Genomic DNA, 56,387 nt, shown 5'->3' with positions numbered 1-56,387 from the left:
TCAAAGCCTGGTCCGGCGACCAGCCGGGGCTGAACCTGGTGATCTTCCGCCAGCCCGGGGCCAACATCGTCGATACCGTAGACCGGGTGCTGGCCGCCCTGCCCCGGTTGCAAGAGATGCTGCCAGCCTCGGTCGAAGTGTCGGTGCTGCAAGACCGCACCCAGACCATCCGCGCCTCGCTGCATGAAGTGGAACTGACGCTGATGATCGCCGTGGCCCTGGTGATCGGGGTGATGGCGCTGTTCCTGCGCCAGTGGTCGGCGACCATGGTGGTGTCCAGCGTGCTGGGCGTGTCGCTGATCGCCAGCTGCGCGTTGATGTACATCCTCGGTTTCAGCCTGAACAACCTCACCCTGGTGGCCATCGTCATCTCGGTGGGCTTCGTGGTCGACGATGCCATCGTGGTGGTGGAGAACATCCACCGCCACCTGGAGGCCGGCGACGACAGCCGCACGGCGGCGCTCAAGGGTGCCGGGGAAATCGGCTTTACCGTGGTGTCGATCAGTTTCTCGCTGATTGCCGCATTCATCCCGCTGCTGTTCATGGGCGGTGTGGTCGGGCGGCTGTTCAAAGAGTTTGCCCTGACCGCCACGGCCACCATCCTGATTTCGGTGGTGGTTTCGCTGACCCTGGCGCCAACCCTGTGCGCGCTGTTCATGCGCAGCCCACCCGGTGAACACAAGGGCGGCTTTGGCGAACGCCTGGTCGGGTGGTACGAAAAGGGCCTGAACCGCGCCCTCGCCCACCAGCGCCTGACCCTGGGTGTGTTTGGCGTGACCCTGGCGTTGGCGGTGGCCGGCTACGTGGCCATCCCCAAGGGCTTCTTCCCGTTGCAGGACACCGGTTTCATTCTGGGCACCAGCGAAGCAGCGGCGGATGTCTCGTACCCGTCGATGATCGAGAAGCACCAGGCGCTGGCCAAGATCATCGGGGCAGACCCGGCCGTGCGCGCGTTCTCCCATTCGGTGGGCGTTACCGGCAGCAACCAGACCATCGCCAACGGCCGTTTCTGGATCGCCCTCAAGCCACGTGGCGAGCGCGATGTGTCGGCCAGCGAACTAATCGACCGGCTGCGGCCCAAGCTGGCCCAGGTACCGGGCATTGTCCTGTACATGCGCGCCGGCCAGGACATCAACCTCAGCTCCGGCCCGTCCCGCACCCAGTATCAGTACGTGCTCAAGAGCAACGACGGCGAGGCCCTGAACCTGTGGACGCAGCGCCTGACCGACCGGCTGCGGGAAAACCCGGCGTTCCGCGACCTGTCCAACGACCTGCAACTGGGCGCCAGCGTCACCCGCATCGACATCGACCGCCAGGCCGCCGCGCGCTTCGGCCTGACCACCACCGATGTCGACCAGGCCCTGTACGATGCCTTCGGCCAGCGGCAGATCAGCGAATTCCAGACCGACACCAACCAATACAAGGTGATCCTGGAACTGGATGCGCAACAGCGTGGCAAGGCCGAGAGCCTCAACTACTTCTACCTGCGCTCGCCGCTGAGCAACGAAATGGTGCCGCTGTCGGCCGTCGCCCACGTGGCGCCGCCCAGCACCGGGCCGCTCTCGATCAGCCACGACGGCCTGTTCCCGGCGGCCAACCTGTCGTTCAACCTGGCCCCCGGCGTGGCACTGGGTGATGCGGTGAGCATCCTCGACCGCACCCAGCGCGAGCTGGGCATGCCCGACTCCATCAGCGGCAACTTCCAGGGCGCGGCCCAGGCGTTCCAGAGTTCGCTGTCGAGCCAACCGTGGTTGATCCTGGCCGCGCTGGTGGCGGTGTACATCATCCTCGGCGTGCTGTACGAAAGCTTCGTCCACCCGCTGACCATCATTTCCACCCTGCCCTCGGCCGGCCTGGGTGCGCTGATATTGCTATGGGCCATGGGCCAGGACTTCAGCATCATGGGGCTGATCGGCGTGGTGCTGCTGATCGGCATCGTCAAGAAAAACGGCATCCTGCTGATCGACTTTGCCCTGGAAGCCCAGCGTCATCAGGGCCTGACGCCGGAGCAGGCGATTCATCAAGCGTGCCTGACGCGCTTCCGTCCGATCATCATGACCACCCTGGCCGCCTTGCTCGGCGCGGTGCCGCTGATGTTCGGCTTCGGCACCGGCGCCGAGTTGCGTCAGCCACTGGGCATTGCAGTGGTCGGCGGCCTGCTGGTGAGCCAGGCCCTGACGCTGTTCACCACCCCGGTCATATACTTGGCCCTGGAGCGCCTGTTCCACCGCCGCCAGGCTGCCCGTGCGGCAGCGCCAAGTGCCAGCTAGGACAAGACCATGCGTGTGCTGATCATCGAAGACGAAGAAAAAACCGCCGACTACCTGCATCGTGGCCTGAGCGAACAGGGCTTTACCGTGGACCTGGCGCGGGACGGCATCGACGGCCTGCACCTGGCCCTGGAGGGCGATTACGCGGTGATCGTGCTGGATGTGATGCTGCCCGGCCTGGACGGCTATGGCGTGCTGCGCGCCTTGCGCGCGCGCAAGCAGACGCCGGTGATCATGCTGACCGCCCGCGAACGGGTCGAAGACCGCATCCACGGCCTGCGTGAGGGTGCCGACGACTATCTGGGCAAGCCGTTCTCGTTTCTTGAACTGGTCGCCCGTCTTCAGGCCCTTACCCGCCGTAGCAGCAGCCACGAACCGCTCCAGGTGCAGGTGGCAGACCTGTGGATCGACCTGATGGCGCGCAAGGCCACCCGCGCCGGCCAGCGCCTGGACCTGACTGCCAAGGAGTTCTCGCTGCTGAGCGTTCTGGCCCGGCGGCAGGGTGAAATCCTGTCGAAGACGGCGATTGCCGAGCTGGTCTGGGACATCAACTTCGACAGCGATGCCAACGTTGTGGAAGTGGCAATCAAGCGCCTGCGCGCCAAGCTGGACGGGCCTTTCGACAACAAGCTGCTGCACACCATCCGAGGCATGGGCTATGTCCTGGAAAACCGTGCGGGGTAATTCCATCGCCCTGCGCCTGTCGGCGCTGTTCATCCTGGTAGCACTGGGCGTGTTCGTGTTGATCGGCTCGGCACTTTACCGCCAGGTCGACCACAGCCTTGACTTGCTGCCGCAAGCTGAACTGGACGCACGCTTCAGCGTGCTCGAATCCACCCTCAACCGCTTCGGTACGCCAGACCACTGGGCCAAGATCAACAACAAGCTCAACCTGCTGAGCGAAGAAGACAAACGCATCCGCTTCTGGGTGGTCAGCAGCAACCCGGCCTACGAGTACGGCCACCCCAGCGAGCTGGTACGGGCCTTCGCCGAAGGCCCGCAGGGTATGCGCGACCTGCGCCTGCCCGACCGCCCCTACCCTTACAAGGTGCTGGTCAGCGAACTGCCAGCACTGGGCGAGCGGCCACCGCTACGCTTTCTGATCGGCATCGACACCGAAACCTTCTGGCAGGCGCAGCACAGCCTGCTGGTGGCGATTGTCGGTTTGGCAGTGCTTGGCGTACTGCTGGCCTCAGTGCTGGGCTACTGGGTGGCGCGCATTGGCCTGCGCCCGTTGCTGGCGTTGTCCAACGAGGCCCAGGCCCTGGCCCCGCCACGCCTGGACGGGCGCTTGAAGACCCACGCGCTGGCCCCGGAACTGGCGCAGTTTGCCGGCGCCTTCAACGCTGCGCTCGACCGTGTCAGCCAGGCCTACTCGCGGCTGGAAGCCTTCAACGCTGACGTTGCCCATGAACTGCGCTCACCGCTCACCAACCTGATCGGCCAGACCCAGGTCGCACTCACCCGAGGCCGCAGCGCCGAGCATTATTTCGAAGTGCTGCAATCCAACCTGGAAGAGCTGGAACGCCTGCGCAGCATCATCAACGACATGCTGTTTCTGGCCAGTGCCGACCAGGGCAGCAAGGCCACTGCCCTGACCCAGGCCTCGCTGGCAGAGGAAGTGGCGACCACGCTCGACTACCTGGACTACATCCTCGAAGACGCGCAGGTCAGCGTGAACGTAAGCGGCGATGCCCACGCCCCCATCGAAAAAGCCCAACTGCGCCGGGCGTTGATCAACCTGCTGAACAACGCCGTGCAACATACGGCGCCACACCAGGTGATCCAGGTGCAGATCGATGCCGGGCCGGAGCAGGTCAGCATCGCCGTGAGCAACCCGGGGCCGGCGATTGACGACGAGCACCTGCCGTTGCTGTTCGAGCGCTTCTACCGGGTGGATGCGGCGCGCAGCAACAGTGGCGGGGGTAACCATGGGTTGGGGTTGGCCATCGTTAAGGCGATTGCGCTGATGCATGGGGGGGAGGTGTTCGTGCGCAGTGGGGCCGGGGCCAATACCTTCGGTATCAAGCTGCCAACCCATGGCTGACAAGCGTCACGGTCCCTGTGGGAGCGGCCTTGTGTCGCGAAAGGGTCGCGAAGCGGCCCCAAGTTCTGTGCCATAGCATCAATTGCCGGGGCTGCTCTGCAGCCCTTTCGCGACACAAGGCCGCTCCCACAGAGAACCGCTAAAGCGCTCTAGATTGCGGGTTTGCGCCGAAAGTACTATTGCTTTCTCAGGGATCGTTACCTTTTGCGCAACAGTGCTTATCGCACTCAGGTCTGTTTCCAGTGCACTGAAAGGACTAACTTTACCCCCGTCCTCATTAGCACTTGCACCGCAAGAAGGTAGTTTCAAATGTCCAACAGTATGGGTATTGCCAGCGTCTTCGTCCTGTCTTCCCTGTTGTTGTCGCCCCTGGCCATGGCCGAAGAATCCAGCGCTTTCGTCACCCGTAATGCAGCGCTCGCCGCCGTCCACCAAGAGGCCCGCGACGCTGTAGCCGCAAATAAGGCTGACGCCGCCAAAGACGCAAAACAGACCGCTTCCAAAGCTGCTGTCGATGCCAATGCCGACAGCTGATAAAGCACTGTCGCTGCTCCCGATTTCCCTTGGCTACGCCATGGGCACCACCGGTGCCGATATGTTAGCCTTTTAAAGCCGCTGCCGATCAGCGGCTTTTTTTATGTGCTTTAACGCTCAGCCCGGCTGTAACGTCTACTTATAAGAAAGACGCACATTCAAAAATAAAAACTGCCCCACCGTCACACCAAAGGAGCTAGTACCGGTGCCTTCCGCGTTTCGTTTTACCCCGCTGTTCATTGCGTTGACTGCAACGATCCCTTTCGCCGCCCAGGCAGATGAAGACAAGGCTGATGGCTTCATCGAAGGGTCGTCCTTCAACCTGCATTTCCGTAATGCCTACTTCAACCGCGACAACCACAACGCCGGCGTGCGCGACACCCGCGAGTGGGGCCAGGGCGCGGTTGCGCGCTTCGAGTCCGGTTACACCCCGGGTGTGGTCGGCTTTGGCCTGGACGCCCATGCCATGCTGGGCCTCAAGCTCGACGGCGGTGGCGGCCATGCCGGCACCAGCATCCTGCCCGAGCACATCAAGGACGACGGCGAGCTGGGCGCTGCCCCGCACTCGTTCTCCACGGCTGGCGCTGCAGTCAAGCTGAAGGCATTCGACACCGAGCTGAAAGCCGGTGACCTGTTCCTCACCAACCCGGTGATCGCTGGCGGCGAAACCCGCATGCTGCCGCAGACCTTCCGTGGCGTGAGCCTGACCAACACCAGCATCGACGGCCTGCTGCTCGAAGGCGGCCAGGTGAGCTTCACCCACCCGTACAACCAGAGCGGCCACCGCCGTATCGACACCTACTACGGCTCGCTGAACGAACACGACAAGAGCAAGCACCTGAACTGGGCCGGCGCGTCGTGGAGCGGTACCGAGAACATCACCGCCAACCTGTACGCCGCCGAACTGAAGGACATCTGGAACCAGTACTACGCTGACTTCGACTACACCTACGTGGTCAACGACCTGGTCAGCCTGAACCCAGGCGTGCACTTCTACCACACCCAGGACACCGGCCAGGCCCTGCTGGGCAAGATCGACAACAACACCTACAGCGTGCACTTCACCGTCAACGCCGGGTTCCACAGCGTCACCGCCGCCTACCAGCGGGTCAACGGCAACACGCCGTTCGACTACATCAACCTGGGCGACAGCGTGTACCTGGACAACTCGCGCATGTACTCGGACTTCAACGCGCCGAACGAGCGTTCGTGGAAGCTGCAGTACGACTATGACTTCGCCGGCGTCGGCGTGCCTGGCCTGACCACCTCGCTGTCGTACTCGCGCGGTGAAGCCGACCTGACCAAGGCGGTGCAGGACACCACGCACTACGACTACTACCGTGAAGATGGCAAGAACGCCATGCACTGGGAACGCGACCTGGACGTGAAGTACGTGTTCCAGGAAGGTGACCTGAAAGACCTGTCGGTGCTGGTGCGCTATGCCACCCACCGTGGTAGCCAGGGTTATGCGTCGATCGACAGCAACAGTGACAACGATGAAGTGCGGGTGATCGTGGATTATCCGCTGAACGTGTTCTGATCCAAGACCGTATGCGAGGGCTTTGCCCTCGTTTCGCCGGCAAGCCAGCTCCCACAGGTACTGCAGCAGCCTCAAAGGTTGCACTGTACCTGTGGGAGCTGGCTTGCCGGCGATGGGCTGCGCAGCAGCCCTACGCGTGATTCCGTCGGACAAATCTTGTCCGACAATCCGCGCTTCCCTAGAATGTCGCCGCCGCGAATGGCCCTGCCCACGCAGTAGCGAGCATGCCCACCCGATTACCGCGTTTCGCATTCCTCAGGTCGCACCCCGAGCTGACCCTCAATCTGGGCAGCTGCCTTGCCGTGCTCGCCATCGTCGCCATCGTCAGCTACCTGCTGGCGCGGGAACGCGATAGCGTCGAGCTGTCGGCCATTCGCTCGTCCAACAACATCGTTCAGTTGATCGAAAGCGACATCCTGCGCAACGCCGAACTCTACGATCAGTCCCTGCAGGGCCTGATCTGGGCTGTCGGACGCAAGGAACTGCCGGAAATCCCCGGCCCGCTACGCCAGCGCCTGCTATTCAATGAAGCCTTCGTCGACCGCAAACGCGGTGATGTGCTGTGGCTGGACAAACAAGGCAACGTAGTGGGCGACTCCACCAGCAGCGTGCCGCGCAAGGCCAACTTCGGCGATACCGGGGTGTTCAAGGCGCATCAGAACAACGCCAACCTCGGTTTGCTGGTGGGCCCGCCGTTCAAGGCCAAACTGGGCGACCTGGACTGGTGTATCAGTTTCAGCCGGCGTATCTCTGGCCCCAATGGCGAATTCGCCGGGCTGGCGGCAGGGGCACTGCGCCTGTCGTACTTCAGCGAACTGTTCCAGCGCCTGGACATCGGCGACGACAGCAGCATCAACCTGTTCAATACCGACGGGCAGTTGCTCGCCCGCCAGCCCTCGCGCACGCAAGACCCACTGATCGGCACCAACTATGCCGAGCGGCCCAACTTCAAGCGTATTCTCAGCGAACAGAGTGGCAACTTCACCGCACGCTCCGGGAGCGACGGCAGCTCACGCATCTACACCTTTGCCCGTGTCGCGCAGTTGCCGCTGATCGTACTGGTGGTTCACTCGGCAGACGAGGTGTTCCAGTCGTGGCGACGTACCGCGATTCTGGTCAGCGTCGCTACCGGCGTGCTCTGCGTGGGCATTCTCTGGCTGACCCTGCTGCTGGGCCGCGAACTGCGCCGCCGTCAGGAAGCCGAGCAAGGCCTGGCAACCCTGGCTGCCACCGACAGCCTGACGGGCCTGGCCAACCGTCGCCGCCTGGACCAGGTGCTGCGCCAGGAATGGGCTCGCGCGCAACGCAACCGCAAGCCGCTGGCCGTGCTGATGGTGGATGTGGACCATTTCAAGGCATTCAACCAGCGCCATGGCCATGCCGGTGGCGACCATGCCCTGCGTGAAGTGGCCAAAGCCATCGAAGCGTGCATCCGCCGCCCGGCCGACCTGGCTGCGCGTTATGGTGGGGAGGAGTTTCAGGTGGTGCTGCCGGAAACCGACCTGGCCGGCGCCCGGTTACTGGCGGAACGCATACGCGCCAGCGTCGAGGCGCTAGCGCCGTTTGCCGATGATGCCCACGCGGTGACGGTGAGCATCGGTATCGGCCTGTCCGGCACCCAGCACGACCTGGCCAGGGTACTGGGCGCTGCGGACGAAGCGCTCTACCGGGCCAAGGCCATGGGCCGCAACCGGGTAGAGGGGCCTGAGGCTTAAGAACGGGCGCGGGCAGCGTTGCGCAGGGCCTTGACCTGGTCATGGTTGCGCTGCACGCCTTGCAACTGTTTTTCCACCAGGCTGTAAGTCATGTCGCTGGCGGTGCGGCCCAGTTTCACCAGCTTTTCGCGGGCTTCCTTGTAGGCTTTAAGCGCGTGGTCCTCGCCCCGCTCCACCTCGTTGAGCACCGCTTCTTCATCCTTGCCGGTGACCATCGACTTCAGGTTGACCCAGCCACGGTGCAGGTCGCCGCTGATGCTGGTGGAGGTTTCCGGGTCGCCGCCCAGGCGGCGCACTTCGCTTTGCAGCTCGCCTGCGGCATTGGCGCACTCGCCGGCACGCTGGACGAAAAACGCTTTCAACTCTGGGTTCTTCACATCATCGGCCGAGGTCTTGAAGCCTTTCTCGCCATCCTTGCTGTACTCGATCAGGTCGTTGAGCACATCGATCACGTCTTTGTTGGGGTTACTCATGGTACGAACTCCTTGGCAGGTGATAGTCATCTGTAAGGGAGCAGTGTTCGTGCCAAGCCTTAATCAAAAAATAAATCCATTATTTTCAATGACTTATGTAATTAAGGATGAAGACTGATGAGGGCGTTCTGCATGATTACCGCTTGGGCCCTCGTGCAGATTGCAGTATGGTCGGCGCTTTTCCACAGCCAGGTGCATCGAAGATGAAGCCGGAAACCCTCGAACTGCTGGTGACCCGGAGCATGCCGTTTGGCAAGTATCAGGGACGGATCATTGCCGACCTGCCGGGGGACTACCTGGCGTGGTTTGCGCGCAAGGGCTTTCCGGCGGGGGAGCTGGGTGGGCTGCTGGCGTTGATGCATGAGATCGACCACAACGGGTTGGGTGATCTGTTGGTGCCGTTGCGGCAGAAGCATCGGCGGTGACCTGTGCTGGCCCTATCGCCGGCAAGCCAGCTCCCACAGGATCGCGCTGGCCTCTGGAGCTGCGCTGTACCTGTGGGAGCTGGCTTGCCGGCGATAGGGCCAGTGGAGCCAACCCAGGTCTTTAGCCTTTTACAGGAGCCACCGCCAACTCCACCCGCTCGCTCTTCTTGATCACCGCATACACCACCGCCGTCACCAGGCTACCCGCCACAATCGCCAGCAGGTAAAGCAGTGCATGGTTGATCGCATTGGGAATCAGCAGCACGAACAAGCCGCCATGCGGCGCCATCAGCTTGCAGCCGAAGTACATCGACAGCGCCCCGGTCAATGCGCCACCCACGACACTGGCCGGGATCACCCGTAGCGGATCTTTGGCTGCGAACGGGATCGCCCCTTCGGAGATGAAGCACAGCCCCAGCGCCAACGCCGCCTTGCCTGCCTCGCGCTCGCTCTGGGCGAACTTGCGCCGGGCCAGGAAAGTGGCGATGCCAAGGCCTATCGGCGGCACCATGCCGGCGGCCATGGTCGCCGCCATCGGTGCGTAGCTCGACGACGCCAGCAACCCCACCGAGAAGGCATAGGCGGCCTTGTTGATCGGCCCGCCAAGGTCGACGCACATCATGCCTCCCAGCAACAGCCCCAACAGGATGGCATTGGTGGTGCCCATGCTGTCGAGGAAATGCGTAAGCCCTTCGAGCATGGCCGCCACCGGCTGGCCCACCACGTAGATCATCACCAGGCCGGTGAACAGGCTGGCCAGCAGCGGAATGATCAGGATCGGCTTCAGCGCTTCCAGGCTGGTGGGCAGGCGCGCCCAGCGGGCAATGGCCTTGGCGCTGTAACCGGCAAGAAAGCCCGCGACGATGCCACCGATGAAACCGGCCCCCAAGGTGCTGGCCAGCAGGCCACCGATCATGCCCGGCGCAAGCCCCGGGCGGTCGGCGATGGACCAGGCGATGTAGCCCGCCAACAGCGGTACCATCAGCTTGAACGCAGCCTCGCCACCGATCTGCATCAACGCCGCCGGCAAGGTGCCCGGTTCTTTATACGCCTCGATGCCGAACACGAACGACAGGGCAATCAGCAGCCCACCGGCCACCACCATGGGCAGCATGAACGACACCCCGGTCAGCAGGTGCTTGTACACTCCGGTCTTCTCGCCCTTTGCCGTACTGGCAGCGGCTACGGCATCGGCGCTGCTTTCCACTTTGGCTTCGGCCAGGGCCTTGTCCAGCGTGGCGCGGGCTTGCTTGAGGGCGATGCCAGTGCCACAACGGTAGATCCGTTTGCCGGCAAACCGCGCAGTGGGCACTTCGATGTCAGCGGCCAGCAGCACCACATCCGCCTCTGCGATGGCCTCGGCAGACAAGGGATTGCGCGCCCCGACCGAACCCTGGGTTTCGACCGTGAGTTGATAGCCCATCTGTTGTGCCGCTTGCTGCAAGGCTTCTGCGGCCATGAATGTGTGCGCGACGCCGGTCGGGCAAGCAGTGACCGCAACGATTCGCGTGACAGCGCTGCCAACGGCGACTGGGGCGTCTGATGCCGCCACCAACGGCTGGGCATTGGCGGCCGCCTCATCGAGGAAGCCTTCACGGTCGGCCAGCGCCTGGGAGGGTGTGCTCTGGTACACGCGCTTGCCGACAAAGCGGGCCAGGTCCACTGCGCCAGTGCTGACTACCAGCACCCAGTCGGCGTCGGCGATCTGCTGCGCACTCAGTTGCCGTTCCGGGTGCCCGGCGTCCTGCACTTCGACACTGGTACTCCAGCCACGCCGCTGGGCAGCGGCGGACAACAAGCGTGCGCTCAGCACACTCGACACCTGGCCGTTGGGGCAGGCGGTGACAATGGCAATGTTCATCGGCAACCCTCTTGTTGTTCTGTCAGTTGCACGGCCGCTTCCAGACGCGCCAGTTGCTCGCGGTCACGGATGCCGAAGCCAACCTGGGTGACGGCCTGGGCGGCAATCGCGGTGGCGCGGGCCAACGTCTGCGCAGGCAGCTCGCCCTGCAGCAGGCCATGGACCATGCCGGCTACCAGCGAATCCCCCGCCCCCACCGTGCTGGCGACCCGCACCTTGGGTGGGCAGGCGTGTACGGCCAGATCGCGGGCGAACCAGCTGACACCCTGCTCACCTGCAGACACCACCACATGTTCGACGCCGCTGGCCAGCAGGTGCTCGGCGGCTGCACGTTGCTGCGCCGGGTTATCCACAGCCAGGCCGAGTACATCGCCCAACTCTTCGGTATTGGGCTTGACCAGCCAAGGGGCGCTTTGCAGGCCCGCACGCAAGGCTTCGCCGCTGCTGTCCAGCGCGACCTTCAGGCCCGATGCCTTCAACTGGTCGAGTAACTGGCGGAACCACTCGGCACTGATGCCACGCGGCAGGCTTCCAGCCACCACCACCGCATCATGGCCTGGGGCGACCTGTTTCAGGCGGCGCAGCAACGCGCTACGCGCCGCCTCATCAACTTCCGGGCCCTGGCCGTTGATGTCGGTGACGCGGCCATCGGCCTCGACCAGCTTGATGTTGCTGCGGGTTTCGCCCGGCACGCGAACAAAGCAGTCGGCAAAACCGCGCCACTGGATCAGCGCTTCGAATGGCTGCAGGTTGTCCTGCCCGAGAAAGCCGCCGACGGTCACGCTGTGCCCCAGGTCGGCCAGTACCTGGGCAACGTTCAGCCCTTTACCCGCTGCGTGGCTCTGTTGCACCTGGCTGCGGTTGACTTGCCCCGGGCGCAGGATGTCCAGGCCGATGGTGATATCCAGCGCCGGGTTCAGGGTGAGGGTGAGGATCTTGGCCATTCAGAAACGCTCCACCAGCGCGCGAACCGCCGCAGCGCTGTCTTGTTGCAGGGCCTCGCGCGCCAGGGCGCGGGCCGTCTGGTGATCGGCCTGGCGAACCAGGGCCTTGACTTCGGCGATGCTGCGCGCAGATACGCTGAGCTCGTCAACGTCCAGCCCCAGCAGCACAGGCACCGCCTGCGGATCGGCCGCCAACTCGCCGCATACGCCTACCCACTTGCCATGGGCATGGGCGGCGCGCACGGTCATGTCGATCAGGCTGAGCACGGCCGGGTGCAGGCCATCGGCCTGGGCCGAAAGGCTTGGGTGGCCACGGTCGATGGCCAGGGTGTATTGGGTCAGGTCGTTGGTGCCGATGCTGAAGAAGTCCACTTCACGCGCCAGTTGCGGCGCCAGCAAGGCCGCCGAAGGCACTTCGACCATGATGCCCAGTTGCAAGTCGGCCACCGGGGTTTCTGCACGCAAGCGCTCGACCATGGCCCGCGCCTCGCGCCACTCGTGTACCTGGCCAACCATCGGGAACATGATACGCAGCGGGCGATTGTCGGCAGCCTGCAGCAAGGCACGCAGCTGGTCTTCCATGATGTGCGGGCGCTGCAGAGTCAAGCGCACGCCGCGCACGCCAAGGAAAGGGTTTTCTTCGGCGGCGATCGGCCAGTACGGCAGCGGCTTGTCGCCGCCGACATCGAGGGTGCGCACCACCAGCGGTCGCCCGTCCAGGCCATCGAGCACGCGGCGGTACTCGGCTTCCTGGGTCGCCACGTCCGGGGCCTGGGGGTGTGCCATGAAAATCAGTTCGGTGCGTAGCAGGCCGACGCCTTCGGCGCCCTGCTCCACCACCTTGGCGATGCCGTTGCTGTCCCCGATGTTGGCGAACACCTCGACAGCGTGGCCATCGCGGGTCACGGCGGGTTCGAGGCGATTGGCCCACGCGGCCTGCAGGCGTTGCTCGCGGGCATCACGCTCGGCCAGGGCGCGTTGCAATTCTTCTTCCGGCGGCGCCACGTTGACCACGCCGCGCTGGCCATCGAGCAACAGCGGCGTGCCGGACTCAAGCAGCAGGACCGCTGCCCCCGCACCCACCACTGCAGGAATGCCCAACGCACGGGCGACGATGGCACTGTGGGCAGTGGCGCCTCCTTGAGCGGTGACGATGCCGGCGACCCGGCTTGGGTCCAGCCGCGCCACATCGGACGGGCCGACTTCGGTCATCACCAGTACGTAAGGTTGTTCCGGCTCAACCTGGGCCTGCACACCGCACAATTGCGCCAGCACGCGGCGGCCGATGTCGCGCAGGTCGGCGGCGCGTTCGGCCAGCAAGGCATCGTGCAGCGCCTCTTGCTGACGGGCTGCGGCTTCGATTACCGCCATCCAGGCTGCCGCAGCACTTTCGCCTTGGGCAAGGCGCTGTTCGACATCGTCGGTCAGGGCCGGGTCGGCGAGCATTTCCTGGTGGGTGACGAAGATCTCGCCAATGGCTTTGTCGCTGCGCTTCACCAAAGCCTGCAGGTCGCTGTCCACCGCCGCTATGGCCTGACGCAGCTTTTGCCGCTCCAGAGCACTGGATTCGCCACGTAGCGGATAGTCGAACTCACGCTCGACACACACATGCGCCGGGCCGCTGGCAATGCCGGGGGCAGCGCCCACGCCCTGGATACGGCTTCCGGCCACGGGGGCTTGCAGCACGTCGGCCGCAACGCTGGCAATGGGTGCTTCACGTTGCGCCAGCGGCTCGACCTCTTCGCCCAGGCCCTGTTCGATGGCCGCCAGCAGCACCGGCAAGGCATCGGCGGCGATGCCCGGTTCGGCCACCAACTCCAGCGTCTGGCCACGGCGGGCGCCGAGGCTGAGCAGCTTGCTCAGGCTCTTCACCGACACCGCCGGCTGCGCACTGTCGACCACGCGAACGCGGATCTCGCCCTCGAAGCCTTTGGCCAGTTGCGCCAGCACCTTGGCCGGGCGCGCATGCAAGCCATGCGGGTTGGCCAGCACGATGCGCGCACTGGGCCAATCCGCTGGCGCCTCGCCCCCCAGCACTTCCAGTACCGCACGGCTGCTGGTGGCCTGGTAGAGCATTTGCCCACGCCCTTCGATCAGCACTTCGCACAGGCGCTCAAGCAAGGCCTGGTGGGCCGCGCCGAGGCTGGCCAGGCAGAACAGGCCGTTGAGCGGCTGGTCACGGTAACGCAGTGGCTGCTGCGGGGTGATGAAGGCCAGGCCGGGTTGGCGCACCTGACGCTCGCTGTGCAGCCACCACAGGCCCTCGCCCAATGGCAGCGGCTCGGCCTGTTGCAGCACGGCGGCAAAACCGCTGTTAACACAGTCGGCACGCTGCAGCAGGCGGGCACCGCGCCAGGCCAGTTCGTCGAAATCCTCAGCGGGAACGTTCAGGCCGACCAGCTGCGCATCCAGCGCCAGTTCCTGAGGCGCACCTTGCAGCAACTTGAGCAGCGCTTCGGCAGAGCTGGCCCGGCGTAGCGCTTCGGCCAGGTCGGTCTCACCCAGGGCACGGGTGAGCAGCTGCAGCAGGCGCAGGTGTTCATCGGAGCGTGCAGCAATGCCAATGGCCAGGTAGACCCTTTGCCCATCACCCCAGTCTACGCCTTCGGGAAACTGCAACAGGCGCACGCCCGTGGCATGCACCAGATCGCGGGTTTGTGGCGTGCCATGGGGGATGGCGATGCCCTGGCCAAGGAACGTTGAGCCTTGGGCCTCGCGGGCCTGCAGCCCTTGCAGGTAACCCTCGGCGACCAGGCCGTCAGCGACCAGCCGGTCCGCCAGCAGGCACAACGCCTCGGCCTTGTCGGCGGCCGTCTGGCCCATGGCTATCTGCTCCTTGGCGAGCTCGAGCATGACCTTCTCCTTTTGCAGTTCCCGGTCGGGTACTGGAGTATTGTTGTGAAATTCACATGAAGGGCCAGTTCAACAGCCTTGCACAGATGGCAGCCGAGGCAGAAAATTCGGCGGCTGAAACGTTTAATCTGACCAGACGGCCACGTTACTCGATAATCTGCCCGGTAAAAAGCCCCATCCTGTCGGACAATTGCGACAATGGTCGTCTGCGCGTGATGCCTGCGCTGGGTCAAAATGCCCGGTCCGGCCTTACAGCCAGCCCCGGAAATAACAAGGAAAATTCGGTGAAACTCAGCGATATCGCCCGCCTGGCCGGTGTGTCCGTGACCACAGCCAGCTATGTCATCAACGGCAAGGCTGAACAGCAGCGCATCAGCAACACCACCGTCGAGCGCGTGCGTGCAGTGGTCGAAGCCCATGGCTTTACCCCAAACCCGCAGGCCGCTGGCCTGCGCAGCCGGCACACCCGCACCCTGGGCTTCATTCTCCCGGATCTGGAGAACCCCAGCTACGCCCGCATTGCCAAGCAGCTGGAGCAAGGCGCCCGCGCCCGTGGCTACCAGTTGCTGATCGCCAGCAGCGATGACCAGCCCGACAGCGAGCGCCAGTTGCAGCAACTGTTCCGCGCCCGCCGCTGCGACGCGCTGTTCGTCGCCAGCTGCCTGCCGCCGGAAGATGACAGCTACCGCGATTTGCAGGACAAAGGCCTGCCGGTGATCGCCATCGACCGCCGCCTGGACCCTGCGCACTTCTGCTCGGTGATCAGCGACGATCGTGATGCCAGCCGCCAACTGGCCGCCAGCCTGCTTAGTGCCGCCCCGCGCAGCATTGCCCTGATCGGCGCCCGTCCTGAGCTGTCCGTCAGCCAGGCGCGTGCCGGCGGCTTCGACGAGGCGCTGCAAGGCTATGCCGGTGAAGTGCGCCGCTATCAGGGTGAAGCGTTCAGCCGCGAGTGCGGCCAGCGCCTGATGCAACAGCTGATCGACGACCTGGGCGGCCTGCCGGATGCCTTGGTGACCACCTCGTACGTACTGCTGCAAGGGGTGTTCGATACCCTGCAGGCGCGCCCTGCCGATTCGCGCCAGCTGCAGCTGGGCACCTTTGGCGACAACCAGTTGCTTGATTTCCTGCCGCTGCCGGTCAATGCCATGGCCCAGCAGCATGGCCTGATTGCCGCCACCGCGCTGGAGCTGGCGCTGGCCGCCATCGAGGAAAAGCGCTACGAGCCAGGTGTGCATGCCGTTGGTCGTACCTTCAAGCAGCGCATCACTGCAGCCTGACCATGCGCCTGATCGACACCCACACCCACCTGGACTTCCCCGACTTCGACGCCGACCGCCCGCGCCTGCTGGCCAATGCGGCGGCGCGTGGGGTGGAACGTATGGTGGTGCTGGGGGTGTACCAGGCGAATTTCCAGCGGGTGTGGGACCTGGCCTGCACCGATCAGCGCCTGTTCGCGGCACTCGGCCTGCACCCGGTCTACCTCGACCAGCACCGCCCGGAGCACCTCGTTCAGTTGCGCGAATGGCTGGAACGCCTGCACGGCGATACGCGGCTGTGCGCCGTGGGTGAATTTGGCCTGGACTACTACCTTGAAGACCTGGACAAAAACCGCCAGCAGGACCTGTTTGAAGCGCAACTGCAGATGGCCTGCGATTTCGAACTGCCTGCGCTGTTGCATGTACGCCGCAGCCATGCGCAGGTGATTGCCACGCTCAAGCGCTACAAACCGGTGCGGGCGGGGGTGATCCATGCGTTTGCCGGCAGCTACGAAGAGGCGCGCGAGTACATCAAGCTGGGCTTCAAGCTCGGGCTTGGCGGTGCCGCGACGTGGCCACAGGCACTGCGGCTACGCAAGACCCTGGCGCGGCTGCCGCTGGAGAGTGTGGTGCTGGAGACCGATGCGCCAGACATGGCGCCGGTGATGTACCCGGGGGTGAGGAACAGCCCGGAGCATTTGCCAGAGATTGCCGGGGCGCTGGCCGAGGTAATGGGGATTGATGTCGGGGAGCTGGCAGAAGCTAGCAGCCGCAATGCTTGTGAGTTGTTCGGCTGGTAGATGCTTTGTTGCCTGTCATGGCCTCTTCGCGGGCACGCCCGCTCCCACAGAGACCGCGGCAACCCTGAGTTCGGCGCCATACCTGTGGGAGCGGGCGTGCCCGCGAAGAGGCCAGCAAATTCAGTTCAGACCAGCACTGTCCACAGCGCAAACCCGGCATACCACAACACCGCACAACGCAGCAGCAGCTCCCACAGGCTGTCCAGCCGCCCCAGCCCACGCTGGCTGTCTTCATCGTCGGGAATGTCATCGGCAATGCGCCCGACACGGGCCACCAGGTGCGCCGCACTGATGTGCCAGTTGAGCACCTCGTGCAACATCACCCGGGTGACCGAGAGGAAGTTGCCCACCAGGGCAAAGCTCAACGCCAGTACCCGCACCGGCAGCCAGTCCATGATGTGCCGCAGCTGTTCGGCCCGCGCCTTCAGCGCAGGCTGCTTGCTGTGCTCGCCGCACAGCGCCAGCAGGCGATAAGCCAGCGCCGCCCCAGGCCCCAGCACGAAATACCAGAAGATCACCGCGAAAAAGCCCTGGTACACCTGCCACAGCAGGTTGCCCTGCACCCTTACCAGCAAGCTGTGCGGCTCGTCGGCGGCCAGCCCCAGGTCACGCTCTGCAACATGCAGCGCAGCCTGGTCATCACCGCGCCGCCAGGCATCGCGGAACGGCCCAAGCGAGGCCTTGGCATCACCACGGCCCAGGCTATAGACCAGCACCAGCAGGTGCACCGGCAAGGCCAACAACCCATATGCCACCGGCTCCAGTACATGCAGCAGCAACACCAGCAGCATTACCGGTGCCAGCACCAGAATGGCCAGCGTCCACCAAGGGTGTATCTTGCCGCTGCGCTCCAGACGCACCAGTTCGCCAAGGAAGAACCCGTCGCGCTGCACGCGGTGGCGCAGGGCCGAAAACTTCTCGACCCACAGCGCCAGCAACAACACCAGAAAACTCATGCCTTGTCCTCGTTGTGCAACAACGCTTCGCGGTAGCGCGGCCAATCGAAGGACGGGCCGGGGTCGGTCTTGCGTTGCGGGGCAATGTCGCTGTGGCCCTGAATGCGGCTCAGGTCGATGGCCGGCCAGGCGCTACGAATGTGCCGGGTAAGCTGTTCCAGCACGGCGTACTGGGCGTCGGTATAGGCCTGGTCGTCAGTGCCTTCCAGTTCGATACCGATGGAGAAATCGTTGCAGCCTTCACGCCCGTCGAAACGCGACACACCCGCGTGCCAAGCGCGATCGAGCAACGACACGAACTGGGTCACCGCCCCGTCACGCTCGACGAACAGGTGCGCTGACACGGTCAGGTGCTTGATGCTGTCGAAGTAAGGATGCTCATCGGGGTCCAGGCGATTCTGGAAAAACTGCTGCACCTTGCCGGTGCCGAAACAGGCTGGCGGCAGGCTGATGTTGTGAATCACCAGCAGGGAAATCGATTCGCCTTCAGGGCGGGCATTGAAGTTCGGCGAAGGGCAGTGGGTGATTCCGGTTCCGTGAAACCAGCCAGTGGCACGGTCCAATTGCATGGGGCAGATCCTGAAAACGCCGTGAACAGGTCAACAGTATGCCCTGCGCTCAACACCGTTTGCATGTGAATGATTGTAATGTTGCCGCCTACTGCACCCAAGGTTGCCGCAACCCATCGAGCACCGCCTCCAGCGCCCGCTCGAACAACAAACCGTCATCCAGCATCCGTACGTCCCCTCGGTGCAGTGCCTGGGCCAGGGCAGTGCTGTTCCACTCACGCACTTTCATGCCGGTACGGCTGGCGAATACCAGCCTGTCGTTACTGCCGACGTGCGCTACCAGTTTGCAACGCAGCGGTTCGCCGTCATCCATGACTTCAACCCAGCTGCCGATGCGCAAGCGCTGCACATGCTGCAGCGTTGCCGCCTGCCCATCGGCAAATTGCAGCGGTGCACAGGCCGGCTCTTCGGCCATCGCCAGCACGATGTCCTCGTCCACCAGCACTTCGGCAAAGGGCTTGTCATGGCCAGCCGGTAGCTCAGTGCCCGCACAGGCATGCAGGTGCAACTGCTCCAGTTGCAGGAAGAACTCTCGGGTTGCTGCCGAATCCAGCGCCACGCTGGCCAGGCCATCGCGCAGCGCCTTGAGCAGGCCCGGCACCTGCTGCAAAAGTGCTTGCGGCTCATGCCCCGGGGTGATGCTGGCCAGCAACGCATCCACGGTCTGCAGGGCATCGCGCCAGCCCTGGGAGGCTTCACCCTGCTTCAGCCAGGCCAACTGCAGTACCTGGCTCCAGGCTTGCACCAGCATCTGCACCACCACCAGGGGCAATACCCGACCGCGCAGGCGCTGGTTGAGTACCAACTGCACCTGGTGCCGCGCCTGCAAGGCACGGGCCCGCCCCTCTTCGGCGTCGCGGGTGCGCTGTTCAAGCAGCTCGTTGCGCCGCCGTTCCTCCTGGTTGGATGCAAGAAACTCATCGAGAAGATCGGCAAACAGGCCAGCATCTTCGGCAAAATCATTGAGCAGGCGCTGGACTGTGCTTTCTACCCGCAGGTGAAGGCTGTCACGCAGGCCTTCGCTGCCGCACTCCCAGCCAATGGCCGCACCCGCAATCTCGTTGATCAGCCGGCGCCCCGGGTGGCTGGCCCGGCTGAACAGCCCCTTGTCCAGCAATGCTACCTTGAGCAAGGGAATATGCAGGCGCACAAGCAGTGCGCGCAGGCTGGCGGGCAGGTTGTCATCACGCTGGATGAAGGCGAACACAAGGCCGACCAGGTTGATCACGTCCTCATCGTCCACGGCGATGCGCCGGCGCGTACCGCTGCGCACACTGACCCGCAACAGCAGTTGCTCAAGCTGCTGGCCGAGCTCGAAGTCATCTGCCTCGTGAGTTGCGGGTACATAGTGTTGCAAGTGCGACAGCAGACGAATCAGGTCGGCCGTGCTGATCGGCTGGGCAGCAGCCACCGCCTGCAATCGCGGTGCGAACTGCCCGCGCAGTGGGGCCAGCAAGGTTTGCAATGAGGCGAAATACGCTTGCCCTGCCGCATCTGCCCCAACGTCCTGGCCTTGGCTCAACGGCCCTCGTCGTGTGCGCAAGCGCCTGTCTTCGGCGCGCCGGCGCGGTGCCGGCTGCAACTCCGGCAGTACACCGGCTGCGGCCAACAGCTGGTTGGCGTCGGCATAGAGAATGTCGGCATCACGCAGCACATAGCGCTCGAACAGCTTGAGCAGCACCAGCTTGACCCGTAAACCAACCCCCAGGTTGCGCCCGGCGTCCAGGAAGTACCCGCACAAAGCGGCCGGGCCCAACGGGTTGTGCTGCTCATGCAGGGGGTGATCGAGCAGCGCCTGCAAGCGCAGGCCCAGTTGCTGCAGGCCAATACCATCGCGTGACAGCACCCGCGCAACCATGCCTTCCATTGCCGCAGCCCGTTCCCGTTGGGCCTTGGTCCGCAAACTGCCCGGTTCCGCCAGGTGCGCCAGCGGGTCGGGCTGGCCGATGCGTGCGTAAGTGTCATGGAAGGTATCAAGAAAGCCGCGTTCGATGCTTTTGCGCTTGAGCCTCAGATCACGCATGGCTTCGAAGTACAGATGCTGGTCATAACGGTCGAAGGCCTTGTCAGCCATTTCGAAGAGCGTGTCATCGGCGTTGTCGAACAAGTCCTGCAAGCCTTTGCGCAACTGCAAGGCGGCCTTGTCGCGGACCTGCAGCAGCAATACCGGAAGGCAAGGAAGAGGCGTACGCCCCCCTCGGTCGATGGCAGCCGCCAAGGGCACCACCTTGCCTTCTTTCTGCATCCTGGACTCCTTGCAGGGTGTCTTGCCCGACAGGGGCTGATGATCGTCAAAGCTATGACGCCAAATACTGGGCGCTATTATCGGTAAAAAATCGCATCGCTGCCAGCGCCGTTTCACCGACCGGTTAATGACCCGAATGGGCTCGAATTGCTCACAATGCCCGACCAACGGACATCGCCAAGGCGGCTGTACACACCGGCCCCCTGCCCTATAATCGCGGGCATCTAGCTAGTGGAGCCGAACATGCCGAACCTACGCCTCGCCGACCTGACCGCTGAAATCGAAGCCAACGTGCGCCGTGCACTGTTGGAAGACATCGGCAGTGGCGATATCACCGCGCAGCTGATCCCGGCCGAGCGCCTCGCCAAGGCGACCATCATCACCCGCGAAGACTGCGTGATCGCTGGTACCGCCTGGGTCGATGCCGTTTTTCGTCAGCTCGACCCACGCGTGGCGGTGCACTGGCAGGTGGCGGACGGTGAGCGGGCGACTGCCAACCAGCCGCTGTTCCACCTGGAAGGCCCGGCCCGTTCGCTGCTGAGCGGTGAGCGCAGCGCGCTGAACTTCCTGCAGATGCTGTCGGGGGTAGCCACCCGTGCGCGCTTCCTGGCCGACCTGGTGGAAGGCACCCAGGTGCGCCTGCTGGACACCCGCAAGACACTGCCGGGCCTGCGCCTGGCGCAGAAGTACGCAGTAACCTGCGGCGGCTGCGACAACCACCGCATCGGCCTGTACGACGCGTTCCTGATCAAGGAAAACCACATCGCTGCCAGCGGCGGCGTGGCCGAAGCCGTGTCCGCCGCACACCGTATTGCGCCAGGCAAGCCGGTTGAGATCGAAGTGGAAAGCCTGGATGAACTGCGCGAGGCGCTGGCCGCTGGCGCGGACATCATCATGCTTGATGAGCTGAACCTGGACGAAATGCGCGAAGCAGTGCGCATCAACGCGGGCAAGGCCAAGCTGGAGGCCAGCGGTGGGGTCAACGAAACGACCCTGCGTGTGATTGCCGAAACCGGCGTGGACTACATCTCGATTGGTGCCATGACCAAGGATGTGAAGGCGGTGGACCTGTCGATGCGGCTCAGCCTGTGAGCTGACCGCAGGCAACAAAAAACCGGCCATTGAGCCGGTTTTTTGTTGCCGTTGCTGAGGACCCTATCGCCGGCAAGCCAGCTCCCACAGGTACCGCGAAAGGCCTGAAGGCGGTGCAGTTCTTGTGGGAGCTGGCTTGCCGGCGATGGGCCGCAGAGCGGCCCCGGCGTCATTGGATCAGAACGAGGCGTTGGCCAGGCCGTCCAGGTAACGTTCTACGTCCAGAGCAGCCATGCAGCCGGCGCCGGCCGAGGTAATGGCCTGGCGGTAAACGTGGTCTGCCACGTCACCTGCAGCGAACACACCCTCAACGTTGGTGGCAGTAGCGTTGCCTTCACGGCCGCCGTTGACCACCAGGTAGCCGTCTTTCAGGGTCAGCTGGCCTTCGAACAGCGAGGTGTTCGGGGTGTGGCCAATGGCGATGAACACGCCGTCGACCTTGATTTCGTCGCTGCTGCCGTCGTTGTTCTTCAGGCGCGCACCGGTCACGCCCATGTTGTCACCCAGCACTTCGTCCAGGGTGGCGTTGAGTTTGAGCTCGATCTTGCCTTCGGCCACACGGGCGTTCAGCTTGTCGACCAGGATCTTCTCGGCGCGGAAGGTTTCGCGACGGTGTACCAGGGTCACCTTGCTGGCGATGTTGGCCAGGTACAGCGCCTCTTCCACGGCAGTGTTGCCACCGCCAACCACGGCGACCGGCTTGTTGCGGTAGAAGAAGCCGTCGCAGGTGGCGCAGGCCGAAACGCCCTTGCCCATGAAGGTTTCTTCCGACGGCAGGCCCAGGTAACGGGCGCTGGCACCGGTGGCGATGATCAGTGCGTCGCAGGTGTACTTGCCGCTGTCGCCCTGCAGGGTGAACGGCTTGTTGGCCAGGTCGACGGCATTGATGTGGTCGAAGACGATTTCGGTTTCAAAACGCTCGGCGTGCTCTTGCATGCGCTGCATCAGGGCCGGACCGGTCAGGCCGTGGGGGTCGCCCGGCCAGTTGTCGACTTCGGTGGTGGTGGTCAGCTGGCCACCGGCCTGCATGCCGGTGATCAGCAGCGGCTTGAGGTTGGCGCGGGCAGCATAGACTGCGGCGCTGTAACCGGCAGGGCCGGAACCGAGAATGATGACGCGCGAATGACGTACTTCAGACATGTCGAACTCCTGTCGAGCGGGCCGCACGGGCCGGCATCGGTGTACCGGCTGCGCCAGCTGGAAATTTAAAACGGACCCACGCAGCACTTGGGGAAGGCTACAACGCGCAGGCCCGAAAAGCGGAAAGTTGAGCGCACTGTAGCGAGGTCGCAAAGATTAAGGAAATATCCTTAGACAATCCACCTCATAGGCATCGTCTATGCTGCGATTTCATCGATAAACACGTCCCTGGCGCTTTTGTTACATCCCGTTTCCCGCCCGCAACCCGCCTTTCGTCGGCGCGGCAAACTCGGTAAGGTCAGCGCGTTTTCCTTCTCTGCGGAGTACCTCGATGCAAGCCCCTGTCCTCTCTGGCCCCCAATACCTGCGCGAAGGCCTGAAACTGGTGCTGAGCCCCAACCTGCGGTTGTTCGTGCTGCTGCCGTTGGCGGTCAACCTGCTGCTGTTCGGTGGCCTGATCTACTTCGCCGGCCACCAGTTCGGCCTGTGGCTGGACGCGCTCATGCCAACGCTTCCGGACTGGCTGAGCTTCCTCAGCTACATCCTCTGGCCGCTGTTCGTGGCCTTGCTGCTGCTGATGGTGTTCTTCACCTTCACCCTGGTGGCCAACATCATTGCCGCACCGTTCAACGGCTTTTTGGCGGAAAAGGTCGAGGTGGTGGTGCGCGGCCAGGATAACTTCCCGGCGTTCAGCTGGGGTGAGCTGGTGGCCATGGTGCCGCGCACTTTCAGCCGCGAAATGCGCAAGCTGGGCTACTTCCTGCCACGGGCTATTGGCCTGTTCATCCTGTCGTTCATCCCGGTGGTGAACGTGGTGGCCGCACCACTGTGGCTGATGTTCGGGGTATGGATGATGGCCATCCAGTACATCGACTACCCGGCGGACAACAACAAGATGAGCTGGCAGGACATGCTCGCCTGGCTGCGCAGCAAGCGCTGGCAGAGCCTGGGCTTTGGCGGGATTACCTACCTGGCGCTGATGATTCCGGGGGTGAACGTGCTGATGATGCCGGCGGCGGTGGCCGGGGCTACGTTGTTCTGGGTGCGGGAGCGCAAGTAATACCCAAGAGCCATGAACGGTTGCCATAACCTGCGCGGGCTCTGTGGGAGCGGGCGCGCCCGCGAACACGGGCGTAGCCCGTGCCATCCACCGCAGCGCCTGCTTCGCGGGCTTGCCCGCTCCCACAAAGAGCGATCGCAGTGCCGACGTTCATAGGAACGTCATCACTGCCCCAACCGGCTGGAAAACTGCCCCACCACATCCACCACACGCTTGGCCCCGTCCTGGATCTCGACAATCACGCTACCCGTCTCGTCAGCCAGTGCCAGCCCCTGCTCGGCCTGGCGCTTGCTGGTGTCGATGATCGCCACCGCCGCCTGCGCCAGTTGCTCGTTCTGCTTCACCACCCGGGCGATTTCCTCGGTGGCGGTGCTGGTACGCGAGGCCAGTTGACGCACTTCGTCGGCAACCACGGCAAAACCCCGCCCCTGTTCGCCGGCACGGGCCGCCTCGATAGCGGCATTGAGCGCCAGCAGGTTGGTCTGCCCGGCGATGTCGCTGATGGTCTTGATGATGGAACCGATTACCCGCGACTGGGTATCCAGCGCCTGAATGCCCTCGGCCGCCTCCTGCATCGAGGCTTCCAGGCCACGCATCACGCTGACGGTCTGGGTAACCACATCGGTGGCCTTCTGGGCGCTGACATCGGTACCCAGCGAGGTGTTGTAGGCAACATCTGCTGCCTCGGCCACCGCCTGTTCCTGGTTGACCTGGTCGGTAATCACAGTGGCGAACTTGACCACTTTGTACAGCACGTCATGGGCGTCGAAGATCGGGTTGTACGAGGCCTCCAGCCAGATCACCCGGCCGTGGGCGTCGATGCGCTTGAAGCGTTCGGCAACGTATTCACCACGGCGCAGCTTGTCCCAGAACGCCTGATAGCCGGCCGAGTTGGCCTCTTCGGGCTCGCAGAACATGCGGTGGTGCTTGCCGCGAATTTGCTCCAGGCGATAGCCGACGGTGGCCAGGAAACGGTCATTGGCAGTGAGGATGGTGCCGTCCAGGTCAAACTCGATAACGGCGGTCGAGCGCATCAACGCCTTGATCAGGCTTTCATGCTCGCGCGAAGTCTCGATGGTGCGGGTGAGGTCGCTGGAATGCAGGGTGAAGTACTTGATACGCCCTTCGCTGTTCTTGACCGGCTGCAGGATCGAGCGCAGCCAGGCTTCCTGGCCATTGCCGCGCAGCAAGCGGAAGGCACCGTTCAGGTGCTCGCCACGGGTGATCGCGCTTTTCATGCGTTGGTAGAAATCCAGCGACTTCACATGCGCGGGGACGATGTCCTCAATGTTGCGTCCAAGCAATTGTTCGGCACGGTAGAGCATCTCGCTCTCGAAGTTGCCGTTGACCATCTCGATCCGTCCCTGGGGGTCGAGTTGAAGTACCAGCATCTCGTTGTCGAGGCTACTCTTGACCTGTTCGATGGACATCAGGTCTTCGCGCAGCTGCCGGATTTCTTGCTTGAGCTTGTTGTTGAACATCATCGCTCTCCTGGAGCGCATCACGTAGTCGAATGCATCTGCATCGGCTGCCGCCTGCACCTTCTTGAGTGCCGCACCAGGAAATATTCAAAAAGGCGCAAGCGTCGGCGGTCGGGCGTCATCTGCATGTCACATGGCCGTCACATTGGCGCAATCCAGCAGGCGGAAACTTTTTGTCATGAATACACCCGCCCTACGCATTACCCTGGTCAGCGAAACCTTCCCACCCGAAATCAACGGCGTGGCCAATACCCTTGGCCGCCTCAGCGAAGGGCTGCGCCAACGCGGCCACGACGTCGAGGTGGTACGCCCACGTCAGGCCGGTGAAACACCGGTGCACAACGACCCAAACCTGATGTTGTGCCGTGGCTGGGCCCTGCCCGGCTACCCGGGCTTGCAGTGGGGCGAGGTGTCGATGCACAAGCTGATGCGCCGCTGGCGCCGGCAGCGCCCGGATGTGCTGTACATCGCCACCGAAGGGCCACTGGGGCTCAGCGCCCTGCGCGCAGCCCGGCGCCTGGGGCTGGCGGTGGTCAGTGGCTTTCACACCAACTTCCCGCAGTATTCCGGCCAATATGGCCTGGGCTTGCTGGCGCGCCTGCTCACCCACTACCTGCGCTGGTTCCATCGGCGTACAGCGATCACCCTGGTGCCCAGCCTCAGCCAGCGTCTGGAGCTTGAACGCCGTGGTTTCGAGCGCTTGGACCTGCTGGCCCGAGGTGTCGATGCCTGCCTGTTCAACCCGGCCCGACGCAGCCAGGCGTTGCGTGAAAGCTGGGGGCTAGGCCCGGACGATATCGCCGTGCTGCATGTCGGGCGGCTGGCGGTGGAAAAGAACCTCGGGCTACTGCGCCCGTGCCTTGAGGCATTGCAGAAGACTTATCCACAGAAACGCCTGCGCCTGATCCTGGTGGGGGACGGGCCACAGCGTTCAGCACTCCAACAGCAGGTGCCGGATGCGGTGTTCTGTGGCGCACAGAGAGGTGAGGTGCTGGCCGAGCACTATGCCAGCGGTGACCTGTTTCTGTTCCCGAGCCTGACCGAAACCTTTGGCAATGTAGTGCTCGAAGCCATGGCTTCGGGGTTGGCTGTGGTCGCTTACGACGAGGCCGCCGCAGCGCAGCATATTCGCCATGGTCACAGCGGCGCGCTGGCGATGCCGGGGGACCAGGCAGCGTTCATCGATGCGGCCTGCTGGTTGCTGGAAGAAGAGGAGACGTTGCGCCGGGTGCGGCTGAATGCGCGGCAGCATGCAAGCCGTCAGGGGTGGTCGGCGATTGTCGAGCAGTTTGAGGGGTATCTGCGTGCTGCCCGGAACCAAGCGGCTGCCACACCTGCTTCCAGGCTTGATGCTACGCGATCTGTGTAGGAGCGGCCTTGCGGCCCTTTCGCGACACAAGGCCGTTCCTACAGGGACCGCGCAAGGCTTTCAGACCAGTGCTTTTTCGATAGCCTGCACCACCGCCGGATCATCTGGCGCTGTACGCGGTGAAAAGCGCGCCAGCACCCGCCCATCCTTGCCCACCAGAAACTTCTCGAAATTCCAGGTGATGTCGCCCGGAAACTCGGCTCCTTCGCCCGCCAGCAGGCGGTACAGCGAATGGCGCTGCGGCCCGTTGACCTCCAGCTTGCCCCCCAGCGGGAAGCTCACGCCGTAGTTGAGGCTGCAAAATTCCTGAATTTCCTTTTCGCTGCCTGGCTCCTGCCCGGCAAACTGGTTGCACGGCAGGCCAAGCACGTTGAAGCCCTTGTCCTTGTAAACCTGGTAGAGGTTTTCCAGGGCCTTGTATTGCGGCGTGAGCCCACACTTGGACGCGACGTTGACCACCAGCACCACTTGGCCCTTGAACGGGGCCAGGGGCAGCTCCCCTCCGTTCAGCGCGTCCAGTTTCAGGTCGTGAAATGCACTCATGATGACATCCCCTCTCAGGTTCCCGGTTGCCGCGCAGGCAAATTCCGCCCACTAAAAAGGCGCTCGTCCAAACCGTCCACCTCCCGTAGGAAGGCAAATCGGCTTGCCCGAGCGCCTGGCGACTTTCTGAGCTTAGCGCAGAAAATCAGTGGTGATGGCCACCTTCACCGTGGATGTGACGGTGAGCGATTTCTTCGTCGCTGGCGTCACGCACGTTGACAACCTTGACCTGGAAGGTCAGGCGCTGGCCGGCCAGCGGGTGGTTGCCGTCAACGGTGACGTCGTCGCCGTCGATGTCGCGGATGGTGACGATCTGCATCTGGCCATCCGGCGCCGAAGCGTGGAACTGCATGCCCACTTCCAGCTCGTCGACGCCTTCGAACAGGCTGCGGTTCAGGGTGCTGACCAGTTCGGCCAGGTATTCGCCGTAGGCGTCTTCCGGCTCGATGGAAACGTTCAGTTCGTCACCGGCCTGCTTGCCTTCCAGGGCTTTTTCCAGGCCCGGGATGATGTTGCCGGCACCGTGCAGGTAAACCAGCGGCGCGCCACCGGCGGAGCTGTCGATGGTCTCCCCGGCGTCGTTGGTCAGGGTATAGTCGATGGAGACAGCCTTGTTGGCGGCGATCAGCATGGGGCAAGACCTTTTGCAAAAGAATGTAGAGCGCACAAGTGTAACGAAGCCATCGTCCGATTGCGAACGTGCCGCGGACGAGCAGCGGCCCATCAGTCGGATCACCGGCTTCCACCAGGACGAAGAAGGCCACTGGGTGGCAGAACTGTCCTGTGGCCATACCCAGCACCTGCGCCACCAGCCACCGTGGCAGGCACGCCCCTGGGTGCTCGACCCGGCCCAGCGCGCGCAGCACATCGGCCAGCCTTTCGCATGCGGCTGGTGCGCACAAGGGGCCGATAGCGCTACCCTTGGCCGTTAATTTCTTGCACCGCTTATTTCGAGAAGCACGCATGCAGACATTTTTCATTGCGCCGACCGACTTCGGTGTCGGCCTGACCTCCATCAGCCTGGGCCTGGTGCGCACCCTGGAGCGCGCGGGCCTGAAGGTCGGCTTCTTCAAGCCGATCGCCCAGCCCCACCCGGGTGATACCGGCCCCGAGCGCTCCACCGAACTGGTGGCCCGCACCCATGGCATCAAGCCCCCGGTGCCCCTGAGCCTGGCCCATGTCGAGCGCATGCTCGGCGATGGCCAGCTGGACGAGCTGCTCGAAGAAATCATCCGCCTCTACCAGCAAGCCTGCATCGGTAACGACGTGGTGGTGGTCGAGGGCATGGTGCCCACCCGCCACGCCAGCTATGCGGCGCGGGTCAACCTGCACCTGGCCAAGAGCCTGGATGCCGAGGTGATCCTGGTGTCGGCCCCGGAAAACGAAGTGCTCAGCGAACTGTCCGGCCGGGTCGAACTGCAGGCCCAGCTGTTCGGCGGCCCACGCGACCCGAAAGTGCTCGGTGTCATCCTCAACAAGGTGCGCACCGACGAAAGCATGGCCGACTTCGCCACCCGCCTGCGCGAACACTCGCCCCTGCTGCGCGGCAACGATTTCCGCCTGCTCGGCTGCATCCCCTACCAACCCGAATTGAACGCCCCGCGCACCCGCGACGTGGCCGAGCTGCTCGGTGCCCAGGTGCTCAATGCCGGCGACTACGAGCAGCGGCGCATGAGCAAGATCATTATTTGCGCGCGCACCGTGGCCAACACGGTGCCGCTGCTGACCTCGGGTACCCTGGTGGTCACCCCGGGCGATCGCGACGACATCATCCTTGCCGTCAGCCTGGCGGCGATCAATGGCGTACCACTGGCCGGGTTGCTGCTGACCAGTGACAGCAAGCCCGACGCGCGCATCCTCGGCCTGTGCCGCGGCGCGCTGCAGGCTGGGTTGCCGATCCTGTCAGTCAGCACCGGCTCGTACGACACCGCCAACCAGCTCAATTCGCTTAACCGCGAAATCCCTGTGGACGACCGCGAGCGCGCCGAGTTCATCACAGACTTCGTCGCCAGCCACCTCGACGCCGCCTGGCTGCACCAACGCTGCGGCACCCCGCGTGAAATGCGCCTGTCGCCAGCTGTGTTCCGCTACCAGTTGATCCAGCGGGCGCAGCAGGCCAACAAGCGAATTGTCCTGCCCGAAGGCGCCGAGCCGTTGCTGGTGCAGGCTGCGGCCATCTGCCAGGCCCGTGGCATTGCCCGCTGCGTGCTGCTGGCCAAGCCCGAGGATGTCGACGCCGTGGCACGCGCCCAAGGCATTACCCTGCCGCCTGGCCTGGAAATTCTCGATCCCGAGCTGATTCGCGGGCGCTATGTCGAGCCCATGGTAGAGCTGCGCAAGAGCAAGAACCTCAACGCGCCAATGGCCGAGCAGCAGCTGGAAGACCCGGTGGTGATCGGCACCATGATGCTGGCCCTGGACGAAGTGGACGGCCTGGTCTCGGGCCTGGTGCACTCCACCGCCAACACCATTCGCCCTGCCCTGCAACTGATCAAGACTGCGCCTGGCTCAAGCCTGGTGTCGTCGGTGTTCTTCATGCTGTTCCCGGAGCAGGTGCTGGTGTACGGCGACTGCGTGATGAACCCGCACCCGAGCGCTGCCGAGTTGGCAGAGATCGCCCGGCAGAGCGCCGAGTCGGCGCAGGCCTTCGGTATCGCACCACGGGTGGCGATGATCAGTTATTCCAGCGATTCAGCCAGCGATGAGGAAGTGGAGAAGGTGCGCGAGGCAACACGCCTGGCGCAAGGTGCAGCGCAGGCGTTGCTGATCGATGGGCCATTGCAGTACGACGCGGCGGCCAACCCGACGATTGCACGGGACCTGGCGCCGGGCAGCCCGGTGGCCGGGCGTGCCACGGTGTTCGTGTTCCCCGACCTTAACACCGGCAACACCACGCACAAGGCGGTGCAACGCAGTGCTGACGGGGTGAGCCTTGGGCCGATGCTGCAGGGGCTGCGCAAGCCGGTGAACGACCTGCCGCGTGGGGCTCAGGTTGACGATATCGTGCATACCATTGCCCTGACGGCGATTCAGGCCAGCGTGGTGCGCTAGAAGCAGGGGCTGCTTTGCAGCCCCGGCGATCAATCAGGGATACTGCTGAACCTGGCCTTGCTGCTGGTCATACTGCTGACCCGGAATCGGCTTCAGGTTCACTTCCACACGGCGGTTCTGCGCACGGCCATTGGCGTCGGCGTTGCTGGCGATCGGCTGGTCCGGGCCCATGCCACGTACCGAGATACGCGAGGCATCCACACCCTGCGAGGTCAGGTAGGTGCTGACCGCCTGCGCACGGCGCTGGGACAGGTCCATGTTGTGCTGGCGGCTGCCGGTGCTGTCGGTGAACCCGACCACTTCGATGGTGTTCTGGTTGAACTGCTTGAACGAACCGGCCAGGTTGTTCAGCGGCGAGTAGAAGCTAGGGGCGATGTTGGCCGAGTCGGTGGCGAAGGTGATGTTGCCCGGCATAATCAGCTTGATCTGGTCACCCTGACGTTGCACTTCCACGCCAGTGTTGGCCATTTGCGCACGCAGCTCTGCTTCCTGCTTGTCGGCGTAGTAGCCGTAACCGGCAGCGGCAGCGCCCACCGCAGCAGCGCCGATCAGCGCACCCTTGCCACGGTTGTTGTGGTCGATGGCGGCACCGGCGATGGCGCCGGCCAGCGCGCCCAGGCCGCCGTACTTGGCGGTCTTGCTCATCCCCGTGGAGCCCTGCGCCTGACCCTGGTTGTCATAAGGGTTCTGGCCGGCACAGCCGGTCATCAGGGCAGCGGCAGTTGCGACGATAATCAGACGACGCATGGTGAACATGGACAAGCTCCTACTGAAATTCATAAATGCGGCAGATCTCAAAGGGATCTATGCCAGCCTTGGATTGCATCGGCAACGAAAAATTCCATGAAAGTGCCTTCATGTGCCATCAGGCACGTACGAAGGGGTTTTCGCGCATTTCATCGCCCAGCCGAGTATCGGGCCCGTGGCCGGTCACCACGATGGCCTCTTCGTCCAGCCGGTACAGCCGCTCCTTGATGGAACGCACGATTGCCCGCTGGTCCCCACCCCACAAATCGGTGCGGCCAATGCCACGGCGGAACAGGGTATCGCCCGCAATCAACAGCTTGGCATCGGCGAACCAGAAGCTCATCGAGCCCGGGGTATGGCCTGGCGTATGCAGGGCCACGCCACAACCACAGGCCAGCTCTTCATCATCGCCCAGCCAGCGGTCGGGTGACGGCACCGGAGTATAGGGAACGCCGAACATCTGGCACTGCATCTCCAGATTGTCCCACAGTACCTGGTCGTCCTTGTGCAGGTGCAAGGTAGCGCCGGTCAGTTCCTTGAGCTTGCCCGAAGCCAGGAAGTGATCGAAGTGCGCGTGGGTGTGGATGATGCTCACCAGCGTCAGGCCATGGGCCTGTAGGCGCGCCAGAATCTTGTCCGGGTCACCGCCCGGGTCGACGACGATGGCCTTTTTGGTCAAGGGGTCGCCGATCAGGGTGCAGTTGCATTGCAGGGGGCCTACGGGGAAGGTTTCGCGGATGATCGCAGGCGGGGATTGGGTCATGATGCTCTCGGCGGTAAAACTGGGGTTTGCCCAGAGCCTGACAGGAAAATGAGGTGGGTGCACGAGGTTCATGCCTTGGGAGGTTTGGCGCTCATGAGATCGAGCGCCACACATCTTAAGGCAGGAACAACCTGAACAACCCGCCCCCCAGCGCCCCGCCATTGGAAATCTCGATCCGCCCACGCACCCCGCCGCTTTCATGCAACGCCGCAATCCGCGCCGCAAAATACAGCCCCAGGCCGGTACTGCCGCTGGTCGAGTCGATGCCCTGGATGTACTCCTCCTGGCGCTCGAGCATGTGTTTTGGATAACCCGGGCCGTCATCGTTCACGCAGATGGCCAGCTGGTTGTCGGCCTCTTCGATGGTAATCAGCAAGGCGTGCCCGGCATAGCGGGTGGCGTTGGTGATGACGTTGGCGATCACCGAGGCCACCAGTTCACGGTCGAAGAAACCCAGCGGGTTGTCGGTGTCGATGCGCCAGGTGGCGAGGATGTCGTTGTGCTTGAGCACTTCCTGGTGGGCCGCCAGCTGGGCTTCGATGAAATCGTCCAGCTCATGGTAGTCCGGGCACACCGGCAGCTGGTTGATACCCAGTTTATAGAGCCCCAGCAGTTGCACCAGCATGCCGTTTAGGTGGCGAAACTCATGCTCCATGATGCCCTGCTCGGCACCACCGCGCAGCTCTTCGGGCAGGCGTTCTACCCACTGGTTGTGGGACTGGATCAGCGCCGACAACGAACTCTTGAGGTCGTGCACGGTGGAGGCGATCACCGTGGAAAAGTCCAGCCCCTGATTGTCTTGATTCATGCGCCGAACACTCGGATGTGCAGTTTGCGGTAACGGTCATAGCGATTGTCGCTGGCAGGGATACCGGCCACGCTGGTCAAGGCGTCCTGGCATTCCTGCATGATCGCGGGCTGAGGGTTGTCACCGCCAATACGCAGCAGCGCCTGGGCGGTGTTGAGGGCGATGCTGATGTTCTTCGGCTGCATACCCAGCGCCTTGCGGAACAGTTGCAACGCCTCGCCAAGCTGCCCTCCCTGGTAACTGCGCACACCCTGGCGATTGAGGGTGACCGCTTCGGTAATGGCGTTGAGCACCGTGGGGTCGTCGGTCAGCTTGCCCACTTTCTCCATGACCTTGGGGTCATCACCATAACTTTCCACACAGCTTTTCAGCACGCCGATGGCGGCGGCTTCCTGCCCCATTGCCTGCAGCTGCGCGGCAACGGTCAGGGCCGAATCGACCGAGAAAAACTGGTTCATCTTGTCCAGGCGCTGAATCGCCTGTTCGGTCAGCTTGGCCGCCGTTTCCGGGTCGCCCGCCTGCTGCAGGCTGGCGGCTTTCATCATCCGCGCGCGAACCTGCAAGCCTTGGTCTTCGGGGTTTTCCTTAGCCACTTCGCTGAGCGTGGTGTTGATCTCGACCCGGGTACGGGCGTCCAGGCCGAAGCCTGCATTCTTGCTCATCAGGGCCTGCACCAGGCCTAGGTTGTTTTCGGCGTCTTTGTAGCGCGAGCTCTGCCCTTGGTTCACCGCATGGCGGAACGCCTTCGACGCGCTCTCGAAGTCTTCGTTTTCCAGCGCCAGCTTGCCCAGTGTCGACTGCCGACGCACCGACAGTGGCGACAGGCGTACCGCCTCTTCCAGCAGGTTTTGCGCACGTCGGGTATCGCCCTGCGCCACCAGCACTTCGGCCATGCCGTCGTAAAGCCCTGGCATGATCGGGAACGCCTTGAGTGCCTGCTCGTAAACGCCCTGGGCCTGGGCATTCTGGCCACGCTTGTGCATCAGGGCGCCCAATGCGGCGTACACCCACGGCTGCGGGCGACTGGCCAGGATGGCCTTGAGGAACTTTTCCAGCTCCTCGAAGCGGTTGAGGTTGCGCAAGGCATCGGCCCGGTAGCGCAGGCACAGTGGTGCCAGGCGCGGGTCCTTCTTGCACAGTTCGGCACAAGCCGCCAGCACTTCGGCCGGGCGACTGCGGTCCAGGGCCTGCAGAATCGGCTTGAGCAAGGTTTTGCGCTGATACAGCTTCTCGACGCGCTGTGCCAGGCCAACCCGGTTGAACGGCTTGGTCAGGTAGGCATCGGGCTCGTGCTCGATGGCACTGAGGACAATGGCCTGGCTGCTCTCGGCCGTGACCATGATGAACACGCACTCATGGCTGATGTGCTTGTCGATGATCAGGTCTTCGAGCACCTGTTGGCCGTTCTTCTTGCCATCACCCAGGTGAAAATCCTGCAGGATGAAGTCATAGCGCTTCTGCGCGCACATGCGCAGCGCCTGCTCGCCGCTGTCAGCGGTGTCCACGTCGCGCACGCCCAACTCGCGCAGCATTGAACGGGTCGACGTGCGAAAGTCGGTAAAGTCGTCGACGATCAGAAAGCTTTTTTGCCCGTACTGCAGCATCAACACGACCTGCCTTGGAATGATTGAAAAATCGCGCGAGGCGATGCCACCGATCGCTGTATCGGCAGCAGGTCGGGAAAGATGAGGGTAGAGCATTGGCGGCCACAAACCATGGCCTCAGGCCATCACTTTAGCGGGCAATGACCTGCAGGGCCAGCATCACGCCAGCAACCCCAGGGATTTGGCCTTGGCCACCGCCTGCGTACGCCGCTCGACGCCCAGCTTGCTGTTGATGTGGCTGGCGTGGGTCTTGACCGTGTGCAGGGAAATGAACAGCCGCTCGCTGATCTGCTGATTGGAGCAACCCTGAGCGATCAGTTCGAGCACAGCCAGCTCACGGCCACTCAACGCCTCACCACTGCCCGTGCTGGCGCTTGGCAGCGGTGGCAGGCGCTTGAGCAGTTCGGCCTGAACCGGGCACGCGGCACCTGCCTGCAGTTGCTCGTGAAGCCATTGCGGGTGTTTTTCCAGCAGCGGCTGGAACGGTTGCACCACGCCGCCACGGGCGGCCTCAAGCAAGCCTGGCAGCAACTGCGCGGCCTGCCCTTCGCGGCCTTCGTCCAGCAGCAGGGAGAGCCATTGGCACAGGGCGCTGACGGCGAGCATCATGCCGCCACTGGCCTGCCCGCGCTCGACCAGGCTGGCCAGACGTTGCACGGCGTCGTCGCCACGTAACTGGATACGCTCGAGCAGCGCCTGCTGCAGCGCAATGTGCAACGGCAGCAGTGGGTGGAACTCCGGTGCTGCCGCTGGCTGCTCACCGCCGTAGGTCTGGCCCAGGCGCAGCAGCCAGGACTCGGCCAGGTCGGTGCGCCCCTGGGCCAGCCAGAGTTCGCATTTGACCAGGGTAATCATGGCCAGGTAGTAGACCGGGGGCACGTCCCAGATATGCATCAGGCGCTCAGCCTCGGCCAGTTCGGCAAAGGCCTCGGCAAAGTGCCCTTCCCGCCCATCGAGCGTGGCGATCACGCAATGGCCGATGAGCACACTGATGTCCCGGCAGGCCCGCGCCTCGCCCAGCCCCGCGCGCAACCGCGCACGGCCCTGGGCAGGCTGCAGGCGCGAAACCAACAGATAGCCTTCGTAAAGCGTCAGACGAGCGCGCACGGCATACAGCCGCTGTGCCGAAAGCCCTTGCAGGCGTTGCAGCCCTTGGCGCACTTCGTCCAGCGCCCGCAATACTTCGCCACGGGCGTGCAGTACACGCGCCCGGTCGTAATGGGCCAAGGCCTCGAACAACGGGTTGCCGACTCGCTGGGCCAGCTCCAGGGCTTCTCGGTTCCAGCCGCGGGCCCGCCAGAAATCACCATCGGCGATGGCCAGGTTGGACAGCGTCGACAGGCACACCAGGCGCTGGCCATAGCGCTTGCCTGGCAGGCTCTGCAGCGCTTCGCTGCAATAGGCCAACGTGCGCTCGCGGTCACCACGGCCTCGGGCAATCACCCCACTCAGCGCCAGCCACTGGGCCAGCATCGACTTTTGCGCGGTCGCCGAAGGTGCGGGCAGGAAGCGGCTAAGGTAGCCGGCAAGCTCCTCGGCCGCGTCCAGTTGGCAAGCCAGGCCCAACGCCCAGCTGTACAGCACGATAAGCCTTGGCGTGCTGATCAGCAGGCTGTCGGGCAAGTCCATCTTCCAGCGCAGCAACATGCCGACGTTCTGTTCGGCCAGCAGTTGCTCCTCGGACAGGCTCTGCACCAGGTCGGCGGCAACATCAAGGTGGCCGGCACGCAAGGCCTGCTCCACCGCCTCGTCCAGCAGGCCCTGGGCTTCGAACCAACGGCTCGCCCGCAAGTGCAAGCCGGCCAGCGGTTCGTTGGCCTGGCGACTGCGCAGCAAGTCGGAGAACAAGTGGTGATAACGGAACCAGTGGCCGTGCTCGTCCAGCGGCACCAGAAACACCTGGTGCGCCTGCAGGAAACGCAGGATCTCGGCGCTGTCGTGGCGGCCCCGCACGGCATCGCAAAGTTGGGCGCAGAAGCGCTCCTGGCACGCGGTTTCGTACAGGAAGGCCTGCACATCGGCGGGCAGCATGTCGATGACTTCTTCGAGCAGGTAGTCGCGAATCAGCCCTTCGCCACCATGCAGCGCCTGGGGCAAGGCCTGCTCGTCGGCACTGTCGCTGGCCGCCAGTTGCCAGAAACGCAACCCGGCCACCCAGCCATCACTGCGCTGGATAAGGTTGTCCAGGGCCTGGCCACGCAGGCCCGTGGGCTGGCGACCGATCACTGCCAGCGACTCTTCGGCAGTAAGGCGCAAATCCTGTTCGTTCAGCTCGACAAGCTGACGCGACAGCCGCAGGCGCGCCAGGTGCCAGTCCGGGCGCTGGCGACTGGTAACCAGCAACACCAGGCCGGCCGGCAGGTGGTTGAGGAAAAACTGCAGGCAACGGTCGAGTACAGGCCCTTGGGCCAGGTGATAATCATCCAGTACAAGCAGCAAAGGTGTATCCGCTTGCAGGTACAACGCCAGCTCGTCGAGCAGGCCGTCAAGCCACTCTTCGAAGGCGAACGGCTGATGGCGCTGGCGCATTTTCAGCAAGCCCATGGCCTGGCCACCCAAGGCCGGGCAGTATTGCTGCAGCCCTTCGAGCAGGCGCTCAAGGAAGCGGCCTGGGTCTGCATCTCGCTGGCTCAGGCCAAGCCACAGGCTGCGCCAGTATTCGGGCAGTGCCTCGCAAAACTCGATGGCCAGGGAGCTTTTGCCGAAACCCGCCGGGGCGTTGACCAGCAGCAGGCGACCGCCGAGGCCGGTGTACAGACGCTGGCACAGGCGCGGACGCGGCACATGCCCCTCCGGCAGGGGGGGCCGAAAGAAACGCCCGTCCAGCAGGCCCAGGGCCTGACTGGCGAATCCATGCGTACGGGACAGGTCTGTCATGGCCGGCTCGTTCTGGTTGGAAGACTACGGCGATATGGATGCTTGCGAGACTAGCCGGTAACGCAGCGCATTTGAAGATGATGGGCGCATTTGCCCCGGGAAAGACTGCGACAAAAAGCGACAAGGCTGATGGACAAGGGCTGGGGCGGGGGTTTGGGTGGGTATTCAGCAGATTTACTGCCTGTTCGGGCCTCTTCGCGGGCACGCCCGCTCCCACAAGTCTTGTGCTGGTTTCGGCTACGGCGCAATCCTGTGGGAGCGGGCGTGCCCGCGAAGAGGCCGGGGCAGGAAAATGGAAACGCCCCGGCAAGCCGGGGCGTTCTGGGGATCACACGGAGTCTTTCAGGTTACCGAATACCCGACTGACGCAGCGCTGCTGGCTGGAAGTCAGCCTTGCTGGCACTGAAGCCAAAGTCGTAGGCACGCTTCTCTTCGTTCTTCATGCCCAAGGCCAGGTAACGACCCGACTGCAGGTCGTAAATGGTCTCCAGGGTGTACCAAGGCACCTCATTGTTGTAATACGGCTGGGAATGGGCTTCGGAAACGCGCCACAGCTGGTTGCGACCGTCGTACTGGTCGATCACCGCAGCCTGCCAGGTGTCTTCGTCGATGTAGAAGTCACGCTTGGCATAGATGTGGCGCTGGCCTGGCTTCAGGGTCGCGACCACATGCCACACGCGGCGCAGCTCGTAGCGGGCCAGGTCCTGGTTGATGTGCCCGGCCTTGATGATGTCGGTGTACTTCAGCTTGGGGTCGTCCAGCTTGAAGGCGTTGGAGGCGATGTACAGCTCTTTCTTGCCTTCCAGCTTCCAGTCGTAGCGGTCTGGCGCACCGTTGAACATGTCCAGGTTGTCGGAGGTACGCAAGCCATCGGCAGCGGTACCCGGGCCGTCATACGACACCTGCGGCGCCTGGCGCACACGGCGCTGGCCGGCGTTGTAGATCCACGCCTTGCGCGGTTCCTTCACCTGATCGAGGGTTTCGTGCACCAGCAGCACGGTACCGGCCAGGCGCGCAGGTGCGGTCACTTCCTGCTTGAAGTAGAACAGGATGTTGCCTGGGTTGTTCGGGTCGTAATCCTTCATCTTGTCGCGGAAGACGAACTGGTCGGAGAAGTACACCGGGTTGAACGAGCCGTTCTGCTGTGGCGTGGCCTGGGTCACCAGGCGGCTGACACTGCCCCCCCGGTAGCGGGTGATGTGGTTCCAGATCACCTCCAGGCCGCTTTTGGGGATCGGGAACGGCACAGCCGTGCGGAAGTTGTTCAGGCCGTTGCCGCCTTCCACCAGGGTGGTTTTGGTGGCGTTTTCCTTGATGGCCGCGAACACATCGGCCGGGACGGTTGAACCGCGATGGGTTTTGAACACGGGGATCTTGAAGGTGTCCGGGTAGCGCTTGAGCATGGCCAACTGGCCCGGCGAAAGCTTGTCCTTGTACTGGTCGGCGTTCTGCGCGGTGATGGTGAACAGCGGCTTGTCACTGCCGTACGGGTCGGACAGGAAACCCTTGGCATCAGCGCTGCCTGCGCTCTTCGACAACGGCTCCCACGGGCCGATCGAACCATCGGCGTTACCGGCTTTTTCGGCGCCCATCGGGGTCAGGGTACTGCCCAGCTTGGCCGCCTCGTCGGCGGATACCGCAGCCATCACGCTGGTCGCCAGCAGGGACAGGCCCAGTACACCGGCTTGCAGCAGACTTCTGGTCTTGTTCATGTCGTGTCGTCCTGGATCTGTGTGCTTAGAAGTTCACGCCGAAGCTGAGCGCGACGAAGTCACGGTCATCCACAGTGGTGTACTTGCCATCGAAGAAGTTGGTGTACGACAGGCTCGCCGTGTAGGTGTTCTGGTACTCGGCGTCCAGGCCCAGGCTGACTGCCTTGCGGCCTTCCTCGAAGTTGCCGCCAGGGCCTGGCGAGTAGCCGGAGACGTCATGGGACCAGGCCACGCTCGGCTTGAGGTTGACCCCGGCGAATACGTCGTTGTAGTCCCAGATGGCGCGGGCGCGGTAGCCCCAGGAGGTGCTGGTGGTGAAGCCGTCACTGTTGCAGTTGCGCGACAGGTTGGCGGTGGAGCTACCCAGGCCTGAACCGCCGATGGTGGTGCGGTTGAGCGCATTACACATGTCGCCGGGCAGCTCGCCAGGGCCATACACCGGGTCACGGCCATAGCGTGCCTTGCTGGTGCTTTCCAGGCCACCAACGTGGGTGACGCCGACTTCGCCCACCACAGTAAGGCGGCTGGCGCCCATCACCTGGTCGAAGAAGTGGGTGAAGGTGGTCTGGAACTGAGTGATCTCCTTGCGACGGTAGCCGTGCAGGTCTTGCCCAGCAGTACCCTGGAGCACCGAGGCATTGCTGTACTCCTCCAGCGGCGTGACGCCAGCAAACAGAATGTCGGTTGAGTTCAGTTGAACTGGCGCATTCGGGCGATAACTGAGCTCACCGCTCCAGGCGGTACCAGTAGGCAGCGTGGTAGAGAAGCTCAAGCCATAGAGGCGAATGTCTTCCGGATATTCGACGAAGTACTGCGAGTTACCCGCAACGATAAGTGGGCGCAATGCAGGCGGCAACGTAGCGACCCGATCGAACACAGCCTGCGAAGCACCGGTGGCACTGAAGATCGGTGCACGGCTGTGATAGTTCATGAAGTACGCACCGAACTCAGTGTCCAGCGGCTCGAACATATAGCGGAACGCAACGCCAAACTGGCCGCTGTCCCGCGCATCGCGATCTGCGCTGCGGCGTACCAGCACGCCTTCTTCGTTGTAGTTTACGCCGGTAGCAGCGAGCAGGCCCTGGACTGCGGGCGGCTGGAGGCCCAGAACCCGGCTGCTGGCCAACACCCGCAGGTTGTCACTGCAACCGTCAGCAATGATGTCCGGTTGCGAGAAGAAGGTGCCGCAGTTGTCGACGACTGTCTGGTCCCATTCGATCTGGTAGAAGGCCTCGGCCGAGAGGTTGTCGGTCAGGCTTTGCGACACATAGAACATGTTGACCGGAATCAGGCCTTCCTTGATTTCGGCCCCCGGACGGCGAAATGCCGATACGTCGATGGGGTTGATCGAGTTGATACCGCCGCCGATGAAGGTACTTTCACCCCAGCTCACCACCTGCTTGCCCAGGCGCACCGAGCCGGGCTGATCGCCAATGGAGTAGTTGTGGTAGACGAAGGCGTCGAGCAACTCGGCGCCAGAAGACTTGGCGCCCTCCTTGCGGTTGGAGTCGCTGATGTCCTTGAACTCACGGCTTTCGTCCTTCAGTTCGAAGTCGTACCAGTACTTGCCGCGCACGAACACACCGGTATCGCCGTACTTGAGCTCCAGGTCATGGATGCCCTTGAAGATCTTGGAGAAGGTTTCGCCCTTCTTGAAGTTCAGGTGGCCATCGTCGGAGGTCTGCGACAGGCCCTTGCCGCCGTTGTTGACACCGATCAGGTTCTTGTTGGGGTTGGCCGTCGACCAGCTGGCGCCGATGGAGAGCGAGGAGTCGAACTGGCCTTCGATTTCACCAATGTTGAAGCTGACAGCGAAAGCAGGACTTGCGAGCGTGGAAGCAAGGCTGACGGCCAGGGGCAACTTGGCCCGGCGCCAGAACAGGTTTGCAGATTTCATCGACGCTACTCCATGTACTTTTTTGTTATGGCAGTGAGTCCTTTCAAGAACGGCCCGAGCGACCGGTTTGCAGGTTTGCACCTGCGACGACACGGCTTGCGCGTGTCGCCCTCCCCCATTCCTGAAAATCCCCTGGCCCCGACTATAGCCAGCAAGGCACAGGCGCTTGATCCCTCTAAAGTGTGATTTGCGCTCCATGCCGCCAACTCGCTGCACTGTTGTCCCGGTTGCGGGCTGGCAGTGCTAAAGGATGGCGCATTTCAGCCGTTTGGCAAGGCGTGAAGGCCTCTAGCGTGCGGGTCGCGTTCTGGCGTTCGCGACCCGCACGGCGGTTACAGCGTGGAAAGGAAAGCGCTGTTGCTGGCTTGCCACTGGACGATGTCCTGGCGGATGCGTTTCTTGTCGAGCTTGCCGACACTGGTCTTGGGAACTTCAGTAACAACGGCGATCTGGCTAGGAATCGCCCACTTGTTGATGTGCCCTTGCTCGACGAACGGCTTGAGGTGTTCCTTGAGCGCCTTGGCATCAATGGCCTGGCCGTCGCGCACCACCAGCAGGGCAAACGGGCGCTCGCCCCACTGCGGGTCGGCCACCCCGACCACCGCCACTTCACGTACGGCCGGGTGGCGGCTGATCAGGTCTTCCAGATCGAGTGAGGAAATCCACTCGCCACCGGTCTTGATCACATCCTTGATGCGATCACGAATGTCGATGTAGCCCATGCCGTCGAGGGTGGCGACGTCACCGGTGTGGAGCCAGCCGCCCTGCCACAGCTCCTCGCTCTTTTCCGGCTCCTTGAAATAACCCATGGTCAGCCACGGCGCACGCAGCACCAACTCGCCCTGGGTCTCGCCATCGGAAGGAAGGAAGTTGCCGTCGCCATCGACAATCGCCGCTTCGACCAGTGGCACCGGCACGCCGGCCTTGATGCGGTAGGTGATGCGCTCGTCTTCACTGCCAGCCTGCAACTCGTCGTTAAGGTGCGCGGCGGATATCAGCGGGCAGGTCTCGGACATGCCGTACGCTGCGGTTAGCTGGATACCCCGGGCCAGGGCAGCCTGGTAGAGCGAACGGTTGAGCGCGCTGCCGCCGATGATGATCTTCCAGCCGCCGAAGTCCTGGCCCTGCGAAGTCGGGCAGTTGAGCAGCATCTGCAGAATGGTCGGTACGCAATGAGAGAACGTGACCTTCTCCTCACGCCACAGCTTGACCAGCATGTCTGGCTCATAGCGCCCAGGGTACACCTGCTTCATACCGAGCATGGTGGCGGCGTAGGGGATGCCCCAGGCATGCACATGGAACATCGGGGTAATGGGCATGTACACATCGTTGCTGCCCAGCAGGCGCACGCTGTCGATACTGCCGGTGACCGAAGCCTCGGCCAGCGTGTGCAGCACCAGTTGCCGGTGGGTGAAATACACGCCCTTGGGGTTGCCGGTGGTGCCGGTGGTGTAGAAGGTGGTGGCCACCGAGTTTTCGTCGAAATCGGGGAAATCGTAGTGCGGGCTGGCAGCGGCCAGCAATTGCTCGTATTCGCCCACCAGGTTGGGTAGCTCGGCGGTCTTGTCCGGGCCATCGGTCAGCAGCAGGGTCTTGTCGACGGTGGTCAGCTGCCCGGCAATACCCTGGTAGAGGCCGACGAAATCGCTGTTGACCAGCACCACGCGGTCTTCGGCGTGGTTCATGGTGTAGAGGATCTGCTCGGGCGACAGGCGCACGTTGATGGTGTGCACCACGGCGCCGATCATCGGGATGGCGAACATGCATTCCAGGTAGCGGTGGCTGTCCCAATCCATCACCGCCACGGTGTCACCGGCCTTTACTCCGGCCTCGGTCAGCACATTGGCCAGGCGTGCGATACGTTCGTTGAGCTGTGGATACGTCAGCCGCAACTGGTCGCGATAGACGATTTCACGGGTCTTTTCATAGCGGCTACCGGATATCAGCAGGCGCTTGATCAGCAGTGGGTAGGCGTAGGCGCCCTCGGCGGGCTTGATGATGCGGGTCTGCAACATGGGTATCCCTTTTCTGAAAAGCGAGCCGGACAAGTCTGACAACTACTGTAGTGCGGCAATGTGACGGCTAAATCAGCCGAAGGAATGATTTGCGAGCCAAAGGTATGAGTGGCAGGCGTTGACGGGCGGTAACCCCGGGCTAGACACTGCGCCTGTAGACGCGGGCCTGCCCGCGAATGGCCATAACACCAACATCCCGCCCTGCCACCGGAGCCCCCCATGCCCAGCCCGCGTCGCGCCGTGTTTCTCGATCACCAGTCCCTGGACCTTGGCGACCTCGACCTCTCGCCCCTGAAGCAGCAGTTCGATGAATTCGAGCTGTTCGCCGCCACCCGTCCCGACCAGGTGGCAGAGCGCCTGCAAGGCGCGGTCGCAGTGGTCAGTAACAAGGTCATGCTCGACGCCCCCATCCTGGCCGCCAACCCGCAGCTCAAGCTGATCCTGGTGGCCGCCACCGGCACCAACAATGTCGACCTGGCAGCGGCGCGCGCCCAAGGCATCACCGTCTGCAACTGCCAGGGTTACGGCACACCGTCCGTCGCACAGCACACCCTCGCCCTGCTGCTGGCCCTGGCCACCCGCCTGTGCGACTACAACCAGGCAGTAGCCGACGGCCAATGGGCCAAGGCCAGCCAGTTCTGCCTGCTGGACTTCCCCATCGTCGAGCTGGAGGGCAAAACCCTCGGCCTGCTCGGTCACGGCGAGCTCGGCGGCGCGGTGGCGCGGCTGGCCGAAGCCTTCGGCATGCGCGTACTGAGCGGGCAGATTCCCGGCCGCCCGGAACGTGACGATCGGCTGCCACTGGACGAACTACTGCCGCAAGTGGACGCCTTGACGCTGCATTGCCCACTGAACGAGCACACCCGGCATATGCTCGGTGCCCGCGAACTGGCCCTGCTCAAGCCCAATGCGCTGGTGGTCAACACAGCCCGTGGCGGCCTGATCGACGAACAGGCGTTGGCCGACGCCCTGCGCCAAGGCCACTTGGGCGGTGCGGCCACCGATGTGTTGAGTGTGGAGCCGCCGGTCAACGGCAACCCGCTGCTCGAACCGGGTATCCCGCGCCTGATCATCACCCCGCACAGCGCCTGGGGTGCGGTAGAGTCGCGCCAGCGTATCGTCGGCCAGCTCAGCGAGAACGCCCAGGCCTTCTTCGCCGGGCAGCCACGCCGCGTGGTCAGCTGAGCCCGGCGCCCGCCTCTGCTACACTGCGCCACTTTTTTCCAGGAGGCGTCGTCCATGGACCCGCGCAGTGAAGTGTTGCTCCGCCAGGCAGAGCTGTTCCAGGGGCCGCTGCTGATCGCTGGCGCCCCCGCCGACGGCCTGCTCGCCCAATTGCCACAGGCCGAGGCCTGGACTTGGCACGCCGGCGATCAGGCCATGCTCGACAGCCGCTTCGCCGGCCGCAGCCATTACGGAGTCGAGCCGCCTGAAATGGCATTCGACAGCGCCGTGCTGTTCCTGCCCAAGTCCCGTGAGCTGGCGGCCTACCTGTTGAATGCCCTGGCATCGCGCCTGGCCGGTCGTGAGCTGTACCTGGTCGGCGAAAAACGCGGCGGCATCGAAGGCGCGGCCAAGCAGCTACAGGCCTTTGGCAAACCGCGCAAGCTGGACAGCGCCCGCCACTGCCAGCTGTGGCAAGTGACCATCGAGCAGGCACCCGAGGCCAAGCCACTGGCAAGCCTGGCCGAGCACTTCGAGCTGGCGCTGGAAGACGGCCCTTTGCAGGTGGTCAGCCTGCCGGGCGTATTCAGCCACGGCCGCCTCGACCGCGGTACTGCCCTGCTGCTCAAGCACCTCGACGGCCTGCCAGGCGGCCATGTGCTGGACTTCGGCTGCGGCGCGGGGATATTGGGCGCCACGGTCAAGCGCCGTTATCCACAAAGCCGGGTAACGCTGCTGGATGTGGACGCCTTCGCAGTAGAAGCCAGTCGTCTGACGCTGGCTGCCAACGGCCTGGAAGGCGAAGTGATCAGCGGTGATGGCATCGACGCAGCACCGACCGAGCTGAGCCTGATCCTGAGCAACCCGCCGTTCCATACCGGGGTGCACACCAATTACCAGGCCTCGGAGAACTTGCTGAAAAAATCTGCCGTTCATCTGCGAAAAGGTGGCGAAATGCGCTTGGTCGCCAACAGCTTCCTGCGCTACCAACCGCTGATCGAAGGGGCACTGGGCAACTGCCAGGTACGCGACGAGGCCGACGGCTTCCGTATCTACCGCGCAACCCACGGATAAAAAACAGCACTTGCCGAAAGCGTTTTGCCTAGGCAGAATCCGCACCGTCCTAGGGGAGTAGTCTCCCGCGAGCGCACTGCTCGCCCGGTACGCGTCAACATACTTGGTCCACAGACCATGGCGCGTGCGACCCACCATGCCAGCCTGCATGGAGAGATCCGCGTAGACGGATCCAGGGTTTGACAAGACCTATGACACGCACACCTTACCCGGGGCGGGGAGGCTGTACGTGTCATAGCCGTGTCGACCCGCCCCCGTAGGAATCCTGATGCTGGAATCTCTGTTGGTCCCCACCGCTATCGTTGCCTTGGCCGAAATCGGCGACAAGACGCAACTGCTCGCTCTCATTCTTGCTGCCCGCTTCCGCAAGCCTTGGCCGATCATCGCCGGCATCATCGCCGCCACCCTGGCCAACCATGCGGCGGCCGGTGCCGTGGGCGCCTGGTTTGGCAGTTTCTTCAGCGACTCGGCCCTGCACTGGATCCTGGCCGCGAGCTTTACCGCCACCGCGCTGTGGACACTGGTACCGGACAAGATGGATGACGACGAAAACCCGGCACGTCGCTTCGGACCGTTCCTGACTACGCTGATCGCGTTCTTCCTGGCCGAAATCGGGGACAAGACCCAGGTTGCAACCGTGATGCTGGCTGCGCAGTATCCGCACCTGATCATGGTCATTATCGGTACCACGCTGGGCATGCTGATTGCCAACGTGCCGGTGGTTCTGGCGGGTAACTTCGCGGCAGACAAGCTGCCACTGACGCTGATTCGTCGCCTGGCGGCCACGGCGTTCTTCGTGCTGGCGATCGTGGCCGTGTACTCGGCGATGAAGGCCAGTGGCTGGGTGGGATAACGGCAAAAGTGGGGGCGCTTTGCGCCCCTTTCGCGACACAAGGCCGCTCCTACAGGGGATCGCGTAACCCTTGTAGGAGCGGCCTTGTGTCGCGATGGGCCGCAAAGCGGCCCCTGGTTCTGCAACTACTGCTTGGCAGCCTGGTACAGCGGCATCACCTTCGGAATCGCTGCCTGCAACGAAGCGATACGGCTTTCAGAAGCCGGGTGAGTGCTCATGAACTCTGGCGGCGCGCCTTCGGAAGCCTTGCTCATCTTGTTCCACAAGGTGATCGCGGCATTCGGGTCGTAACCAGCGCGCGCCGAAAGCTCAAGGCCGATCAGGTCGGCTTCGTTCTCGTTGGCCCGGCTGTTGGGCAGGGTCATGGAGTAGTTCACCACGGCATCGGCCATGGCCATGCTGCCCTCGCCCAGGCCCAGGAGGGCACCGGCACCCTGGCGGGCCATTTGCACGCCATAGGCCTTGGACATCGCCTCGCGGCTGTGCTCACGCAGGGCGTGGGCAATTTCATGCCCCACCACGGCGGCAATTTCCGCATCGGTGAGCTTGAGCTGATCGATCAGCCCGGTGTAGACGATGATCTTGCCGCCCGGGCCGCAGTTGGCGTTCAGTTCGTCGCTTTTGATCACGTTGACTTCCCAGTTCCACTGCGCAGCATCCGGGCGGAACTTGGGCGCCTGGGCGATCAGGCGGTTGGCGATGACCTGCACGCGTTTGGCATCGGCGCTGGACTTGTCGAGCACCCCCTTGCTCGACGCTTCGCCCAAGGTCTGCTGGTACGACTGGGCGTACATCTGGTTGACCTCATCGGTCGAAAGCATGCTGAACATGTACTGCTGGCGCTGTACGCCGACAGCACCGCCGCTGGTGGTGTTCACCGCCTGGCAGCCGGCCAGCAGGATGCCAGCACTCAACAGGCTGACAACAAAAGACTTACGCATGAAAACACTCCCTTTTTTACATGCGCCGTATCCTAGGCCGTGTCGCCAGTGCCTGCTATAGCCGTAGGGAAGATTTTCGTCGCCTGCACTGGCCTCTTCGCGGGCACGCCCGCTCCCACAGGTACAACTTAAACCTGTGGGAGCGGGCGTGCCCGCGAAGAGGCCGGTACAGGCGGCACATCAAGCCGGGGTAAGACACTCCGGCGCATCCAGCTTCGGATCATTGACGAAATTGGCCAGGGCCCGCTCGCGCAGCTGTGCCGCAGGGCTGGCCAGCAACTCGTGCAAGCGGGTAACCGGCGTATCCGGGTCGAGCCAGGCCGCCTGCCCCGCCTCATCCAGTATCAGCGGTCGACGCTGGTTCATGGCCGCCTGGGTCACCACCGCACAGCTAAGCCACACCTGATCCTGCACGGGATAGGCCTCCCACACCGCCGCAAAGTAAAGCGACGAACCCTCCCCCGGGGTCAACCAGTACGGGCGTTTACGCACGCTGCCACGCCACTCGTAAAAGCCGTTGGCCGGCATCAGGCAGCGGCGCTGGCGAAACGCCTCGCGAAACATGGGTTGCTCGGCCAGCGTTTCGGCGCGGGCATGGGCGGGGGTGCGGGACAGGTCGGTAAGCCAGGCCGGGGTCAGCCCCCAGCGCGCCTTGGCCAGTTGCTGCTGGCCGTCGAGCTGGCGCTGGATCAGCACCGAGGCACCGGGAGCAATGTTCCATTGGGCCGGCTGGCCTTCAGGAAAACCAGGCAGGCTGGCCAGCGCCTGGGGCCAGCGAAACAGGGCGTAACGTCCACACATGGGCGAATTCAGAACCTAGCAGATCAAGGTACCGGGGAAACTCTCCGGTTCGTCGCCAACCAGTGGCTGGGCATCATTGTACGCATCGATCAGCCGCCGTGCGTACTCGGCCTGCTCATCCGCTACCGCAAGCCCCAGCAAGCCTTGCATCGGCAACTCGCCCACACCGCCCATCAGGTCACGGCCCACCAGTTGCACGTCGACACCCTCACTGGCCAGCATCCCGATCAGCATTTCGGCTTCGAGCAGGTTTTCCGGTTCATAGATCCGCTGCATCAGTCGTTCTCACCGAAGACATCCAGCATCCACTCCTCGCCATGAACCTGCAGCACGAAGCGGATAGGCTTGCAGCATACCTGACAGTCCTCGATGTACTCCTGATCGCCGCCGGACAGGTCCACCGTGGTTTCGACTTCTTCGCCACAATAAGGGCAATCGTAGATCGCAGTTTCCAGCATCGCGGCCTCCGGGGTGACTTATGCGTATAATTGCCGGTCTGTTTACAGGGCCAGTGTGTGTCCGAGCCGTTTTTCGGAGCCCGCCCCTACCTTATTACCCTAGCCGTTTCCAACAAGAGAGCATGATGGGCGAATTCGATGCCATCCGACCGTACGACGACGCTGAGGTCCCTGCCGTTCTGGCACGCCTGCTCAGCGACCCGGCATTCCTCGATATCCTCACCCACTTCCGCTTCCCGCGTGCGGCCGGTGCTCTCGGCTGGTTGCTCAAACCGCTGATTGCCCGCCGCCTGCGCAAGGAATTCGCCGGCGTTACCTGCGTTTCCACCTTGCAGGACAAAGTCGAGTACTACGTCGACCAGACTATCGACCGTGCCACCGACGGCGTCACCTATTCGGGCGTGGAGCAGCTCAAGGCCGGCACTGCCTACCTGTTCCTGGCCAACCACCGTGACATCGTCATGGACCCCGCCTTCGTCAACTATGCGGTGTACCACGCCGGCCTGCCCACGCCGCGCATCGCCATCGGTGACAACCTGCTGCAAAAGCCCTTTGTCAGCGACATGATGCGCCTGAACAAAAGCTTCATCGTGCACCGTTCGATCAGCGGCCGCCGCGAGAAGCTGGCGGCTTACCAGTTGCTCTCGGCCTACATCAACCACTCGATCCGCAACGATGCCACCTCGATCTGGATCGCCCAGGCCGAAGGGCGGGCCAAGGACGGTGACGACCGCACCGACTCGGCAATCCTCAAGATGTTCCACATGAGCCGCAAGGACGAGCCGTTCGGCGCGGTGATCCAGAGCCTTAACCTGACGCCCGTGTCGATCAGCTACGAATACGACCCGTGCGACCAGGCCAAGGCCCGCGAGCTTTACATCCGCGCCACCACCGGCACCTACAAGAAGGCGCCGGGCGAGGATGACAACAGCATCGCCAAGGGCATTACCGGCTACAAGGGCCGGGTGCACATCAACTTCGCCCCACCGGTGACCGAATACCACGAGGACACCAAGCAGCTGGCGGCGGAAATCGACCGGCAGATCCTGGGTGGCTACCGGCTATTCCCGGTGCATTACCTGGCGTATGCGATGTGGGACGCCAAAGATGAGGCGCTGCAGGTACCAAGCGCCGAAAAAGTGTTCCCGGCTGATGAGCTGGCCAAGGCCAAGGAAGAATGGCAGCGCCGGCTGGATGCCTGCCCTGAAGAGCAGCGGCCGTACCTGGTGGTGCAGTATGCGACACCGGTGCGTAACCAGTACCAGGTCAGGCAACAAGCGCCGGTCGCCTGATAGATTGCTGGGGGCTGCTTTGGCAGCCCATCGCCGGCAAGCCAGCTCCCACAGGGACCGCATGCCCCTCAGGCTTGTGCAATCCTGTGGGAGCTGGCTTGCCGGCGATGGGCCGCAAAGCGGCCCCAGATTCTCAAACCCAGGTACTGAACCAGGACAGCAACAACGCCATCGCCAGGCACGAGAAACCGAGGATATAGAAGTACTTCGGCACCCGCAGGTCGAACGCGTCCACAATCCCCTCATCCACTGCCATGTATTCACGGGTCTCGGCATCACGCCGCCGTGCACTGTGCAGCAGCAACCCGCCCGGACAGGTCAGCAGCAGCGCCAGCAGGTTGATCCACTTGACGGGGTGGGCGGACAGAAACCCCCAGAGCACTTGCAAGGACATCAGGCGACCTCGGTGTGAGCAGCAACAAAGGCCCGCATTTTACCCAAGTCGCACCCCGGCACCCTGCCTGGGCGACAAAGTGTCATTAAATTTCATCTGTCATTAGCTCGTCATCAGAACAGGCCACCCTATCGGCCTTTCATGACCCGGAGCTTGTTCATGTTGCACGCCGAAAACCAGGACCGCCTTTATCTCGTCGCCCAGAGCGATGAACAACAGGCGCTGATCGATGGTTTTGCCATCAACGTGCAGGACCGCCAATGGCTCGTCTACTGTGCGCTAGGTGGGCATGTGCATGAAGACTTGCCCGAAGTGGATGCCGGAACCGGCTTCAGCCTGCTGGATTTCCACATAGAAGCGGCTTGAACCTGCACAGACAAAAAAACCCGCTGCCTGGCACCCAGGCAGCGGGTTTTCTTTTATTGCCGAAGGCTTACTGCCCCAGCACCTGCCCGATGGTCGGGTCTTTGAACATACGGGTCAGCGCATCGCTCAGCACATCACCCACCAGCTGGGTGTTGGTGTCCTGGTTCGGCGCCATGCCGAAACGCTGGTCCAGCGAAGCACCGTAACGGCCGCTGTAGCTGCGGCCGCCGTTGCGCACGTCGGCACGGAAGGTGGCGCCGATGGTGGCTTCGGTCACGTACAGGTTGTCTTTGGGCGACTGGTATTTCAGCTCGGCCAGGGTCACGGTCAGCTGCGGTGCGTTATAGGCATTTGGCGTCGGGGTGAAACCGAGCAGGCGCACGGCCGCTTCGGCCTGGGCTTGCAGCTTGGGCACCACGTCGTTACCGCTGACGCTGATGGTGCTGGTTTCAGGGTACATGCCACCACGGGTACCCAGGGACTGCGAAGCCCGGCCGTCAACCACCCGGACCACCACCGGCTGGCCATGGCCGACCGGCGTGAGCTGGGCCTTGAGCGTGGGTTGCGGGTTGAGTTGTTGCGGGCTGTGGGCACAACCGACCAGGCTGAGGCTGGCCACGGCGATCAAACCGAACAACAGACGTTGCAACATGCGCGTTTCTCCAGAAAATGCGGCTAAGGCGCACAGTATACCTAGGCACGCATCGACCAGTCATCGGTCCGGCCCGCTTGTCACAATCGTTTCATGGCCTCGCCCTTATCCTTGCGCCAAGCCCTCACGCAAAGGACTCCCCGTCATGGCCTCGCTCTGGACGCTGCTCTTCCAACGCCCGCGCCACAATGCCTATGCCCGCCTCGATGCCCACGGCAAATGCGTGGCCTTCAAGCAATGCAGCCAGCCACCCAGCGGCAGCGACTGGGTCCGGATTGGTGAAATCCGGTTGGCCTGGCTGGGCCACGAACTGCCTGCCGACGCCCGGGTTTGCACCCGCGCAAGCCGCCGCTGGCACCAGCGCATCCTCGCGGCCTGACAAACGCTGCAATAAAAACCACGAATGGCGACATTTCTGCCCGCGACATCGCTATAATCTCCCCCCGATTATAAGGACGTCTCCTGATCGGGCCCCGCACTCGCCGATTGACCCCGGCAACTTCACCGCTTCGCCCACAGAGAGCCTTCCACTCAGGTCTTGCATCGGCTGTCGTGCCTGCTTTTCCGGCCCTTCACACTGCATGAACCTGCGGGTTGCCATCGCGCAGTCCCCCTTTGAGGTTCACGTCTCCAAAAGAGCGTGAAAAAACGGTTTTCACAACTTCACAAGAGTGTGGCGAGCAAATGAACAGTCTGGCATGTGCAAAAGCGGCAGATGTGTCCCGAACAGCCCTGAACAGGCGGCAAATGCGCTCATCCCGTATGAGTGTCTGAACCGTTCCATAACGCACGCACGACACCTTGACCATAAGTCGAATTGCCGCACCTGTGGCAAACGGCGTTCAATACCCGAACCCGAAGACTGATTGGCGGTGTCCGCGGAAGTTGCAAGAACTGCGAAAAGTCGGACATGGCGACCCTGGCGAACCCAGGTCCTATGCTGTCAATTAGGTAGCTGTAGATTGTGGAGACGCGTTAAATGGCGCAGAACGAATCGGTTGATGTGGTACTGGTAGGCGCGGGCATCATGAGTGCCACCCTGGCCGTACTGCTCAAGGAGCTCGACCCGACCCTGAAGCTTGAGGTCGTCGAGGCGATGGACTCCGGAGCCGCGGAAAGCTCCAACCCCTGGAACAACGCAGGCACCGGCCACGCCGGTCTGTGCGAGCTTAACTACACGCCCCAGGCCGCCGATGGCAGCATCGACATCAAGAAGGCCGTGCACATCAACACCCAGTTCGAGGTTTCGCGCCAGTTCTGGGCTTACCTGAGCAAGAAGGGCAACTTCGGCTCGGCACGTGCGTTCATCAACCCTGTCCCGCACCTGAGCTACGTCGAAGGTGACAAGGGTGTTTCCTTCCTCAAGAAGCGCTTCGAGCTGCTCAAGCAGCACCATGCCTTCGCCGACATGGAATACACCGAAGACAAGGCCGTGATGAACGACTGGATGCCGCTGATGATGCCTGGCCGCCCGGCCGACCAGCACATCGCCGCTACCCGCGTGGCCAAAGGCACCGACGTCAACTTCGGCGCCCTGACCAACAAGCTGCTCAAGCTGCTGGGCGACTCGCAGGACGCACAGGTCAAGTACAGCAAGAAGGTTGTCGGCCTGCGCCGTAACGGCAGCGGCTGGACCGTGAGCATCAAGGACGTCAACAGCGGCGGCAGCCGTGAAGTCGACGCCCGCTTCGTCTTCCTGGGCGCCGGTGGCGCGGCCCTGCCGCTGCTCCAGTTGTCGGGCATCCCGGAAAGCAAAGGCTTCGGCGGTTTCCCGGTCAGCGGCCAGTGGCTGCGTTGCGACAACCCGGAAATCGTCAAACAGCACCAGGCCAAGGTCTACAGCCAGGCCGCCGTAGGCGCCCCGCCGATGTCGGTACCGCACCTGGACACCCGCGTTGTGGACGGCAAGACTTCGCTGCTGTTCGGCCCGTACGCTGGCTTCACCACCAAGTTCCTCAAGCACGGTTCGCTGATGGACCTGCCGCTGTCGGTACGCATGGGCAACATCGGCCCGATGCTGGCCGTAGCCCGCGACAACATGGACCTGACCAAGTACCTGGTCAGCGAAGTGATGCAGTCGATGGAGCAGCGCCTGGAAGCCCTGCGTCGCTTCTACCCGCAGGCCAAGGCCGAAGACTGGCGCCTGGAAGTGGCCGGTCAGCGTGTGCAGATCATCAAGAAAGACCCGAAGAAAGGCGGCGTGCTGCAGTTTGGTACCGAGCTGGTCTCGGCCCAGGACGGCAGCCTGGCCGCACTGCTCGGCGCATCGCCAGGTGCTTCGGTTACCGTGTCGATCATGCTGGAACTGATCGAGCGCTGCTTCCCCGAGCAAGCCAAAGGTGCCTGGGCTGCCAAGCTCAAGGAAATCTTCCCGGCGCGCGAGAAGACGCTGGCGACCGATGCCGCGCTGTACCACAAGATCAGTGCCGACAACGACGTGGCGCTGGACCTGGTGGAAAGCAGCCCGGCAGCCAAGCATTACGCTTAAGCCGGCCTGAAACGAAAAAACGCCCCTCGGGGCGTTTTTTTGTGCCTGGGCCGTTATCAGCCGCGGGCGTTATCGATGATCTCGATGTACTCCGGCGCATTGCGCTGGTCGGCAATTTGCTCGACGAAGGTCTTGCCGTGCTCGTCCTTGCCATCCAGGTCCAGGCCTGCTTCGACGAAGAAGCCGACAAAGCGCTCGAAGTCATCGACGCGCAGGCCACGGTAGGCCTTGACCAGCTTGTGCAGCGACGGCGAGGTCACGCCATCGGCCGGCTCGAACTGAAGGAACGACTTGATGTAGTCGTCGCTGATTTCGTCACCGATTACCTGTTTCTTGTCTTTACGCATTGCCGACTCCAACTGGACCATCACGGAATTTCGAAGGCCGGCAGTGTACCCCCCGCAGGCCGCGTGCCTCAACGCGTACGTACGGTACCGGTGTGCAGGTCGGCCCAGATATGGCCGTTGCCATAGGTCAGAAACTGCACATACAGCGTTTCGTTGCGCAGCAGGTCCATGATCACCCGATAGTCGCTGACCGGGTAATTCAGGCTCAGGGTGCGGGTTTTTTCGTCATACACGGGCTTCTTCAGGCTCTTGGCCGCCTCGCCGTCGAACGTCAGCAGCACCTGGGCAATGGTCGCGCCCTTGCTCAGCGGCTTGCCTTTCAGGCGCACCTGCAACGACGACGTGATCGGGATCGGCTGCTGATCGGACTGGCGCTGGGCACCCACCACCACGGAGTAGTCGGTCACTTGCAGCAATTGCTGGCCGGTCGGCGCCTCCTGGCGTAAAGACAGGTCGTCAGGTGGCAGGAACTGACTGTGCAGCGGTGCGGCGGCGAGTGGCAGGCTGACTGCCAGCAGGAGGGGAAGAATCGCACGCATGTGAGGCTCCTTGTATGAAGGAGCACTCTAGCATGCCGTGTGCAGGCACTATCAATCGAACTGCGCGCGCATCCAGGCCTGGTACTCGGCGACACCCTCTTCGCCTTCACGCGGCGCCCAGTGCGCATGCTCGCCCTCGCCCACTGGCCGATAAGGCCCGGCCTTGCATTCGAACAGCATGCTGTCTGGCTCCAGCACCACCAACCCATGGTAGGTGCCCGGTGGCAGGTCCACGCCCAGGCAGTCGCCGCCCGCCTGCAGCACCCGCCTGGCGGTTACCACGCCCTGCTCATCGAAGATCAGCAAGCCCAGGCGGCCCTTGAGCACGATCAGGGCTTCAGCCTTGTCGTCGCTCAGGTGGCGGTGCGGCGGAATATAGGTATTTGGCTGCAGCCCCACCGCCATGCGGTGGCAAGGCTCTTCCATCTCATGGAAGGTGTGATGCTGGCGCCCGCGCGGGTTGGCGGCAGCCTTTTCGGCCAGCCCGGCGAACAGCGATTGGTCGATGAACGCAGGCTGGCGCACGGTCACAGCCCCTTGACGGCGAAGATGCCGTTGGCGTTGCGCCAGTAGCCTTTGTAGTCCATTCCGTAGCCGAAGATGTAGCGGTCGACGCACGGCAGGCCCACGTAGTTGGCCTTGAGGTCCGGGCTGGCCTTGCGGTCGTGGTCCTTGTCGATCAGTACCGCAGTGTGCACCGAGCGTGCGCCGGCATGTTTGCAGAACTCGATGATGGCGCTGAGGGTGTGGCCTTCGTCGAGGATGTCATCGACGATCAGCACGTCACGGTCGATGAACGACACTTCCGGTTTGGCCTTCCAGAACAGCTCACCGCCGCTGGTCTGGTTGCGGTAGCGGGTGGCGTGCAGGTACGAAGCTTCCAGCGGGAACTGCAGGTGGGTGAGCAGTTTGCCGGCGAAGATCAGGCCGCCGTTCATCACGCAGAACACCACCGGGTTCTTGTCGTGCAGGTCTTTGCAGATCTGCTCGCCGACGTTGGCGATGGCCGCTTCGACTTCAGCTTCGTTGTACAGGCAGTCAGCTTCACGCATGACTTGACGGATATGCTCGAGATCGGCGGACATGGCGCTCTCCGGGGGGTGCATTTTGGAAAAGCGGGCAAAGGTACGCATCCGCTCGTCACAGATCAAGCATTTATGGACTAACGTCCAGAATGACCAGACGACAGCACAGGCTGAATAGATTAATCTAGCGCGGTTTTTTTGCCCGCCTTTCGGAGCCCCCCTATGCCCACTCGTGAGATCCGCCATCCGCTGATCCGCCACAAGCTCGGCCTGATGCGCCGTGCCGATATCAGCACCAAGAATTTTCGCGAACTCGCCCAGGAAGTCGGCGCGCTCCTGACCTACGAAGCCACCCAGGACCTGCCACTCGAAACCTACGAGATCGACGGCTGGTGTGGCAAGGTTCAAGTTGAAAAAATCGCCGGCAAGAAAATCACCGTGGTGCCTATCCTGCGCGCCGGCATCGGCATGCTCGACGGCGTGCTCAGCCTGATTCCGGGCGCCAAGGTGAGCGCCGTCGGCGTTGCCCGCAACGAAGAAACCCTGGAAGCCCACACCTACCTGGAAAAACTCGCGCCGGATATCAACCAGCGCCTGGCCCTGATCATCGACCCGATGCTGGCCACCGGCGGCTCGATGGTCGCCACCATCGACCTGCTGAAAAAGGCCGGCTGCAAAGAGATCCGCGCCATGGTGCTGGTTGCCGCGCCAGAAGGCATCGAAGTGGTGGAAAAAGCCCACCCGGATGTGCAGATCTACACCGCCTCGATCGACCAGCGTCTGAACGAACACGGCTACATCGTGCCGGGCCTGGGCGATGCCGGTGACAAGATCTTCGGCACCAAGCAAAAGGACGCCTGACCATGCAGGACGGCTTCAACGACCCGCTCTGGCGCCAGGTCGTTTCGGGCGCGCAGATGCTCTTCGTGGCATTCGGCGCGCTGGTGCTGATGCCATTGATCACCGGCCTCGACCCGAACGTCGCGCTGTTCACCGCCGGCATCGGCACCCTGCTGTTCCAGCTGGTCACCGGCCGCCAGGTACCGGTGTTCCTGGCCTCCAGCTTTGCCTTCATCACCCCGATCATCCTCGCCAAGGGCCAGTTCGGCCTGGCCGAGACCATGGGCGGCGTGATGGCCGCAGGCTTCGTGTACACCTTCATGGGCCTGATGGTAAAAATCAAAGGCACCGGGTTCATCGACCGCATGCTGCCGCCGGTGGTGATCGGCCCGGTGATCATCTCCATTGGCTTGGCCATGGCACCGATTGCTGCCAACATGGCAATGGGCAAGGCCGGTGATGGCAGCGTGCTGCTGCCGTACAAGACCGCCATGATGATCTCG

The 56,387-nt window shown here is 63.2% G+C and carries 51 protein-coding genes, 2 pseudogenes and 1 riboswitch (1 of these 54 running past the window's edge); of the genes and pseudogenes, 23 read left to right on the top strand and 30 right to left on the bottom strand.

All coding sequences use genetic code 11. The features are described from left to right. The 6 genes from A0O30_RS04085 to A0O30_RS04060 all read left to right on the top strand — a co-directional run. Positions 1-2,270, top strand: the 3' portion of a protein-coding gene (locus tag A0O30_RS04085) for a multidrug efflux RND transporter permease subunit (RefSeq protein ID WP_105945669.1). The gene continues 823 nt to the left of window position 1, outside the view; 2,270 of the gene's 3,093 nt are visible here — the last part of the coding sequence; its start codon lies off the left edge, out of view; it ends in the stop codon at positions 2,268-2,270. Between the two features lie 9 nt (positions 2,271-2,279). Further along, on the top strand, positions 2,280-2,954 hold the full coding sequence (locus A0O30_RS04080; protein WP_012270545.1) for a heavy metal response regulator transcription factor: 675 nt from the start codon (positions 2,280-2,282) through the stop codon (positions 2,952-2,954). Next, a complete protein-coding gene (locus A0O30_RS04075) occupies positions 2,929-4,317 on the top strand; it encodes a heavy metal sensor histidine kinase (protein WP_105945668.1) in 1,389 nt (462 codons plus the stop codon). The genes A0O30_RS04080 and A0O30_RS04075 overlap by 26 nt, the downstream gene beginning before the upstream one ends. 309 nt (positions 4,318-4,626) lie before the next feature. Continuing rightward, positions 4,627-4,851 (top strand): hypothetical protein, encoded by a 225-nt coding sequence (locus tag A0O30_RS04070; RefSeq protein WP_105945667.1) that lies wholly within the window; start codon positions 4,627-4,629, stop codon positions 4,849-4,851. 205 nt (positions 4,852-5,056) lie between these two features. Next, positions 5,057-6,391: an OprD family porin gene (locus tag A0O30_RS04065; protein WP_105945666.1), complete on the top strand. Its 1,335-nt coding sequence runs from the start codon at positions 5,057-5,059 to the stop codon at positions 6,389-6,391. Positions 6,392-6,615: 224 nt separating this feature from the next. After that, on the top strand, positions 6,616-8,106 hold the full coding sequence (locus tag A0O30_RS04060) for a sensor domain-containing diguanylate cyclase (RefSeq protein ID WP_105945665.1): 1,491 nt from the start codon (positions 6,616-6,618) through the stop codon (positions 8,104-8,106). On the opposite strand, the gene A0O30_RS04055 is transcribed toward A0O30_RS04060, so the two are convergent. Next, positions 8,103-8,579 (bottom strand): PA2169 family four-helix-bundle protein, encoded by a 477-nt coding sequence (locus A0O30_RS04055; protein ID WP_019099750.1) that lies wholly within the window; start codon positions 8,577-8,579, stop codon positions 8,103-8,105. The genes A0O30_RS04060 and A0O30_RS04055 overlap by 4 nt on opposite strands. A 203-nt stretch (positions 8,580-8,782) precedes the next feature. Here A0O30_RS04055 and A0O30_RS04050 point away from each other — a divergent pair, with 203 nt between their 5' ends. Beyond that, positions 8,783-9,004, top strand: coding sequence for a DUF3820 family protein (locus A0O30_RS04050; RefSeq protein ID WP_003247308.1), 222 nt, complete (start codon positions 8,783-8,785; stop codon positions 9,002-9,004). Between the two features lie 121 nt (positions 9,005-9,125). Here A0O30_RS04050 and A0O30_RS04045 read toward each other — a convergent pair whose 3' ends face one another. Genes A0O30_RS04045 through ptsP form a run of 3 tightly spaced genes read right to left on the bottom strand, consistent with a single transcriptional unit; the run spans position 9,126 to position 14,662 of the window. Next, the gene (locus A0O30_RS04045) at positions 9,126-10,865 is read right to left on the bottom strand and encodes a PTS fructose-like transporter subunit IIB (RefSeq protein WP_105945664.1); all 1,740 of its coding nucleotides are present in this window, start codon (positions 10,863-10,865) and stop codon (positions 9,126-9,128) included. After that, positions 10,862-11,809, bottom strand: a complete 948-nt coding sequence (pfkB, locus tag A0O30_RS04040) for a 1-phosphofructokinase (protein WP_105945663.1) — start codon at positions 11,807-11,809, stop codon at positions 10,862-10,864. The genes A0O30_RS04045 and pfkB overlap by 4 nt, the downstream gene beginning before the upstream one ends. Next, positions 11,810-14,662 carry a phosphoenolpyruvate--protein phosphotransferase gene (gene ptsP / locus A0O30_RS04035; protein ID WP_105945662.1) on the bottom strand — a complete coding sequence of 951 codons (2,853 nt, stop codon included), beginning with the start codon at positions 14,660-14,662 and terminating at the stop codon, positions 11,810-11,812. A 284-nt stretch (positions 14,663-14,946) separates the two neighbouring features. On the opposite strand from ptsP, the gene cra reads away from it, so the two are divergent. Continuing rightward, positions 14,947-15,942: a catabolite repressor/activator gene (cra, locus tag A0O30_RS04030; protein WP_028699510.1), complete on the top strand. Its 996-nt coding sequence runs from the start codon at positions 14,947-14,949 to the stop codon at positions 15,940-15,942. Positions 15,943-15,944: 2 nt separating this feature from the next. Next, positions 15,945-16,721 (top strand): TatD family hydrolase, encoded by a 777-nt coding sequence (locus A0O30_RS04025; protein WP_105945661.1) that lies wholly within the window; start codon positions 15,945-15,947, stop codon positions 16,719-16,721. 125 nt (positions 16,722-16,846) lie between these two features. On the opposite strand, the gene ampE is transcribed toward A0O30_RS04025, so the two are convergent. The 3 genes from ampE to A0O30_RS04010 all read right to left on the bottom strand — a co-directional run bounded on the left by ampE (position 16,847) and on the right by A0O30_RS04010 (position 20,491). Next, positions 16,847-17,677, bottom strand: a complete 831-nt coding sequence (ampE, locus tag A0O30_RS04020) for a regulatory signaling modulator protein AmpE (RefSeq protein WP_105945660.1) — start codon at positions 17,675-17,677, stop codon at positions 16,847-16,849. After that, the gene (gene ampD, locus A0O30_RS04015) at positions 17,674-18,246 is read right to left on the bottom strand and encodes a 1,6-anhydro-N-acetylmuramyl-L-alanine amidase AmpD (protein ID WP_105945659.1); all 573 of its coding nucleotides are present in this window, start codon (positions 18,244-18,246) and stop codon (positions 17,674-17,676) included. Before ampD ends, ampE begins: the two co-directional genes overlap by 4 nt. A gap of 88 nt (positions 18,247-18,334) precedes the next feature. After that, the gene (locus A0O30_RS04010; protein WP_105945658.1) at positions 18,335-20,491 is read right to left on the bottom strand and encodes a DUF1631 domain-containing protein; all 2,157 of its coding nucleotides are present in this window, start codon (positions 20,489-20,491) and stop codon (positions 18,335-18,337) included. A 243-nt stretch (positions 20,492-20,734) separates the two neighbouring features. On the opposite strand from A0O30_RS04010, the gene nadC reads away from it, so the two are divergent. Continuing rightward, positions 20,735-21,583 carry a carboxylating nicotinate-nucleotide diphosphorylase gene (gene nadC / locus A0O30_RS04005; RefSeq protein WP_105945657.1) on the top strand — a complete coding sequence of 283 codons (849 nt, stop codon included), beginning with the start codon at positions 20,735-20,737 and terminating at the stop codon, positions 21,581-21,583. Between the two features lie 177 nt (positions 21,584-21,760). Here the strand turns inward: nadC and trxB are convergent, their stop codons facing one another. After that, complete coding sequence (gene trxB / locus A0O30_RS03995; RefSeq protein ID WP_003247318.1) at positions 21,761-22,723, bottom strand: thioredoxin-disulfide reductase; 963 nt, start codon at positions 22,721-22,723, stop codon at positions 21,761-21,763. 331 nt (positions 22,724-23,054) lie between these two features. On the opposite strand from trxB, the gene cysZ reads away from it, so the two are divergent. After that, a complete protein-coding gene (cysZ, locus tag A0O30_RS03990) occupies positions 23,055-23,783 on the top strand; it encodes a sulfate transporter CysZ (RefSeq protein WP_105945656.1) in 729 nt (242 codons plus the stop codon). Positions 23,784-23,947: 164 nt separating this feature from the next. On the opposite strand, the pseudogene A0O30_RS28150 reads toward cysZ, so the two are convergent. Together A0O30_RS28150 and A0O30_RS28145 are read right to left on the bottom strand one after the other, a co-directional pair. Beyond that, positions 23,948-24,364 (bottom strand): annotated as a pseudogene (locus tag A0O30_RS28150) (methyl-accepting chemotaxis protein); the annotation flags it as partial. A 171-nt stretch (positions 24,365-24,535) separates the two neighbouring features. Further along, positions 24,536-25,135 (bottom strand): annotated as a pseudogene (locus A0O30_RS28145) (PAS domain-containing protein); the annotation flags it as partial. Positions 25,136-25,442: 307 nt separating this feature from the next. Between A0O30_RS28145 and A0O30_RS03980 the strand changes: the two are divergent. Then, complete coding sequence (locus tag A0O30_RS03980; protein ID WP_105945655.1) at positions 25,443-26,633, top strand: glycosyltransferase family 1 protein; 1,191 nt, start codon at positions 25,443-25,445, stop codon at positions 26,631-26,633. 60 nt (positions 26,634-26,693) lie between these two features. Here A0O30_RS03980 and A0O30_RS03975 read toward each other — a convergent pair whose 3' ends face one another. Next, on the bottom strand, positions 26,694-27,176 hold the full coding sequence (locus A0O30_RS03975; RefSeq protein WP_105945654.1) for a glutathione peroxidase: 483 nt from the start codon (positions 27,174-27,176) through the stop codon (positions 26,694-26,696). A gap of 145 nt (positions 27,177-27,321) precedes the next feature. Further along, on the bottom strand, positions 27,322-27,807 hold the full coding sequence (locus A0O30_RS03970; protein WP_003259610.1) for a peptidylprolyl isomerase: 486 nt from the start codon (positions 27,805-27,807) through the stop codon (positions 27,322-27,324). Between A0O30_RS03970 and A0O30_RS03965 the strand changes: the two genes are divergently transcribed. Both A0O30_RS03965 and pta read left to right on the top strand, forming a co-directional pair. Further along, a complete protein-coding gene (locus tag A0O30_RS03965) occupies positions 27,806-28,108 on the top strand; it encodes a DUF3565 domain-containing protein (protein WP_025754816.1) in 303 nt (100 codons plus the stop codon). The two genes, A0O30_RS03970 and A0O30_RS03965, sit on opposite strands and share 2 nt — an antisense overlap. A 31-nt stretch (positions 28,109-28,139) precedes the next feature. Further along, complete coding sequence (pta, locus tag A0O30_RS03960; RefSeq protein ID WP_105945653.1) at positions 28,140-30,227, top strand: phosphate acetyltransferase; 2,088 nt, start codon at positions 28,140-28,142, stop codon at positions 30,225-30,227. A 33-nt stretch (positions 30,228-30,260) separates the two neighbouring features. Here pta and A0O30_RS03955 read toward each other — a convergent pair whose 3' ends face one another. The 8 genes from A0O30_RS03955 to A0O30_RS03910 all read right to left on the bottom strand — a co-directional run bounded on the left by A0O30_RS03955 (position 30,261) and on the right by A0O30_RS03910 (position 42,650). Then, positions 30,261-30,983, bottom strand: coding sequence for an OmpA family protein (locus A0O30_RS03955; RefSeq protein ID WP_016501466.1), 723 nt, complete (start codon positions 30,981-30,983; stop codon positions 30,261-30,263). Between the two features lie 109 nt (positions 30,984-31,092). After that, positions 31,093-31,737: an MBL fold metallo-hydrolase gene (locus A0O30_RS03950; protein ID WP_105945652.1), complete on the bottom strand. Its 645-nt coding sequence runs from the start codon at positions 31,735-31,737 to the stop codon at positions 31,093-31,095. A 115-nt stretch (positions 31,738-31,852) separates the two neighbouring features. Beyond that, positions 31,853-32,545, bottom strand: coding sequence for a sensor histidine kinase KdpD (locus A0O30_RS03945; RefSeq protein ID WP_016713275.1), 693 nt, complete (start codon positions 32,543-32,545; stop codon positions 31,853-31,855). Continuing rightward, a complete protein-coding gene (locus tag A0O30_RS03940; RefSeq protein WP_060500151.1) occupies positions 32,542-34,149 on the bottom strand; it encodes a tetratricopeptide repeat-containing response regulator in 1,608 nt (535 codons plus the stop codon). The genes A0O30_RS03945 and A0O30_RS03940 overlap by 4 nt, the downstream gene beginning before the upstream one ends. Positions 34,150-34,308: 159 nt before the next feature. Next, positions 34,309-37,026: a LuxR C-terminal-related transcriptional regulator gene (locus A0O30_RS03935; protein WP_105945651.1), complete on the bottom strand. Its 2,718-nt coding sequence runs from the start codon at positions 37,024-37,026 to the stop codon at positions 34,309-34,311. 347 nt (positions 37,027-37,373) lie between these two features. After that, a complete protein-coding gene (locus A0O30_RS03925) occupies positions 37,374-38,738 on the bottom strand; it encodes a DUF1329 domain-containing protein (RefSeq protein WP_105945650.1) in 1,365 nt (454 codons plus the stop codon). A 25-nt stretch (positions 38,739-38,763) separates the two neighbouring features. Further along, positions 38,764-40,635, bottom strand: coding sequence for a DUF1302 domain-containing protein (locus A0O30_RS03920; RefSeq protein ID WP_105945649.1), 1,872 nt, complete (start codon positions 40,633-40,635; stop codon positions 38,764-38,766). A 332-nt stretch (positions 40,636-40,967) separates the two neighbouring features. Further along, entirely contained in the window at positions 40,968-42,650 is a 1,683-nt protein-coding gene (locus A0O30_RS03910; RefSeq protein ID WP_105945648.1) for a fatty acid--CoA ligase, read from the bottom strand. A gap of 219 nt (positions 42,651-42,869) precedes the next feature. Here A0O30_RS03910 and A0O30_RS03900 point away from each other — a divergent pair, with 219 nt between their 5' ends. The 3 genes from A0O30_RS03900 (at position 42,870) to A0O30_RS03890 (ending at position 45,741) form a co-directional block, all read left to right on the top strand. After that, positions 42,870-43,835: a 2-hydroxyacid dehydrogenase gene (locus tag A0O30_RS03900; RefSeq protein WP_105945646.1), complete on the top strand. Its 966-nt coding sequence runs from the start codon at positions 42,870-42,872 to the stop codon at positions 43,833-43,835. Positions 43,836-43,889: 54 nt separating this feature from the next. Next, positions 43,890-44,888: a class I SAM-dependent methyltransferase gene (locus A0O30_RS03895; protein ID WP_105945645.1), complete on the top strand. Its 999-nt coding sequence runs from the start codon at positions 43,890-43,892 to the stop codon at positions 44,886-44,888. A gap of 40 nt (positions 44,889-44,928) precedes the next feature. Beyond that, positions 44,929-45,068: riboswitch (yybP-ykoY riboswitch) on the top strand. Between the two features lie 88 nt (positions 45,069-45,156). Beyond that, on the top strand, positions 45,157-45,741 hold the full coding sequence (locus A0O30_RS03890; protein ID WP_016484894.1) for a TMEM165/GDT1 family protein: 585 nt from the start codon (positions 45,157-45,159) through the stop codon (positions 45,739-45,741). Between the two features lie 125 nt (positions 45,742-45,866). Here the strand turns inward: A0O30_RS03890 and A0O30_RS03885 are convergent, their stop codons facing one another. From A0O30_RS03885 to A0O30_RS03870, 4 genes are all read right to left on the bottom strand, one after another. After that, positions 45,867-46,682: a M48 family metallopeptidase gene (locus A0O30_RS03885; RefSeq protein WP_105945644.1), complete on the bottom strand. Its 816-nt coding sequence runs from the start codon at positions 46,680-46,682 to the stop codon at positions 45,867-45,869. Between the two features lie 180 nt (positions 46,683-46,862). Next, on the bottom strand, positions 46,863-47,483 hold the full coding sequence (locus tag A0O30_RS03880) for an SOS response-associated peptidase (RefSeq protein ID WP_105945643.1): 621 nt from the start codon (positions 47,481-47,483) through the stop codon (positions 46,863-46,865). 15 nt (positions 47,484-47,498) lie between these two features. Further along, positions 47,499-47,759 (bottom strand): putative signal transducing protein, encoded by a 261-nt coding sequence (locus A0O30_RS03875; RefSeq protein ID WP_105945642.1) that lies wholly within the window; start codon positions 47,757-47,759, stop codon positions 47,499-47,501. After that, on the bottom strand, positions 47,759-47,941 hold the full coding sequence (locus A0O30_RS03870) for a CPXCG motif-containing cysteine-rich protein (protein ID WP_012270508.1): 183 nt from the start codon (positions 47,939-47,941) through the stop codon (positions 47,759-47,761). The genes A0O30_RS03875 and A0O30_RS03870 overlap by 1 nt, the downstream gene beginning before the upstream one ends. Positions 47,942-48,066: 125 nt before the next feature. On the opposite strand from A0O30_RS03870, the gene A0O30_RS03865 reads away from it, so the two are divergent. Continuing rightward, positions 48,067-49,233 carry a 1-acyl-sn-glycerol-3-phosphate acyltransferase gene (locus A0O30_RS03865; protein WP_060500140.1) on the top strand — a complete coding sequence of 389 codons (1,167 nt, stop codon included), beginning with the start codon at positions 48,067-48,069 and terminating at the stop codon, positions 49,231-49,233. A gap of 133 nt (positions 49,234-49,366) precedes the next feature. Here A0O30_RS03865 and A0O30_RS03860 read toward each other — a convergent pair whose 3' ends face one another. Continuing rightward, on the bottom strand, positions 49,367-49,627 hold the full coding sequence (locus tag A0O30_RS03860; protein WP_105945641.1) for a hypothetical protein: 261 nt from the start codon (positions 49,625-49,627) through the stop codon (positions 49,367-49,369). A 159-nt stretch (positions 49,628-49,786) separates the two neighbouring features. Between A0O30_RS03860 and A0O30_RS03855 the strand changes: the two genes are divergently transcribed. Beyond that, positions 49,787-49,993 carry a hypothetical protein gene (locus tag A0O30_RS03855; RefSeq protein ID WP_003247353.1) on the top strand — a complete coding sequence of 69 codons (207 nt, stop codon included), beginning with the start codon at positions 49,787-49,789 and terminating at the stop codon, positions 49,991-49,993. 67 nt (positions 49,994-50,060) lie between these two features. Here A0O30_RS03855 and A0O30_RS03850 read toward each other — a convergent pair whose 3' ends face one another. Further along, on the bottom strand, positions 50,061-50,645 hold the full coding sequence (locus A0O30_RS03850) for a YajG family lipoprotein (protein ID WP_016713289.1): 585 nt from the start codon (positions 50,643-50,645) through the stop codon (positions 50,061-50,063). Between the two features lie 145 nt (positions 50,646-50,790). Here A0O30_RS03850 and A0O30_RS03845 point away from each other — a divergent pair, with 145 nt between their 5' ends. Both A0O30_RS03845 and mqo read left to right on the top strand, forming a co-directional pair. Then, positions 50,791-51,024 (top strand): hypothetical protein, encoded by a 234-nt coding sequence (locus tag A0O30_RS03845; RefSeq protein WP_105945640.1) that lies wholly within the window; start codon positions 50,791-50,793, stop codon positions 51,022-51,024. 600 nt (positions 51,025-51,624) lie between these two features. After that, positions 51,625-53,133 (top strand): malate dehydrogenase (quinone), encoded by a 1,509-nt coding sequence (gene mqo, locus A0O30_RS03840; protein WP_105945639.1) that lies wholly within the window; start codon positions 51,625-51,627, stop codon positions 53,131-53,133. Between the two features lie 56 nt (positions 53,134-53,189). Here the strand turns inward: mqo and A0O30_RS03835 are convergent, their stop codons facing one another. The 4 genes from A0O30_RS03835 to A0O30_RS03820 form a co-directional block, all read right to left on the bottom strand. Then, complete coding sequence (locus tag A0O30_RS03835) at positions 53,190-53,480, bottom strand: PA4642 family protein (RefSeq protein WP_051095858.1); 291 nt, start codon at positions 53,478-53,480, stop codon at positions 53,190-53,192. Between the two features lie 68 nt (positions 53,481-53,548). Continuing rightward, complete coding sequence (locus A0O30_RS03830) at positions 53,549-54,019, bottom strand: hypothetical protein (protein ID WP_105945638.1); 471 nt, start codon at positions 54,017-54,019, stop codon at positions 53,549-53,551. A gap of 51 nt (positions 54,020-54,070) precedes the next feature. Further along, positions 54,071-54,544, bottom strand: a complete 474-nt coding sequence (locus tag A0O30_RS03825) for a WbuC family cupin fold metalloprotein (RefSeq protein ID WP_105945637.1) — start codon at positions 54,542-54,544, stop codon at positions 54,071-54,073. Positions 54,545-54,546: 2 nt separating this feature from the next. Then, entirely contained in the window at positions 54,547-55,104 is a 558-nt protein-coding gene (locus tag A0O30_RS03820; protein ID WP_019099801.1) for a hypoxanthine-guanine phosphoribosyltransferase, read from the bottom strand. 162 nt (positions 55,105-55,266) lie between these two features. Here A0O30_RS03820 and upp point away from each other — a divergent pair, with 162 nt between their 5' ends. Both upp and A0O30_RS03810 read left to right on the top strand, forming a co-directional pair. Then, entirely contained in the window at positions 55,267-55,905 is a 639-nt protein-coding gene (upp, locus tag A0O30_RS03815) for a uracil phosphoribosyltransferase (RefSeq protein WP_011532223.1), read from the top strand. A 2-nt stretch (positions 55,906-55,907) separates the two neighbouring features. After that, positions 55,908-56,387, top strand: a 480-nt coding sequence (locus A0O30_RS03810; protein ID WP_305891557.1) for a solute carrier family 23 protein, incomplete at its 3' end; no start/stop codon positions are given.

Source organism: Pseudomonas sp. LLC-1 (assembly GCF_002992185.1).
GTDB lineage: Bacteria > Pseudomonadota > Gammaproteobacteria > Pseudomonadales > Pseudomonadaceae > Aquipseudomonas > Aquipseudomonas monteilii.
This window is presented reverse-complemented; position numbering and strand designations above follow the sequence as displayed.

Excerpts from the sequence above, each read along its gene's own strand:
- ampD (WP_105945659.1), bottom strand. The coding sequence starts at position 18,246 with ATGCAATTGGACCGTGCCACTGGCTGGTTTCACGGAACCGGAATCACC.
- A0O30_RS03885 (WP_105945644.1), bottom strand. The coding sequence starts at position 46,682 with ATGCGTAAGTCTTTTGTTGTCAGCCTGTTGAGTGCTGGCATCCTGCTG.
- A0O30_RS03925 (WP_105945650.1), bottom strand. The coding sequence starts at position 38,738 with ATGAACAAGACCAGAAGTCTGCTGCAAGCCGGTGTACTGGGCCTGTCC.
- A0O30_RS03955 (WP_016501466.1), bottom strand. The coding sequence starts at position 30,983 with ATGTTCACCATGCGTCGTCTGATTATCGTCGCAACTGCCGCTGCCCTG.
- A0O30_RS03940 (WP_060500151.1), bottom strand. The coding sequence starts at position 34,149 with ATGCTGCAGTACGGGCAAAAAAGCTTTCTGATCGTCGACGACTTTACC.
- A0O30_RS03870 (WP_012270508.1), bottom strand. The coding sequence starts at position 47,941 with ATGCTGGAAACTGCGATCTACGATTGCCCTTATTGTGGCGAAGAAGTC.
- pfkB (WP_105945663.1), bottom strand. The coding sequence starts at position 11,809 with ATGGCCAAGATCCTCACCCTCACCCTGAACCCGGCGCTGGATATCACC.
- A0O30_RS03835 (WP_051095858.1), bottom strand. The coding sequence starts at position 53,480 with ATGCGTAAAGACAAGAAACAGGTAATCGGTGACGAAATCAGCGACGAC.
- A0O30_RS03935 (WP_105945651.1), bottom strand. The coding sequence starts at position 37,026 with ATGACAGACCTGTCCCGTACGCATGGATTCGCCAGTCAGGCCCTGGGC.
- ptsP (WP_105945662.1), bottom strand. The coding sequence starts at position 14,662 with ATGCTCGAGCTCGCCAAGGAGCAGATAGCCATGGGCCAGACGGCCGCC.
- upp (WP_011532223.1), top strand. The coding sequence starts at position 55,267 with ATGCCCACTCGTGAGATCCGCCATCCGCTGATCCGCCACAAGCTCGGC.
- A0O30_RS03920 (WP_105945649.1), bottom strand. The coding sequence starts at position 40,635 with ATGAAATCTGCAAACCTGTTCTGGCGCCGGGCCAAGTTGCCCCTGGCC.
- nadC (WP_105945657.1), top strand. The coding sequence starts at position 20,735 with ATGCCGAACCTACGCCTCGCCGACCTGACCGCTGAAATCGAAGCCAAC.
- A0O30_RS03980 (WP_105945655.1), top strand. The coding sequence starts at position 25,443 with ATGAATACACCCGCCCTACGCATTACCCTGGTCAGCGAAACCTTCCCA.
- A0O30_RS04055 (WP_019099750.1), bottom strand. The coding sequence starts at position 8,579 with ATGAGTAACCCCAACAAAGACGTGATCGATGTGCTCAACGACCTGATC.
- A0O30_RS04025 (WP_105945661.1), top strand. The coding sequence starts at position 15,945 with ATGCGCCTGATCGACACCCACACCCACCTGGACTTCCCCGACTTCGAC.
- A0O30_RS03820 (WP_019099801.1), bottom strand. The coding sequence starts at position 55,104 with ATGTCCGCCGATCTCGAGCATATCCGTCAAGTCATGCGTGAAGCTGAC.
- pta (WP_105945653.1), top strand. The coding sequence starts at position 28,140 with ATGCAGACATTTTTCATTGCGCCGACCGACTTCGGTGTCGGCCTGACC.
- A0O30_RS03950 (WP_105945652.1), bottom strand. The coding sequence starts at position 31,737 with ATGACCCAATCCCCGCCTGCGATCATCCGCGAAACCTTCCCCGTAGGC.
- cysZ (WP_105945656.1), top strand. The coding sequence starts at position 23,055 with ATGCAAGCCCCTGTCCTCTCTGGCCCCCAATACCTGCGCGAAGGCCTG.
- A0O30_RS04045 (WP_105945664.1), bottom strand. The coding sequence starts at position 10,865 with ATGAACATTGCCATTGTCACCGCCTGCCCCAACGGCCAGGTGTCGAGT.
- A0O30_RS03850 (WP_016713289.1), bottom strand. The coding sequence starts at position 50,645 with ATGTTGCAACGTCTGTTGTTCGGTTTGATCGCCGTGGCCAGCCTCAGC.
- A0O30_RS03975 (WP_105945654.1), bottom strand. The coding sequence starts at position 27,176 with ATGAGTGCATTTCACGACCTGAAACTGGACGCGCTGAACGGAGGGGAG.
- A0O30_RS03895 (WP_105945645.1), top strand. The coding sequence starts at position 43,890 with ATGGACCCGCGCAGTGAAGTGTTGCTCCGCCAGGCAGAGCTGTTCCAG.
- A0O30_RS03890 (WP_016484894.1), top strand. The coding sequence starts at position 45,157 with ATGCTGGAATCTCTGTTGGTCCCCACCGCTATCGTTGCCTTGGCCGAA.
- ampE (WP_105945660.1), bottom strand. The coding sequence starts at position 17,677 with ATGAGTTTTCTGGTGTTGTTGCTGGCGCTGTGGGTCGAGAAGTTTTCG.
- A0O30_RS04010 (WP_105945658.1), bottom strand. The coding sequence starts at position 20,491 with ATGCAGAAAGAAGGCAAGGTGGTGCCCTTGGCGGCTGCCATCGACCGA.
- A0O30_RS04075 (WP_105945668.1), top strand. The coding sequence starts at position 2,929 with ATGTCCTGGAAAACCGTGCGGGGTAATTCCATCGCCCTGCGCCTGTCG.
- A0O30_RS03880 (WP_105945643.1), bottom strand. The coding sequence starts at position 47,483 with ATGTGTGGACGTTACGCCCTGTTTCGCTGGCCCCAGGCGCTGGCCAGC.
- A0O30_RS04060 (WP_105945665.1), top strand. The coding sequence starts at position 6,616 with ATGCCCACCCGATTACCGCGTTTCGCATTCCTCAGGTCGCACCCCGAG.
- A0O30_RS03945 (WP_016713275.1), bottom strand. The coding sequence starts at position 32,545 with ATGAATCAAGACAATCAGGGGCTGGACTTTTCCACGGTGATCGCCTCC.
- A0O30_RS03845 (WP_105945640.1), top strand. The coding sequence starts at position 50,791 with ATGGCCTCGCTCTGGACGCTGCTCTTCCAACGCCCGCGCCACAATGCC.
- A0O30_RS04070 (WP_105945667.1), top strand. The coding sequence starts at position 4,627 with ATGTCCAACAGTATGGGTATTGCCAGCGTCTTCGTCCTGTCTTCCCTG.
- A0O30_RS03965 (WP_025754816.1), top strand. The coding sequence starts at position 27,806 with ATGGGGCAAGACCTTTTGCAAAAGAATGTAGAGCGCACAAGTGTAACG.
- A0O30_RS03830 (WP_105945638.1), bottom strand. The coding sequence starts at position 54,019 with ATGCGTGCGATTCTTCCCCTCCTGCTGGCAGTCAGCCTGCCACTCGCC.
- trxB (WP_003247318.1), bottom strand. The coding sequence starts at position 22,723 with ATGTCTGAAGTACGTCATTCGCGCGTCATCATTCTCGGTTCCGGCCCT.
- A0O30_RS03970 (WP_003259610.1), bottom strand. The coding sequence starts at position 27,807 with ATGCTGATCGCCGCCAACAAGGCTGTCTCCATCGACTATACCCTGACC.
- A0O30_RS03860 (WP_105945641.1), bottom strand. The coding sequence starts at position 49,627 with ATGTCCTTGCAAGTGCTCTGGGGGTTTCTGTCCGCCCACCCCGTCAAG.
- A0O30_RS03900 (WP_105945646.1), top strand. The coding sequence starts at position 42,870 with ATGCCCAGCCCGCGTCGCGCCGTGTTTCTCGATCACCAGTCCCTGGAC.
- A0O30_RS03875 (WP_105945642.1), bottom strand. The coding sequence starts at position 47,759 with ATGCAGCGGATCTATGAACCGGAAAACCTGCTCGAAGCCGAAATGCTG.
- A0O30_RS04050 (WP_003247308.1), top strand. The coding sequence starts at position 8,783 with ATGAAGCCGGAAACCCTCGAACTGCTGGTGACCCGGAGCATGCCGTTT.
- A0O30_RS03910 (WP_105945648.1), bottom strand. The coding sequence starts at position 42,650 with ATGTTGCAGACCCGCATCATCAAGCCCGCCGAGGGCGCCTACGCCTAC.
- A0O30_RS03865 (WP_060500140.1), top strand. The coding sequence starts at position 48,067 with ATGGGCGAATTCGATGCCATCCGACCGTACGACGACGCTGAGGTCCCT.
- A0O30_RS03855 (WP_003247353.1), top strand. The coding sequence starts at position 49,787 with ATGTTGCACGCCGAAAACCAGGACCGCCTTTATCTCGTCGCCCAGAGC.
- mqo (WP_105945639.1), top strand. The coding sequence starts at position 51,625 with ATGGCGCAGAACGAATCGGTTGATGTGGTACTGGTAGGCGCGGGCATC.
- A0O30_RS04080 (WP_012270545.1), top strand. The coding sequence starts at position 2,280 with ATGCGTGTGCTGATCATCGAAGACGAAGAAAAAACCGCCGACTACCTG.